The following is a 56891-nucleotide window of genomic DNA, read 5'->3' as shown; positions in this document are numbered from 1 at the left end:
TCATCACGATCGAGCAGCTGATCGCCCACCTCAACGAGATCGATCCCGAGGGCGCCACCCCGAATGCGCATCGCGGCCGTCGCGTGAGCCTGCGCGCCGACGCCACCGTGCCCACCACGCACGGCACCTTCCGCTTCCTCGCCTACAAGGACCGCATCACCGGCACCGACCACATCGCCGTCGTCTCGGGCGAACTCGGCGAGACCGCGCTCGTGCGGGTGCACTCGGAGTGCCTGACCGGCGAGGCGTTCGGCTCGCTCAAATGCGAGTGCGGCCCGCAGCTCGACTCCGCCCTCGACGCGATCGAGAAGGAGGGCGGGATCGTCATCTACATGCGCGGTCACGAGGGTCGAGGGATCGGCCTCATCAACAAGCTGCGCGCCTACAGCCTGCAGGAGGAGGGGCTCGACACGGTCGACGCCAACCTCGCGCTGGGGCTGCCGGCCGATGCCCGCGACTACGCAGCGGCGGCCGGCATCCTCTCCGACCTGGGCGTGTCGAAGGTGCGCCTGCTGACGAACAACACCGACAAGGTCGCGCAGCTGCGCGAGCTGGGTCTCGACGTCGTCGAGCAGGTGCCGCTGATCGTCGGTGTGGGACCCAACAACCACCAGTACCTGGAGACCAAGCGTGACCGGATGGGTCACATCATCGGCGAAGCGGAACTCGCAGAGGCGCTCGCCCACGGAGAGGACGACAAATGAGCGGCGCAGGAGCACCCGAGATCGGCACCATCGACGGACGCGGTCTGAACGTCGTCATCGTGGCCGGAACCTGGCACGAGACGATCTCGAACGGCTTGATCGCCGGTGCGGAGCGCGTGCTGGACGCGGCCCGGGCCACGCACCGACTGGTGCGCGTGCCCGGCTCGTTCGAACTCGCGATCGCCGCCCAGGCGGCCTTCGCCGGCGGGGCGGATGCCGTCGTCGCACTCGGCGTGATCATCCGCGGGGGCACACCGCACTTCGAGTACGTGTCGGCGGCGACCACCGATGGCCTCACCCGCGTCGCCCTCGACGCCGGCAAGCCCGTCGGCTTCGGCGTGCTCACCCTCGACGACGAGCAGCAGGGTCTCGACCGTGCGGGCCTGGAGGGCTCCAAGGAGGACAAGGGCGCCGAAGCAGCGGACGCCGCCCTGCGCACAGCCCTCGTGACACGGGAGCTGCGCGGCTGAGGTCAGCCTGCCCTTGCTAGCGCTGGACCTCGCCTCACTCGTACGGTGAGGGCATGGAGACTCTCCGTCATATCGTGCTGTTCGTCCACCTCATCGGATTCGCCGTGCTCTTCGGCTCCTGGGCCGCGCAGGCGTTCGGCGGAAAGCGTGAGTTTACGCGTCTGATGAACATCGGCATGGCGATCGCCGCGGTCGCGGGCCTCGCGCTCGCGGCGCCGTGGGGCATCTCCTACGAGCTCAACTACGTCAAGATCGGCGTCAAGCTCGTGATCCTGCTCATCATCGGCGCCCTGCTCGGCATCGGCCTGGGTCGTCAGCGCCGCGGTGCGGCCATCCCGCCGGCGGTGTTCTGGCTGGTCGGCATCCTCACCGCCGTAAACGCCGCGATCGCCGCGATCTGGCGCTGAGCCGTCAGCGCGTCCGCGGCGCCGCCGTGCTCGCCCGCACGATGAGTTCGGTACCGACGAGCGGGGTCTGCTGACGCTCGACACCGTCGAGCTCGGCGAGCAGCGCGTCCACCGCGAGCGCGCCCACGCGCTCCGGGTGCTGCTGCACGGTCGTCAGCGGCGGCCAGAGCTGTGCCGCATCGGGCAGTCCGTCGAACCCGACGATGCTCACGTCTCGCGGCACGTCGAGCCCGATCTCTCGGAACGCACGCAGCACGCCGATCGCCATCTGGTCGTTCGCCACGAACACCGCGGTGACACCGTCGATCGCACGCAGTTCGAGACCGGCTGCGTAGCCGGACGACGCGGTCCAGTCCCCCGCCAGCGGCTCGGGGACCGTACGCCCGTGCGTCTCGAGCGTCTCCCGCCACGCTTCACGGCGGCGCTCGGCGGAGTAGGAGCGCGCGGGGCCGGTGACGTGCCACACGGTGTCGTGACCGAGTTCGAGCAGGTGCTCGGTCGCGAGCCGAGCGCCCTGCGCCTGATCGGTATCGACGAACGGATGCGTCGCCGTGCGGTTCGAGTCGACGAATACGACGGGAAGCGCCTCGGGGATCTCGATGTCGGCCTCGTCGAGCTGATGCGCCTCGATCACGATGATGATGCCGTCGACCGCGTGCTCCTCCAGCCGACGGAACGCACCGGCCACGGTCTCGCCCGCGCTCGACTCGACGGGGATGAGAGTGAGCGCGTAGCCGAGCTGGGCGGCGCGCACGGCGATCGCATCGAGCGTGCGCTGGTTCCCGTAAGAGCTGAACGAGAACATCACGACGCCGATCGTGCGGAATCGCCCTGACCGGAGTGCGCGGGCGGCGCTGTTCGGCCGGTACCCCAGACTGTGCATGGCGGCCTCGACACGCTCGCGCGTGGCGGCACCGACGTAGCCCCTGGCATTGACGACGCGCGACACGGTCTGGCCGGAGACGCCGGCCTCGCGGGCCACGTCTTCCATCGAGGGCTCACGTCGACGCGTCGACGTCTCTGTCGGATGCTCCGGGGTCACGATCACCCATCCCCTCATATGTTGACGTTGACACACTACCAGTCGGTCCAATATGTTGACGTTGACACACGGCGCACGGTGCGCCCGAAACGTAAGAAGGACTCGTCGATGACGACTGAAATCCCCGCAGCCCCGGGTGCCCCCGGCATCCGGCGCCGCGACAAGCGCGACTGGAGGGGATGGGCCTTCGTCGGCCCGTTCATGGTCGTGTTCGCCCTGGTGTTCCTGACGCCGCTCGCCTATGCGCTGTACCTGAGCTTCTTCCAGGAGAAGCTCATCGGCGGCACCGCGTTCGTGGGGCTCGACAACTACGTCCGCGCCCTGAGCGACCCGCAGTTCTGGGAGGCGTTCGGCCGCGTACTGGTCTTCCTCGTCGTGCAGGTGCCGATCATGCTGATCCTGGCCCTCGGCGCCGCCCTCGCCCTCGACAGCGCCCGCCTGCGCGGAGCGTCGTTCTTCCGCATCCTGATCTTCCTGCCCTACGCGGTGCCGGCCGTGGTGGCGGTGCTGATGTGGGGCTACATCTACGGCGACCAGTTCGGCCTCACGAGCAACATCAACGACATCCTCGGCGTCGATGCGATCACGCCGTTCGCCAAGGAGTGGATGCTGGTCTCGATCGGCAACATCGTCACCTGGGAGTTCGTCGGCTACAACATGCTGATCTTCTACTCGTCGCTCAAGACCATCCCGACCGACATGTACGAGGCGGCCTCCCTCGACGGCGCCGGGGCGTGGCGCACGATCTTCTCGATCAAGATCCCGTCCGTGCGCGGAGCGCTCGTGATCGCCACGATCTTCTCGATCATCGGCAGCTTCCAGCTCTTCAACGAGCCCAACATCCTGCGCCCCCTGGCCCCGAACGTGATCACGACGTTCTTCACGCCGAACATGTACGCGTACAACCTGTCGTTCGCGGGGCAGCAGTTCAACTACGCCGCGACGATCGCCATCATCATGGGCGTCATCACCGCGGTCATCGCCTACGTCGTGCAGCTGCGCGGCTCGAAGTCGGAGGTGCGCTGACATGGCACTCCCCCTCGCCCGCCCCGCGCACCGGCGCCACGATCCGCTGAAGCCGCGCACGTCGAACACCCTGCTGATCGTCATGATCCTCTACGCGCTGTATACGCTCGTGCCCCTGGTGTGGCTGCTGTTCAGTTCGACCAAGACGCAGGCGGGACTCTTCAGCTCGTTCGGGCTCTGGTTCGCCGACGACTTCGCATTCTTCGACAACCTGGTCGCCACGTTCTCGTATCGCGACGGCATCTTCCTGCGCTGGCTCGGGAACACCCTCCTGTACGTCGTGGTCGGCGCCGGGGGCGCGACGCTGCTCGCCACCATGGCCGGCTACGGACTCGCGAAGTTCCGCTTCCCCGGACGCCGTGCGGTGTTCGCCGTGGTGCTGGGCGCCGTGGCGGTGCCCGGCACCGCCCTCGCGGTCCCGACCTTCCTGCTGTTCAGCGAACTCGGACTGACGAACACGCCGTGGGCGGTGATCATCCCGTCCCTCATCAGTCCCTTCGGTCTGTACCTGATCTGGGTGTTCGCGTCGGAGTCGGTGCCGACCGAGCTGCTCGAGGCGGCCCGCATCGACGGCGCAGGTGAGTTCCGCACGTTCTTCACGATCTCGATGCGGCTGCTCGCGCCCGGCATCGTGACGGTCGCGCTGTTCACGGTGGTCGCCACCTGGAACAACTACTTCCTGCCCCTGATCATGCTCTCGGACCCCGCCTGGTATCCGCTCACGGTCGGCTTGAACCAGTGGAGCGCCCAGGCCATCGGCGCGGGGTCCCAGCCCATCTACAACCTCGTGATCATGGGCTCGCTGCTCACGATCGTGCCGATCGTCATCGCCTTCCTGCTGCTGCAGCGCTTCTGGCAGTCAGGTCTCACCGCGGGAAGCGTCAAGCAGTAGCTCCCCGTACCCCCTGCATCACCTCTGCGATCCGACGCTGGACCGCACCTCCCGAAAGGACACAGCAATGAAGCACCTTCCCTCCCCGACGCGGCGCACCCTCGCGGTGCTCGCCGCAGGAACCGTGGCAGCGCTGGCGCTGGCCGGATGCAGCACCGGCGGCGACGCCGGCTCCGGCAACACGGGTTCCGGCTCGTTCGACTCCGTCGAGGCGGCGCTCGAGAAGGGCGGCGAGATCACGTACTGGTCGTGGACGCCGTCGGCCGAGGCCCAGGTCGAGGCCTTCCAGAAGGAGTACCCGAACGTCAAGGTCAAGCTGGTGAACGCCGGCACCAACAACGAGGAGTACACCAAGCTGCAGAACGCCATCAAGGCGGGCTCCGGCGCTCCGGACGTCGTGCAGATCGAGTACTACGCGTTCCCGCAGTTCGCGCTGACGGACGCCTTCACCGACTTGTCGCAGTACGGGTTCGCCGACTTCGAGGACGACTACACCGCCTCCACCTGGAACTCCGTCACCGACGGCGACGCGATCTACGGTCTGCCGCAGGATTCCGGCCCCATGGCCCTGTTCTACAACAAGACCGTGTTCGATGCGGCCGGTGTCGCCGTCCCCACCACCTGGGACGAGTACTACGAGGCCGCCAAGGCGATCCACGCGGCGAACCCCGACGCGTACATCACCAACGACACGGGAGATGCGGGCTTCGCGACCTCGATGATCTGGCAGGCCGGGGGAAAGCCGTTCGAGACCTCCGGCACCGACGTCACGATCGACCTGCAGGACACCGGCTCGAAGAAGTGGACCGAGAACTGGAACCGCCTCGTCGAGGAGGACCTGCTGGCCCCGTATGGCAGCTGGAGCGACGAATGGTTCCGCGCCCTCGGCGACGGCAGCCTGGCGAGCCTCGTGATCGGCGCGTGGATGCCCGCGAACCTCATCTCCGGTGCCCCCGACGGCGCCGGGGACTGGCGCGTCGCGCCGATGCCGACGTACGACGGTTCCCCGGCGAGCGCGGAGAACGGCGGGGGCGGGCAGGCCGTCACGAAGCAGAGCAAGAACCCGGAGCTGGCGGCGGGCTTCCTGTGGTGGCTGAACAACTCCGAGGAGAGCATCTCGATCGCCCTCGAGTCCGGCGGATTCCCGTCGACGACCGCGGAGCTGTCCAGCACGGAGTTCCTCGCCGAGGCGCCGGAGTACTTCGGCGGCCAGAAGATCAACGAGGTCCTCGCGGCCGCGGCCGATGACGTGGTCGAGGGCTGGAGCTACCTGCCCTACCAGGTGTACGGGAACAGCATCTTCGGCGACACCGTGGGCCAGTCGTACCAGAACGGCACCGACCTGAACGAGGGCCTCACCGCCTGGCAGGACGCGCTGGTCGAGTACGGCAACTCCCAGGGCTTCAGCGTCAACAAGTGACCCCGCGGCTGAGCCGGCCCGGTCCCCGCCGGGCCGGCTCCGCCCGCCTCATCGAAAGCACCACGACACGTGACCTCCTTCTCCCTCGGCGACACCGACTTCCTCCGCGACGGACAGCCGCACCGGGTGATCTCCGGCGCCATCCACTACTTCCGCGTGCACCCCGACCAGTGGCGCGACCGCATCCGCAAAGCCCGACTGATGGGACTGAACACGATCGAGACCTACGTCGCCTGGAACGCGCACGAACCTCGGCGCGGAGAGTGGGACGCGAGTGGATGGAACGATCTGGGGCGCTTCCTCGACCTGGTTCACGCCGAGGGCCTCGACGCGATCGTGCGGCCCGGCCCCTACATCTGCGCCGAGTGGCACAACGGCGGACTGCCGGTGTGGCTCACGGGCAGCGTCGAAGGACTGCGCTCCTCCGCTCCGGCCTTCCTCGCCGAGGTGACCGCCTACCTGCGCCGCGTGTACGACATCGTCGCACCGCGGCAGATCGACCACGGTGGGCCGGTGATCCTGGTGCAGATCGAGAACGAGTACGGCGCCTACGGCGCCGACCGCGCCTATCTCGAGTCGCTGGTGACCACGACTCGCGATGCCGGGATCACCGTTCCGCTGACGACCGTGGATCAGCCCGTCGATCGGATGCTGAGCGACGGAAGCCTCCCCGGGCTGCACAAGACCGGATCCTTCGGCTCCCGGAGCACCGAACGGCTCGCCACCCTGCGCCGCCACCAGCCCACGGGTCCGCTGATGTGCGCGGAGTTCTGGGACGGATGGTTCGACTGGTGGGGCGGCGTGCATCACACGACCGATGTCGCCGCGGCCGCCGCCGACCTCGACGAGCTGCTGGCGGCCGGCGCCTCGGTCAACATCTACATGTTCCACGGCGGCACCAACTTCGGGCTGACCAACGGCGCGAACGACAAGGGGCGCTACCTGCCCCTGGTGACCTCCTACGACTACGACGCCCCGCTCGATGAGACGGGGAACCCGACGGAGAAGTTCTTCGCCTTCCGCGAGGTGATCGCCCGCTACGCGCCGGTGCCCGACGAGGTGCCCGCGGCGGCCGAGGCCTCCCCCGCGTTCGAGGTTCCGCTTCGAGCGGCGGGACCGTGGACCGATGTCGCAGCGGCCGCGCCGACCACCGCCCTGCCGCAGACCTTCGACGAGCTCGGACATCTGAGCGCCCTCGTACGTTACGACACCGAGCTGCCGGCGGGAGCGGGAGGGCTCCTCGTCGTCGACGACGTGCGCGACCTGGCTTGGGTGAGCGTCGACGGTCACCCCGTCGGCACACTCGCCCGCACTCGGCACGACCGCGCGATCCGGATCCCGGATGGCCGCAGCCTCCGCATCCTCGTCGAGGATCAGGGGCGCGTGAACTACGACCGTCGCCTGGGCGAGGAGAAGGGGCTGATCGGCGAGATCACCCTCGACGGTGCGCCCGTGACGGGCTGGCGAGCGACGACCCTGGATGTCGCCGAGATCGCCGCGGAGATCGATGCGGACGGCGGCCGCGAGCGCGGCCGGGAGGTCGGTCCCACCGGGTGGACGGCCGAGTTCTCCCTGGATGCCCCTGCGGATCTCTTCGTCGACGCCGCATCGTGGAGCAAGGGCTACGCGTTCGTGAACGGATTCTTCCTCGGTCGATATTGGCGCAACGGCCCGCAGCGCACGCTCGCCGTGCCCGCACCCGTCACCCGAGCGGGCGCCAATCACCTCGTCGTGCTGGAGCTCGAAGACGTGCTGCAGCCGCGCGCCGTCTTCGTCGGAGCCCCCGCGCTCGGCGACACGGAGGAATAGTCCCCGCGCGGGTGGCGGGCGGACCGCTCACGTCAGCGGCACCAGTGTCGCGTCCACCATCGTCCCCTCGATCCCGACCCGCATCATCGTGCAGACGGGCTGCCGTCGCCGATCCGTGGGAGACCCGGGGTTGGGTCTCGCTGCGAGATGACACGCGAAACACGCGCACAGCAAACACTCAGGAAGGCGTAAACTCGCCCGGGTCCCCCGGTATACCGGGGACTCGATCGGAGGAGCTTCATGAGTACTGCCACTGCGCCCGCGAATCCTCGCTCGCGCGTCATCACCGCGAGCCTGGTCGGCACCACGATCGAGTTCTACGACTTCTACGCGTACGCGACGGCGGCCGTGCTCGTGTTCCCGGTGCTGTTCTTCCCCACCGGCGACGACACCACCTCGCTCCTCTCCTCGTTCGCGGTGTTCGGTGCGGCGATGGTCGCCCGTCCGATCGGCGCGGTGGTCTTCGGCCACTTCGGCGACAAGTTCGGGCGCAAGGCAACGCTCGTGGCATCACTGCTGACGATGGGCATCGCGACCTTCGTGATCGGCCTGTTGCCGACCTACCAGGACATCGGGTGGTGGGCCGCCCTGCTGCTGCTGATCCTGCGACTCGCTCAGGGCTTCGCGCTCGGCGGCGAGTGGTCGGGCGCAGCACTGGTCGCCACCGAGAATGCGCCGAAGGGCAAGCGCGCCTGGTACGGCACCTTCCCGCAGCTGGGCGCGCCGCTGGGCTTCATCATCGCCAACTTCCTCTTCCTCGCGATCAACTGGCTGCTGCCGCACGCCGAGAACCCGGTCCTGAAGTCCGAGGCGTTCCTCTCCTGGGGCTGGCGCATCCCGTTCCTGTTCTCCGCAGTGATGGTCATCATCGGCCTGTGGGTGCGGCTCAAGCTCGTCGAGTCCGACACCTTCAAGAAGGCGGAGACGAAGGGCGTGATCCGCAAGCTCCCGCTCGCGACCGTGTTCCGTCACCACTGGAAGCAGCTCATCCTCGGCACGTTCATCATGCTGGCGACGTACGTGCTGTTCTACCTGATGACGAACTTCACCCTCGCCTACGGAACCAAGGCCGCCTCGCTCGAGACCGCCACCGCCGCCGCGAAGGCCGCTGCCGAGGCGACCGGCGCCCCGTTCGACCCGATCAAGTTCGCGGCCCAGTTCTATCCCGGTCTCGGCTTCGGCTACACCGACTTCGTGCTGATGCAGATCATCGGCGTGGTGTTCTTCGGCATCTTCACGCTGCTCTCCGGTCCGATCGCCGATGCGGTCGGCCGACGGAAGCTGCTGCTGTGGGTCACCGGGACCATCATCGTGTTCGGTCTCACGTTCAACGCCTTCCTCCTGCCCGCGGTCGACCCGAAGTTCACGGGTGCGCTCACCCAGGCGTTCCTCGTGTTCGGGTTCATGCTGATGGGCGCGACGTTCGGCCCGATGGGCGCTCTGCTTCCCGAGCTGTTCCCGACCAACGTGCGCTACACGGGGTCGGCGATCGCCTACAACGTCTCGTCGATCCTCGGCGCCGCGGTGGCCCCGCTCATCGCGCTGAAGCTGTGGGAGGTGGCCGGCGGCGCTCCGTGGCTGGTGGGTCTGTACCTGTCCGCGATGGGTGTGCTCACGTTCATCGCGCTGATCATCTCCCCCGAGACCAAGGACCACGACTACGACGACGACCTCGGCGTCGCGGCGGCCGTCGAGCTGTGATGCTGCGGCCGTGACGATTCACGTCACGGCCGCAGGAACTCCTCGATCGCGGCGATGGTGGTCGCGTTGTCGAGGTGTCGCACGGCGCAGATCCCCACTGCCTCGGCACCGTCGACCGATATCTGATGGTCGTCGATGAACAGCACGTCGCCCGGGTCGGCGCCCATGCGCTGCAGTGCTCGTCGGTAGGCCTCGGGATCCGGCTTGTTCACGCCCTGCTCGTGGCTGTAGCAGATCGGGTCGAAGACCTCGGAGAAGCCGAAGCGGCGCTCCTCCTCCTCGCGCGCGCCATCGGCGGAGTTGGAGAGGATCGCTGTTCCCGCCCGCGCCGAGAGCGTGCGCGCGTACGCGATCAGGTCGTGGTTGCCGGTGCCGCAGTAGGCATCCCAGAAGTCCTCGCGCATCGCGCCGCGCTGGACCTCGTCGAGACCGAGTGCCGTGCCCACCGCCGCCCAGAAAGAGGGTTCTGTGCCGACGGTGACATCGATCGGCGGAAGATCGGCCTCTGCGATGCGCGCCTCGAAGACGGAGGGTTCGAGACCGACCACCGCACGCCAGCGCTCCCACCACTGCTGCTGCCAGGCATCGTCGTCGACGACCTCCAGCACTCCCCCGATGTCGAACAGGATCCACTTCTTCGTCGGCATCCCCCCACACTGCCACGTCAACATGTATTGACACTCGCCGGCACGTCAACGATGATTGACGCAGGAGGTCCATCATGACAATGCCGACCGCGATCGCACAGGACGACGGCAGCGAGCCCCTGGCCGCGCTGCACCGGCTCGCCGAGGTGCGCAAGGAGGTGGCCCGTGCCGAGGAGGTGAACGTGCGTCGCGCGCGGAACCTCGGGTACTCCTGGCAGGCGATAGCCAGCGCCCTCGGCGTGAGCAAGCAGGCGGCTCATCGGCGATTCGGCCGGTCCTGAGCCCGCGATGTGCCGCATACAGCCGCTCCATAGGATTCGACCGCGAACGAAGTACGGTCGAAGTACCATTTCCAGATAGAGGTCCCGCATGTCCGGTTCGGCGACAGCACGCCGCCGCGGACGTGGCGCACAGCCTGAAGGCCCCCGCGCCACCTTCCGCCAGCTCCTCCCCTTCCTCTTCGAGCACAAGCGCACCCTCATCGTGGTCGCGGTGCTCAGCGTCATCGGCGCCGCGACCTCGCTCGTGCAGCCGTTGCTCGTGGGCCAGGTCATCGAGGCCGTGCAGTCCGACACCGGTATCGGGATCCTGGTGTGGCTGCTCGTCGGCTTCGTGATCGTGTCGTCGGTCATCTCCGGCTTCCAGCACTACCTGCTCCAGCGCACCGGCACCGCGGTCGTGTACTCGAGCCGCCGCAAGCTGATCGCCCGCATCCTGCACCTGCCGACCTCCGAGTTCGATGCCCGCCGCACCGGCGACCTCGTCTCCCGCGTCGGCACCGACACGACGCTGCTCTACGCCGTGCTCACCCAGGGCCTCGCCGATGCCGTCGGCAGCGCCGTGCTCTTCCTCGGCGCGCTCATCGCGATGCTCGTGATCGACCCCATCCTGCTGCTGCTCATCGTCGTGGTGATCGGCATCTCGGTCGCCGTCGTCGTGCTGCTGAGCGGACGCATCCGCACCGCGTCGACCGCGCAGCAGGAGAAGGTCGGCGAGCTGGCTTCCGGCGTGGAGCGCGCGGTCGGCTCGATCCGCACCATCCGCGCCTCGGGAGCCACCGAACGGGAGACCACCGCCGTGTCGGGCCTCGCCTCCGACGCCTACGGCATCGGCGTGCGCATCGCCAAGATCTCCTCGATGGTGGTTCCCGTCTCCGGCATCGCCCTGCAGCTGTCGCTGCTCGTGGTGCTCGGGGTGGGCGGATTCCGGGTGGCCGCGGGAGCGATCACGATCGCCTCGCTGATCTCGTTCATCATGTTCCTGTTCCTGCTCGTGATGCCGCTGGCCACGACGTTCGGCGCGATCACCTCGGTCAACCAGGCTCTCGGTGCGCTCGGCCGCATCCAGGAGGTTCTCGACCTGCCCACCGAGTCGCAGGACGACGAGAAGATCGCGGCCTCGCTGCCGCGCGAGACCGCTGCGGCGGACGCACCGGCCATCGAGTTCCGCGACGTGCGCTTCCACTACCCTGCGAACGTCGTCGCCGCCCGTCAGGCCGCGGCCAAGGAGGCGCGCACGCTGCTCGCCGATGCGCACCTGGAATCCGCGGAGGACGCCGCCCCCGCCGTGCAGGACCACGAGGTGCTCCGCGGCGTGTCGTTCGCCGTGCCGCAGGGCTCCCGCGTCGCCCTGGTGGGCCCCAGCGGCGCGGGGAAGAGCACGATCCTCTCGCTGATCGAGCGCTTCTACGACCCGACCGGCGGCTCGATCCGCCTGCACGGCCACGACGCGCGCACCTACCCGCGCGACGAGCTGCGCGCCCACTTCGGTTACGTCGAGCAGGATGCGCCGACGCTGGCCGGCACGCTCGCCGAGAACCTGCGGCTCGCCTCTCCCGAAGCGACGGACACCGACTGCGAACGGGTGCTGCGCGCCGTGAACCTCGGCGACGTGCTCGAGCGCGATCCGCTCGGCATCGATGCCCCCGTCGGCGAAGACGGCGTGATGCTGTCGGGCGGTGAGCGTCAGCGTCTCGCGATCGCGCGCGCCCTGCTCACGGACGCCCCGATCCTGCTGCTCGACGAGTCGACGTCATCGCTCGACGGCGTGAACGAGCAGCGCATGCGGGAAGCCATCGATGCCGTGTCGACCGACCGCACGCTCATCGTGATCGCGCACCGCCTCTCGACGGTCGTCGACAGCGATCTCATCGTGGTGCTGCAGGACGGCGTCGTCGTCGGCCAGGGCACGCACGCCGAGCTCGTGGAGTCGACGCCGCTGTACCGCGACCTCGCGCGACACCAGCTGCTCACCTGACGCACGACAACACGAAGGCGGGACGTCGGAGACCACTCAGCCATGGGTTCGTCTCTGATGTCCCGCCTTCGCGGGTTTGCGGGGCACGAAGCCCCGAGGGTGCCGGCTCCCCCGAACCGGCACCGGTCTGGGGGAACTACGCCTTGTCGAGGCGGTAGCGCAGCGACGCCAGCTCGGCGCGCAGCGCTGCGGGGACCTTGTCGCCGAAGGTGTCGTAGAACTCCTCGGTCAGGTCGGCCTCGGTCTTCCATGCCTCGGCATCGACCGAGAACAGCTCCTCGAGGTCGGCAGCGGGGATGTCGAGCCCGTCGAGGTTCAGGTCCTCCACGCGCGGCAGGCGACCGATCGGGCTGTCGACCGCAGGAACGTCACCCGCGATGCGGCGGATGATCCAGTCGACCACACGCGAGTTGTCACCGAAGCCCGGCCACAGGAACCGGCCGTCGTCGCCACGTCGGAACCAGTTCACCTGGAAGATGCGCGGCGCCCTGTCGAAGCGCAGACCGCGCCCGACCTTGAGCCAGTGCCCGAAGTAGTCGGCCATGTTGTAGCCGCAGAACGGCAGCATCGCGAACGGGTCGCGGCGCAGTTCCCCGACCGTGCCCTCGGCGGCCGCCGTGCGCTCGGACGAGATGTTCGAGCCCAGGAAGACACCGTGCGTCCAGTCGGTGGCCTCGACCACGAGCGGGACATTGCTGGCGCGGCGTCCACCGAACAGGATGACGTCGAGCGGAACGGCCTCTTCCCAGTCCTCGGAGATCTGCGGGCACTGCGCCGCCGACACCGTGAAGCGGGAGTTGGGGTGCGCTGCCGGCCGTCCCGACTCGGGAGTCCAGTCGTTGCCCTCCCAGTCGATCAGGTTCGCGGGCGCCTCATCGGTCAGACCCTCCCACCACACGTCGCCGTCCGGACGGAGAGCGACGTTCGTGAAGATGGTGTTGCCCCACAGCGTCTCGACCGCCGTGACGTTGGTCGATTCGCCGGTTCCGGGTGCGACGCCGAAGAAGCCCGCCTCCGGGTTGATCGCCCACATGCGGCCGTCTTCGCCGGGACGGATCCAGGCGATGTCGTCGCCGAGGGTCTCCACCCGCCATCCGGGGATGGTCGGACGCAGCATCGCGAGGTTCGTCTTGCCGCAGGCAGAGGGGAACGCCGCGGCCACGTGGTACGCCTTGCCCTGCGGGTCGATCACGCGGATGAGCAGCATGTGCTCGGCGAGCCAGCCCTCATCGCGGGCGATCACCGAGGCGATGCGCAGCGCGAAGCACTTCTTGGCGAGGATCGCGTTGCCGCCGTAGCCCGAACCGTACGAGTAGACCTCGAGCGTCTCGGGGAAGTGCACGATGTACTTGTCGTCGTTGCAGGGCCACTCGACGTCCTGCTCCCCCGGGGCGAGCGGGGCACCGACCGTGTGCACGGTCTTGACCCACGGCGCGCCCTCGGCGATCTGCCGTGTGACGGCATCGCCGACACGGGTCATGATGCCGATCGAGGCGACCGCGTAGGCGCTGTCGGTGATCTGCACGCCGATGTGCGAGAGCGGACCGCCGACCCGGCCCATCGAGAACGGCACGACGTACATCGTGCGGCCGCGCATCGAGCCCTCGAAGATCTCGTCCATCTTGGCGTGCATGTCGGCAGGTGCCGCCCAGTTGTTCGTGGGGCCGGCGTCCTCCTCGCGCTCGGAGGCGATGAACGTGCGCCCCTCGGTGCGGGCGACGTCGCTGGGGTGCGAGCGTGCGAGGTACGAACCGGGACGCCATTCGGGGTTGAGCTTGATGAGCTTGCCCTCATCGACGAGTCCGCGCAGCAGCCAGTCGTTCTCGGCGCGCGAGCCGTCGACCCAGTGCACGGCGTCGGGCTGGGTGAGAGCGCGGATCTCCTCGACCCACGCGGCCAGCTCCGCCATGGCGGGGGTGTCATACGTCGGAGCCGCGCCGAACGTACGCGTCGGTGCGACGGGAGACGTGCGGGGGGTGAAGACTTCGGCGATAGCCATGACGTGTGCTCCTTTGAAGTGTGGGGCGTTGCACCTATCTTCTTCCGGTTCGAGCGCGACTTTCGGACGATTCGAGCGATAAGAACTTCAATTCTTTCGCTAGACTCAAGGAATGGCGTCCTCCGGCATCCACCTCACGACTCTCGGCCACCGCATCCGTCACCACCGATTGGAGAACGGGTTCACGCTCGACGAGCTCGGTGCCCTGGTCGGCGTCGCCGGCTCTCAGCTGAGCCTGATCGAGAACGGCAAGCGCGAGCCCAAGCTCTCGCTGCTGCAGGCGATCGCTCAGGCGACGAAGACCGAGGTGACCGACCTGATCTCCGGTGAACCGCCGAACCGTCGGGCCGCCCTCGAGATCGCCCTGGAGCGCGCGCAGGAGAGCCCGGTCTTCCGGCAGCTCGGCGTCGCGCCCGTGCGCGTGACCAAGGGCATGAGCGACGAGACGATCGAATCGGTCCTGGGGCTGCACCGCGAGCTGGAGCGGCGTGAACGCGAAGCCATCGCGACGCCGGAGGAGGCACGGCGCGCGAACACCGAGCTGCGGCTGCGGATGCGCGCGCAGAACAACTACCTCCCCGAGATCGAGAAGCTCGCCGAGAAGCACCTCAAGGCCGCGGGGCACGTACAGGGGGCGCTCACCCACCGCACGGTGAGCATCATGGCGGAGAAGCTCGGCTTCGAGCTGATCTACGTCAACGACCTTCCCCACTCGACCCGCTCGGTCACCGACCTCGAGAACGGACGCATCTACCTGCCGCCGGCGTCGATCCCGGGTGGCCACGGTCTGCGCTCGATGGCGCTGCAGGCGATGGCGCACCGACTGCTCGGGCACACACCGCCGACCGATTACGCCGACTTCCTGCAGCAGCGCCTGGAGATCAACTACTTCGCCGCGTGCTGCCTGATGCCGGAGACCGCATCGGTCGCGTTCCTGCAGCAGGCGAAGAAGGACCGCAACCTCGCGGTCGAGGACTTCCGCGACGGCTTCGGCGTGACGCACGAAGCCGCCGGCATGCGCATGACGAACCTGTTGACGCAGCACCTCGGCATGGCGCTGCACTTCCTGCGCGTGGATTCCACCGGCGCGATCACCCGCGTGTACGAGAACGACGACCTGCCGCTGCCGATGGACGTGACCGGCGCGGTCGAGGGACAGCGGGTGTGCCGCAAGTTCCAGGCACGCGCGGCGTTCACGCAGCAGAACCGCACGGTGGAGCACCACCAGTACACCGACACCCCCTCTGGCACGTTCTGGTGCTCGACCCAGACCGGATCGTCGAGCGACGGCGAGTTCTCGGTGACGGTCGGCGTGCCGTTCGACGATGCCCGCTGGTGGCGCGGACGCGAGACCAACGACAGAGCGGTGTCGACCTGCCCCGACGAGTCGTGCTGCCGTCGCCCCTCCGCCGAGCTGAGCGATCGCTGGAGCGGACGGGCGTGGCCGAGCGCCCGCGTGCACACGCACATGTTCTCGCCGCTCCCCCGCGGTGCATTCCCCGGGGTCGACGACAACGAGGTCTACAACTTCCTCGCGCGCCACGCGAGCGAGTAGTCGCGGCGGGGTCGGTGATCCCTGCGGCTCAATCGTCGGCGAACCGGGCGAACCGGGCGAGGGCCGCAGCCACGGCGGCGGGATCCTCCGGCTCCTCGAACAGCTCAGGCGGCGTACCCCTGGTCGCGGTCGCGTGGGACCAGGTCCCGATCACGCGCCCCTGCTCGACGAGGGTCGGACGCACCATGCCGTTCTTTCCGGGGCCGACGGCCGCGAGATGCTCCGGGGCGCAGACGGTCGTGCGATCGGCGTAGGAGATGTAGTACTCGTCGAACGCGCCGAGGGCGTGGACGGAGGCCGCACCCGATGCTCTTCGCGGACGTCGGCGCGCGGCGAAGAGACCCTCGTCGATCTCGTCGAGCCTGCCACCGTCCGTTCCCGCTCCCGCCCGCTCGGCCGCCTCGCGCGCCTGACCGAGGGTGAGGCCCGCCCACCAGGCGAAATCGGCGATACCGGCGGGGCCGTGTCCGTCGATGTAGCGGACGAACAGCTCGGCGAGCGGGTCATCGGGCGTGACGTGCTCGCGGATGTGATCTTCCACGAGCACGAAGCGCTGCTCGCGGGCGAAGCCGGCCCTGGCGACGACCGGCCCCTGGCAGATCAGACCGTCGATCGTGAGGGTGAACAGCAGATGGATGCCGCGCTGGCCCGAGGGGTCGATGTCGATGCCCTGGAGGATGTCGAACACCTCGGCGCGGGTGCACCCGCCGTCGCGGAGCGCCGGCGTCAGCGCCCGGACGCTCGCGGCGACCATGTCGTCATCGATGCCGAGATCGCGGTGGCGGGAGGCCGCCTGCTGTCGCTGCCGCCCCGCGGTGACCTGCAGCATCCAGCCGAGGTCGCGCGCCGGGACGGTGTGCAGGGTGCCGCGCATGGTCCACCCGCGCACGATGTCACCGCGGTCGAAGGCGCGGTCGACGTCGCGCACCGTGGTCTCCCCTCGGGTGCGGACGGCCAGAGCCCACCGACCCGCGGTGAAGTCCTGGCTCTGCACCGCGAGCATGTGGCGCGCCGCATCCGTCACCGTGGGAGCCGGCGAGATGAGGCGGTGCGATCGGAGGCGGTGCGATCGGAGGCGGTGCGATCGGAGGCGGTGCGATCGGAGGCGCTCGGCACGCAGAGTCGCGGTCTTCATGACCTCATCATGCCGGGTGCCGCCGACGCGGCGCACGAGGAACCTCAGCTCTGCAGCGTCACCTCTCGGCGCTCGGGGAGCACGATCGGGTGCGAGCCCGCCATGACCTCGAGCACGCGGATCACCTGGCACGAGTAGCCGAACTCGTTGTCGTACCAGACGTACAGGATGAGGGTGTCCTCATCGGCGATCGTGGCGAGACCGTCGACGATGCCGGCACGGTGCGACCCGACGAAGTCGGTGGAGACGACGTCCGGGCTCTCCACGTAGTCGATCTGCTGGCGCAGCTTCGAGTGCAGCGAGACCCGGCGCAGGTAGTCGTTGACCTGATCCTTCGTCGCGGGCCGCTCGATCGTCAGGTGCAGCACCGCGAGCGACACGTCGGGCGTCGGGACGCGGATCGAGCTGCCCGTGAGCTTGCCCTCCAACTGCGGCAGCGCCTTGGCGACGGCCTTGGCGGCACCGGTCTCGGTGATGACCATGTTGAGCACCGCCGAGCGTCCGCGCCGATCGCCCTTGTGGAAGTTGTCGATCAGGTTCTGGTCGTTCGTGAACGAGTGCACGGTCTCGACGTGTCCCTTGACGACGCCGTAGGCCTCGTCGATCGCCGCGAGCACGGGCGTGATGGCATTGGTCGTGCAGGAGGCGGCCGAGAGGATGCGGTCGGTCTCGACGATCGTGTCGTCGTTGATGCCGTGGACGATGTTCTTGAGCGGACTCTTCCCCGGCGCGGTCAGCAGCACCCGGGCGACGCCGGTCGAGCGCAGGTGCTGCGACAGACCCGCCTCGTCGCGCCAGCGCCCGGTGTTGTCGACGACGATCGCGTCGTGGATGCCGTAGGCGGTGTAGTCGATGGTCGCCGGGTCGTCGGAGTAGATCACCTGGATGCGGGTGCCGTTGGCGATGATCTGCTCGGCGTCTTCGTCGACGGTGACCGAGCCGGCGAAGCGGCCGTGCACGGAGTCGCGCAGGAGCAGGGATGCGCGCTTGACGAGGTCGTTCTCGGCGCCGCGGCGGACGACGATGGCGCGCAGGCGCAGTCCGCTTCCTCCCCCGGTGTGGGCGATGAGGATGCGGGCGAGCAGGCGGCCGATGCGCCCGAAGCCGTAGAGCACGACGTCGGTGGGCTCGGCGGCGACGGCTCCCATCGCAGGGGCCAGCACGTCTGCGAGGTAGGTCTCCAGCGGCTGACCGCTCTCGGCATGGCCGGCGACGAGGCGGGCGACATCGAGGGAGGATGCACCGGGGGCGAGCGCATGGATCGCCTCCAGCACGGCCAGGCTGTCCTCGATGGGGAGCCTCTCGTGCCCGAGCTGCGCGACGCGCTCGTGCACCTCGACGAGGCCGGTCGCCGACAGACCGAGCAGGCGGTGCCCGTGGAGCGAGGTGACGACGTCGTGTTCGCGTCGGAGCGCCCCGATGAGCGGGATCATCCGCTCCGCCAGCTCTTCGCTCTCAGTCCAGTCGTCGCGGTGTGCCGCGGAATCGTTCATCTGCGTCCTTGCATGTGTGAGCGCGCGCCGAGGTCGCCGGCGCGCGAGTTGCCGGGTGAATCGGGGGATGTCTCCAGCGTACAAGCCGCAGAACCGCGCGCCGAATCGGTGCGTCCCCGCCCCGCATTCGGCCGGGTTTTACGTCTACACTGGTGGAATAATGAGCCAGACATTTCCCGGCGACGACGCCGACCTGATCATCCGCGGCGGCCGTATCCACACCTTCGACGGGACGGGCGATATCGCTCACGCCCTCGCCGTGCGCGACGGCGTGATCGTCGCCACCGATGCCGCCGCCACCCGACTCCACGCACGGAACGTCCTCGAACTCGACGGACGCACCGCGGTCCCCGGCATCAACGATGCACACCTGCATGCCGCATGGCTCGGTGCGCGCTGGCCGCACCTGTTCTTCTCGGACACTCCCCCGGAGGAGCAGCCGCCCGGAAGACTCGTGTCGACCGCGAGCGAGCGGCGATCCGCCCTGCGCCGCGCGTGGCGCCTCCTCGCCGAACACGGCATCACGAGCTACACCGAACCGGGCATCGGTCCGGGAGAGGACGCCGGGGAGACCGGATGCTTCGGCGCCGACATGCTCGACACCTACGGCGAACTGCACCACGAAGGCGCCCAGACATCGCGGGTGACCCTGCTGCGGCTCTTCGGCACGATCGACGGCGAGAGCACGCTCGAGGACTTCGCGCACGGCATCCGCACCCCGCCACCCACCCACGACCCGCGATGGCTTGCGATCCCCGGAGTGAAGATCTTCGCCGACGGCATCCCCCCGATGGCGACCGCCTGGGTCGAGGAGCCGTATGCGGACGGCACCACCGGAGCACTGCTCACCCGAGGAGGGAGCGACCCGCTTTCCGCATTCCAGCAGATGGTCGAACTGGCCGCATCCCGCGGGATGCAGATCGCCGTGCATGCGACCGGCGACCGGTCGATCGCCGAGTTCCTCGCGGCCCTGGAGCGCCTCTCCGATGCGCCCGCACCGGCCGCTCCGCACTACGTCGTCCACGGAGATCTGGCCACGCCCGAGCAGATCGCGCGCATGCGACGGGTCGATGCCGGATTCGCCGTGCAGCCCCTGATCGCTGCGCACACCCGTTCCTGGGCGGCGGCGCAGCTCGGCGAGGCGCGCATCGCCACGGCCTGGCCGCTGGCCGCGATGCTCGCCTCCGGCGCCCTCACGACCGTGACCAGCGACGCGCCGATCGCGAGTCCGGATTGGCGGCTCGGGCTCGACGCCGCGCTCGCCCTGCTCACCGACGCGGGCTTCATCGACGACGCAGCGACCCGCCACCTGCTCCTGCGATCGATGACCGTGGATGCCGCGCGACAGGACGGCGCATCGGACTGGAAGGGGTCGCTCGAGGTCGGGCACGTCGCCGACCTGACGATCCTCGACGAGGACCCGCTGACGCCCGTCCGCCCGTTCTCCTCGCTCGAGGTGGTGCGCACGATCGTCGACGGCCGTACGGTCTTCGCCCGCGACTGAGCCCGCCCGCGCACGAAAACGGCGGGCGGCATGTTCACGCATGCCGCCCGCCTCTGATCCCCCTCGGACCAGTCCGCGCCCCCGGCGTCGGGCACCCGACGCCGGGGAATTCTCACACCGCCGTCGCGACCAGCACCCGCGGGCTTCCGGGCAGGGCGACCTTATCCCGCACCTCCCAGCCCGCATCGTTCAGCCAGCCGCGCACCTGAGATTCCGGATACACGACGGTCCCGTCGATGACGAGGTACTCCCCGGCGTGCCGGGCGTCGATCCCGCGCTGCTCCGCGTCGTCGTCGAGGAAGAAGTCGAGCACGGTCAGGGTCGCTCCCGGAGTCGCTGCCGCCCGCAGGTTTCGGAAGATCCGGGCGTTCTCCTCGGCGGTGAAGCGATGGATGACGTGATTGGCGAAGACGGCGTCGTATGTCCCCTCGGGTGCGGCAGTCGCGGTGTCGGCGATCTCGACGACGACACGGTCGGCGACGCCCGCCGCCGCCACGGCTTCGGCGATGCCGTCCTCGAAGCCGGGGGCGTACACGAACGTGGTGTGCAACGCCGGGTTCTGCGCCATGACCGACAGCGCGAAATCCGCCGAGAGCCCGCCGAAATCGAGGGCTTTCGTGGCACCGGCGAGGTCGATGTGTCGGCCGAACTCCTGGGCGTGCAGGCGGTTGTACGTCATGACGCCGGCCATGAAGGTCGCCCAGCGGGCGTCGTCCATCTGCAGGTCACCCGGTTCGGTGGTGTCGACCGTATGGGCGAACTGCAGCCAGTGCGGGTAGCTGATCTCGTCGAGGAACGTGAGGAACGGGCCGAGGTCGATCGCCGCATCGGCACCGGTGAGGTAGGCGGCCGCATCCGGGGCCACGACGTAGTTGCCGTCCGTGCGGACCAGCAGCCCCTGGGCCGCCATCGCGTCGGCGAGCAGGTGCGCGATGCGCTCACTCACCCCGCATCTCTCGGCGATCGCCGGCACCGTGTCGGCTCCGCCGTCGACGGCAGCGAAGAGGCCGATGCGACGGGCGTGGAAGAGCTGCTTCGATGCCATGTATCCGGTGGCGATGTCGAGGATCCGGGCCGCGTCCGCGGTGGGAGTGTCGGTCATGAGTGGCCTTTCGATGTTTATCTACGAATGTTGGAATTAAAGGGCATGAGGAGACCGATGGACGGCCAACCGGGTCAGTCCGCCAGGAAGTCCTGCACAGCGGTGCGGAACTCCGCCGTGTGCAGCGCGGAGAGGTGATCACCGGGGACGCGGTGGGCGCGCGCCGCCGGGAGCAGCTGTGCGAGCTCGTCGATCCCGGCAGCCATCGCATCGTCCGTGCCGCCGATCAGCAGTACGGGCAGCGTGAGCCCATCGGGCCGCGGGGCGAACGGCTCCGCGGCCAGGCCCTCGATGAGGTCGATCACATCGCCCGGTCTGTTGCCGGGCAGTGAGGCCATGTGCACGATCATTCCCGTGAGTGGATCCGCCGGGGCGGCGCCGCCGGAGACGGCCGCGCGCGCGGCCGGGAGGTCGACCAGGGTGAAGGGCTCCCCCGCGCTGAGTCCGCCGAGCACTGCCCGGCGCACCGCGACCGCGGGATGCCGCACCAGGTCCCAGGCGAGCCGGGCCCCCAGCGAGTACCCCACCAGGTCGATCTCATCCGCACCGACGGCGTCCGCGAGCGCGTCGAGCACCACCGAGGTCGGGGCCGTGCCGAGCGTCGGACTCGCTCCGTGTGCCGGGAGATCGACCACGACGCGGGGACGGTCGCCGAAGGATCCGCCCCACTCGGCTTCCGGCCAGTCCTGCGCGCCCTGCGAGGCGAGGCCGTGCAGGAACACCACCGGACGCCCGGCACCCGGGTGCCGCTCGACGAAAAGGGGTGAGGTCATGACGCGCCGTCCTCTCGGATCAGGCGCGTCGCGGTCAGCGGAGCCGCGCCAGGAACTGGTCGATATAGGTCTCGTAGTCGGCGATCCGCTCGCCATCGGGATACATGAGGTTGATCACCGTCGCGCCGACCGCCGCCGAGATGTACTCGTTCGCGAGGGGCCCGTAGTCCTGGTCGCGGATCGACCCCTCGTCGCGCGCCGCCTCCATCCGCTCGATGAGCGAGGTGCGCCAGGACGCCAGGTGCCCGCGATACAGCTCGGCGAGGGCCTCGTTGGCCATCGCGTACTCCCACAGCGCGAGCAGCACCCGCCCCGCCGCGATCTGCTCCTGGTCGCGAGGAATCGTCGCCCGCAGGAACCCCCGCAACGCGGCGTCCGCCGACGCCGGCTCCTCGCCCGCGGCCTGCACCCCTTCGGACATCTGCTGCAGGATCGTCTCGAACGTCGCCGCGACGATGCTCTCCTTGCCGGGGAAGTAGTGCTTCAGTGCGCCGTTCGCGAAGCCGGCCTCCGCCGCGATGCTGCGCATCGTCGCCGCCTCGAAGCCCCCCTTCAGGATGATGCTCTTGGCCACCTCGACGATGTCCCGTCGACGCTGGTCGTGATCGATGATCTTCGGCATGAGGTCCTTCCGGCCGATTCCGGTGCGTGGAGTGATCGGGCCTGGAGCTACCGTACCGCCGCATCGCGCACCTCCCGCAGAGCGAGCCACTGTGCACGCCGCTCCCGCTGCGCGACGGGGTCGGCGACGGGCGAGGCCAGGCGCAGCCGCTCGGAGTACGGATGCTCCGGGGCTCGGGTGACCTGCTCACCCTCGCCGACCTCGACGAGTTCGCCGCGGTACATGACGGCGACGCGGTGGCAGACGCGGCGGACGACGCCCAGGTCGTGCGAGACGAAGAGGTACGCCACCCCGGTGTCTCGCTGCAGCTCGATGAACAGATCGAGGATCGTCGCCTGCGTGGTCAGGTCGAGGGCGCTGACGGGCTCGTCGCACACGATGAGCCGCGGTCCGCGCACGAGGGCACGGGCGATCGCGATGCGCTGACGCTGCCCTCCGGAGAACTCGCTCGGGTAGCGGTCCATGGCCGATTCGGGAAGACGGACGCGGTCGAGCATCTCGCGCACCTTCGTCTCGGCAGACCTCGTCCCGATGCCGCTGGTGAGCAGCGGTTCGGCGAGGATGTCGCCGATCGTCATGGCCGGGTTCAGCGAGCCGTACGGGTCCTGGAAGACGACCTGGACGTCATCCGCGAGAGCGCGTCGGGCACGGCCGCCGAGTCTGCTGATCTCCTTCCCGTCGAAGCGGATGCTCCCGTCGGTCACGGGCGCGAGGCCGAGGATCGCCTTGCCGAGCGTCGACTTGCCCGAGCCGGATTCGCCGACCAGGCCGAGACATTCGCCCGGCGCGATGTCGAGGGAGACACCGTGCAGGGCACGGAAGGAGGTCCGCCCTCGGCCGTATTCCACGACCAGATCGCTCACGTCGAGCAACGCACTCATGCGTTCGCCTCGATCCTGGTGCGGTCGAGCGCGGCGCGACCTTCGGCGTCGTCGAGCGAGGCGGCGATCAGTTGGCGCGTGTACTCCTCGGTCGGCGCGGCGAACAGCGAATCGACCGGTCCCGATTCCACGATGTCGCCGCCGCGCATCACTATCACGCGGTCGCAGATGTCGGCGACGACGCCGAAGTTGTGGGTGACGATGAGCAGCGCCATGCCGTACTCGGCCTGGAGTTCGCGCAGGAGCTCGAGCACCTCGGCCTGCGCGGTCACGTCGAGCGCCGTGGTGGGCTCGTCGGCCACGAGCAGCGACGGCTTGCCCGCGATCGCGCCGGCGATGAGCACCCGCTGCGCCATGCCGCCCGACACCTGGTGCGGGTAGCTGCGCATCACCCGATCGGGGTCGGTGAGGCCGACACGCACGAGCATCGCCCGTGCCTGCGCCTCGGCCTCCGACCTGCGGAGACCGTGGGTGCGCCGCAGCGGCTCGACGAGCTGGCTGCCGATCGTGTACGAGGGGTCGAGATTGCTCATCGGCTCCTGCGGCACGTAGCCGATCTCGCGGCCGAGCAGCGCCTGTCGCTGCTTCGGCGTCGCCTTCGTCACGTCGGTTCCGCGCACCCAGATGGCATCGGCGACCGCCCGCCCGGTGGCGGGCAGCAGGTCGAGCACCGAGAACACGGTCTGCGATTTGCCGGAGCCCGACTCTCCTACGATGCCGACGACCTCGCCGGGGGCCACGTCGAGGGTGACGCCGTGCACGACCTCGGTCTCACCGGTCGGCGTGGCGTGCACGACCCGGAGGTTCTCGACCCGCAGCGCCGAATCCTCTGGTGCGTGCTGGGCGTGACCGGTGGCGGCGCGCCGCGGTGCCGTCGGGGTGGCCTCGGCGTCGGCACGCCGTCGGGAGACCCGCGGCGTGCGCACCTGCACGAGTTCGGCGAGCGTGGATCCCATGATCGCGAGCACCGCGATCGTGAGCCCGAGGGCCGCCGAAGGCCACAGCAGCATGAGCGGATAGGTGAGCATGAGACGGAAGCCCTCGAGCATCATCGCCCCCCAGCTGGGAACGTTGGAGTCGCCGATGCCGAGGAACTGGAGTCCGGCCTGCATGCCCATCGCGATGCCCGCAGTGAGCGCCGTCTGGATGATGACCGGCGGGTAGACGGCCCTGATGACGTGCCGGAAGATGATGCGCCCGTCCGACAGCCCGGAGACACGGGCCGCGTCGATGTAGGGCTCGTTGCGGACGGCGAGCGTCTGCGACCGCGCGATGCGGAAGTAGCCGGGCACCATGAACACGCCGACCGTCGCCATCAGCAGCTCGAAGTTGTTGCGGCTGCCCGCGGCCACCACGAGCAGGATGATCATGCCGGGGATCGACTGGAGTGCGTCGCTGATCCAGGTGGCGACCCGGTCGAACGTGCCCCCGAAGTAGCCGGCCGCGACGCCGGACGGCACGCCGATCACGAGCGCGGTGACGATCGTGATGAGCGCGCCCCACAGGGTCGTGCGGGTGCCGTAGATGAGACGACTCAGGATGTCACGGCCGGTCGAGTCGCCGCCGAGGAGGTGTTCGGGCCCCGGAGGCGCCTTGGCTGCGGCGAGGTCGACGAAGTTGGGGTCCATCGGCGCGAGCAGCGGCGCGAAAACCCCCACGAGCACGATGAGGACGAAGATCGCCAGCGGGATGTACCCGCCGGGGTGCCGGAGGAAGCGACGGAACAGGCTGGAACGTCGCTTCTGCGCCGCCCGGTCGAAGGCGACCCGGATGTCTGTGGTGGTCATGCGACGCGCACCTTCGGGTTGATCCAGCCGAGCACGAGATCGAGCAGGAGGTTGATGAGGACGACGAAGACGATGGAGACGACCGTGATGCCGAGGAGCATCGGGATGTCGCCGTTCTGCGAGGACTGGTTGGTGAGCTGTCCGAGGCCGGGGAGGCTGAAGATCTGCTCGACCACGATGGCTCCGGAGAGCAACCCGACGAACATCAGGGCGATGACGGTGAGGGCGGCCGGTGAGGCGTTGCGGAGGATGTGCAGGTTGACCCTGGTCGCCGAGAGACCGCGGCTGCGGAGAGTGCGCACCCAGTCCTGGCGGCTCTGGGTGATGACGGCATTGCGCAACTGCTCGGAGACGGCGACGATGCCGCCGAGGGCGAGCGAGATCGCCGGGAGGGTGATGGAACGCAGCCATCCGTCCACCGACTGCGTGGGCGGCACGTAGCCGACGGCGGGGAACCACTTCAGCTGCACCGCGAGCCACATGACGAGCACGAGGCTCACCCAGAAGCCGGGGAGCGCGAACAGGACGACGGAGATGCCCTTGATGATCCGGTCGAACCAGGTTCCCGGCCGCAACCCCGTGATCATCCCGAAGGCGATGCCGATGACAGCGGTGATCAGCGTCGCGAACGTCACGACCGACAGCGTCACGGGCACCTTGATCGCGAGCTGTGCGCTGACAGGCTGGAAGTTGCGCCAGGAGACGCCGAAGTCGAGCAGCGCGGCATGCGAGAGCCAGTCCCAGAACTGCACCAGGAGCGGACGGTCCAGACCGATCTTCTCGGCCAGGGCCGCTTGCTGGGCGGGACTCGCCGTGGTCCCCAGGAGCGAAGCGGTCGGGTCGCTGATGGCGAGGTGCGCCAGGAAGAAGGTGCCGATCGAGACCGCGACGAGCAGAAGGATGCCGGACAGCAACCGCTTCGCCGTGAACAGGAGCATGGGGACCTCTCGGAAGGTGGGGGTCGGAGGGGGAAGGGTGTCGGGGCGGCCGGCGTCGCGGCCGCCCCGACGGGCGTCAGCCCTGAGTGATGTAGCGCAGCGTCGGGAACATCATCCCCACCACCGGCTGCAGCTGGATGCCGGGCGCCGTGTAGTAGATGTTGTTCGCCTGGTACCAGACCGACCACCACGCCTGGTCGACGAGGGCCTTGTTGAGCTCCTTGACGGCGTCGGTCTGCGCGTCGCCGCGCTCTGTCTGCACCTTCTCGACGAGCGGAGCGATGACCTCGTTCTGCGCGTAGTCGGGCTCGGGGTTGAACCACTGCACGCTGGCCACCTGACGGGAGACGGTGGCCACGTCGTTGCCGTCCATCGCGAGGAACGAGATGAACATCGGGTAGTTCGGCGCGTTCAACTGGTAGTCCGGCATCTGCATGTTGTCCCACGTGACCTTCACACCGAGCTCGTTGAGCGCCTGCTCGGCCGACGGCTTCCACATCTCGAAGATGGGCGACATCGGCATCGAGATCGCGAACCCGTCCGGGTAGCCGGCGTCGGCCAGCAGCTCCTTGGCCTTGGTCATGTCGTAGGCGTACGTCTCGTTCAGCGACGGGTCGTTGATCGGCCCGCCGTCGGGGAACACCTGGTTCGTGGCGACCCCGGCTCCGCTGCCGACGGCAGCGAGGACGGCGGCTCCGTCGAAGGCGTAGTTGAGCGCCTGCCGCACCTCGAGCTTGCCGAGAGGCTCGCTCTTGGCGCCGGTGTGGTCGGTGATCACGAGCCCCGCCCAGCCGGAGACGCGCTCGGCGGTGTTCCAGCCCTGCTGCTTCGCCTGCTCGAGGTTGGCGACGTCGCCGTACTGCACGTTGATCTGACCGCTGAGCATGGCGTTGTGGCGTGCGGTGGCGTCGGTGATCGGGAAGATCGCCAGCTCGGAGAACGGATAGGTCTCGGCATCCCAATGACCGGCGGCCTTGGTGAAGTGATATTCGGCGCCGGCCACGCTCGTCGCGCTGTCGAGGACGTAGGGCCCGGAGCCGATCGGCTCACTGCCGAGCGTGCCCGCTTCGATCGACGCCGGGGAGGCGATGTAGCTGCGGCCGAGACCCATGAGGTACAGGATCGTGTCGTCGCGCTGGGTGAGGGCGATACGGACGGTGTCGTCGTCGACCTTCTCGAAGGAGGCGGCATTGACGTAGGCCTCCCCCGAACGAGCGCCGGCCTTGAGGTACTCGAGGCTCGTGATCACGGCGTCGGCATCGACCGGGGTGCCGTCGCTGAACACGGCGTCGGTGCGGATGTCGAGGTCGATGCTGAGGTCGTCGTCGGCGACCTTCCACTCGGTGGCGAGCGACGGGATCGGGTTGCCGTCGGCGTCGAGGGCGATCAGGGCGTCGTAGACCGCGGAGAGGTACGGGCCGTCGAAGCCGATGTCGGCGAGCGAGGGATCCCAGGACGTGATGTCGAGGAAGTTCCCGATGTTGAGCGCATCGGGACTCTCGACATCGCTGCCGCCGGACGGCGAGGGTGTCGAGCCGCTGCAGCTGGTGAGCGCGAGGGTCGCGGCGACGGCCGCGACGAGCGCGAGGGGCATTCGTTTCATGGTTCCTTCTCTCGGGTGCAGGGGTGGTGAAGAAGGGGTGAGGTGCCGCTGACCGGAGGCCGGATCCGACGTCACTTCGATGTGTCGTGCTGTTTAGTCTACATGCGTGGAAAAAGAGCGCAAGAGCGTTTCCTCCGCGGAGAGCGCCGACTCATGCCTCGGGGCGCACCGGCCTTGTCCGTGCGCGCAGGCATGGCCGGGCGTGGCGCATCCTGCCCTCGGATCGCAGCGCTCAGGCGGCGATGTCGAAGCGCGCTCTGCCACCCGGACGAGGTGTGCGGGCGGGGTCGACCGAGGCCGGCGGGAGGAACCACACCCTCGCGCACCCGCCGCCACCGTCGATGCGGACATCCCATCCGTTGTCATGGATGCGGTGGTGACAGGTCTCGCACAGCAGCACGCCGTTCGAGAGATCCGTCGGTCCGCGGTCGCGTCTCCACCACCGGATGTGATGCGCCTTCGTCATCTCGGGCGGCAGCCCGCACATGGCGCAGCCGCCATCCCGTTCCGCCAACGCCAACCGCTGTGCCCGTGTGAACAGGCGCTTCTCGCGCCCCCAGTCGAGCACTTCACTCGCGGCTCCGAGCACGCACGGGATCACTCCGCCGCCGGCGGCCATGCGCCTCGCAGCTCCGATGCTCACCGGCTGCTCGATCCCGTCGATCTCGGCGGAGCCGGTGCCGGCCTCGAGGTCGTCGAGGCCCACCCTCACGACGATCGTGGCACCCGCCAGCGGCACCCTGGTCGCACATCCGAGCACGTGCGCGGCGAACACGGCGAGCGCATCAGCCTGAATCATCGGCACCGTGCGGCGGTCGGCGTCCGGCGCATCGGCGTCCGTCGCATCCTTCCGAGCGGCGAATGCGGCGGTCACGTACCCGCGGATCGCCGTGACGACGGGGGCTGCGGTCTCGGCGTCGAGGATCGCGTTCAGATGCAGCATCCCGTCGCGCTCATGAATGGTGAGCGATCGGCGGGAACGCTGCTCCTCGAGCCGCGGCTCCACACCATCCGGATCGAGCCACGCTTCTGCGCGAACCACCAGCTTGCGCACGTCGTCGAGAGCGAGCCCCGCCGCCTTCTCCACGAGCACCCGCTCCGCCTCGGCGACACGCACCGCTCCCGCCGGCAGTCGGCACCGATCCAACAGCGCGATGATCACCGCCGCCGCCTGGGCACTCAACACCCCCGCACCGAGCGCCTCGCGCACCACCGGATACTTCGCAGGCAGGGGCGCACCCAAGAGGTCTGCGCGGGGCGCCACGGCTTCCCCGACCTTCACGAGCCGCGTCGCGTCACCCCGCGACACACCCACGGTCGCCGCGATCAACGTCGCCGGGTTCCGGAAGCCCTGCTGCTTCGCGAGGCTCTCCGCGCCCAACTCCGGACGGGACTCGCGGGAGATGCACGCGGCCACCTCGACGTGCACCGCATCCAACCGTCTCTGCAGCTCCCCGAGGGATGCACTCACCGCGATCAGCTGCTCGCGCGACAACTCGCCCGACTCGTCGGCGCCAGCCCACGCCGCGTCGAGGCGGGACATCGCCTCGTGCAGTACGGCCAACTTCGACATGACTCGATTCTACCGAAGCAGGTCGCGAGTTTCGAACATATCTTCGAATGGATGCCGGTATTCTGACGGTCGTTCCCGGTCGAGCGCTGCGCGCGGAAACCCCTTCCCTCCCGTGCGGTCCACGAAAGGCACTCGACGACAGACCGCCCGCGGCCGTCGGCCTGGCCACCTCTTCTGATCGCGATCGCCCTGGAGGTCAGCGCGACCCCTCTGCGGCCGAGGGCTTCACGCATCCGCTCTGGCTCATCGTCGTCGTGATCGGCTACACCGGCTCACTGGGGCTGCTGTCGGTCGCGCTCGATCGCGGGATGGCGATCGGCGTCGTGCTCATCGCGGCCGGTGTGGCGATGATCGAGTTCGGCGGCGCGCACTGACGCGAGCACGCAGACCGCAGCCACTCCGTGGTTCACTGGATCCGATCGCAACGGCCGAGAGGAAGAGGGCGCCGTGGGCACGTGGGGACCGGGGAACTTCGACGACGACACCGTCGCCGACGGACTGAGCGAGATCACGGACGATCTCATCGCGAAGATCGCCGAGGTGTTCGCCGACGAGGACGATGACACCGAGCTGCAGCCGGACGAGTGGGGCGGATCGATGGCGCCCGCCTGGCTGGAGATCCTCACCGACATCGGATCCGCCGGCCGCGTGGGGGCGACTTTCCCGCCGAGCAGCACGCTCGAAGCCTGGCGGGATCGCTACGTCCGCGTGTGGGACGAGTACATCGATGAGCTCGAACCCGATGAGGACTACCGCGTCGACCGGCGGCAGGTCATCGTCTCGACGTTCGAGCGCGCTCTGACCGTCGCCCGCGAGCGCGAGGCGTAGGCGCCCCCCCTCACCACGCGCCGTCGGCCCGCACCTCGCGGTCGACCCGGCATCCGGCGAGCGCGGCACGCACCTCGGCTCCGTGATCGCGGGCGAGCGCGAGCGCCGCGTGGTTCTCCTCCAGCTGCGCGAGACGAGAGGCGCCGAACAGCACATTCGCGGTGGCGGGGTTCGACAGGCAGAAGGCGATGCCGAGTGCGGCCGGTGTGACCCCGAACCCGGCGGCGACGCGCGCGACCTCGGGATACACGGCGACGATCTGCTCACGGACGCCTCCGACGTCGGCGCCGATCTTCCGCTCGGGCACACGCCCCGTGGCCAGGATGCCGCCCTCGAACACATCGGACGCCTGCAGGGCGAGCGTGCCGTCGGCGAACAGCGGGCCGTAGGCATCGCCCTCCGCCATCGCCCTCCGAGCGATGCCGTACTTCAACTGCGCGAACACCGGACCTGCCACGCTCTGCTCCGCGGCCTCGGCGAGCGCCTCCCGCGTGTGCTCGATCCGCCAGTTGTTGATGCCCCAGGAGTCGACGAGCCCTTCGGCGATGAGCTCGTTCACGTCGGCGACGAGGCGCGGCATATCGGGGGCGTCGAGGTAGTCGCCCACCACGAGGGTGTCGAAGCGGTCGAGTCCCGCTCGCTCCAGCGACTCCTCGAGCTGCGCGCGGAATCCCTGGTTCGGCCAGTCCCACAGCCAGAGCTTGCCGCACAGCACGATGTCGGCACGATCGACGCCACTGGCTCGCAGCGCCTGCCCGAACAGGACGTCGGTCTTCGAGTTCTCGGCGTGCGGGCCCATGTTGTAGTACGCGACGTCGAAGAACCCGGCATCCAGCTCCACCGCCCGGCGGATCATGGCGACCGCCGCGTCGGGCCCCATCCGGTCCCAGGTGTTCCACGATCCGAGCGCCAGCGGAGGCACGGGCACGCCTACGGGGTCCAGGCGTTTCCGGGGATATGTCGTTTCGGGCATGGAGGCTCCTTCGCCTTCTCGAGACACGGGGTTGTGTTTTTCTATGTTTGTAGAATATAACGGAGACATCCCGTCAGAACAGCCGTCAGTGAGGACGAACATGACCGCATCTCCCCGCCGGATCCTGGTCACCGGAGGCGCATCCGGGCTCGGCCGCGGCATCGCCGCCGCCTTCCGGGACGCCGGAGACGAGGTCTTCATCGGCGACGTGAACGCGGATGCCGCGGCCGCCGTCGCTGCTGAGATCGGCGAGACGGCCCTCACGCTCGATATCAGCGACGAGACCTCCGTGCGCGCCGCGGCCGAGCGGGTCGTCGCCGACGGCGGACTCGACGTCCTGGTCAACAACGCCGGCATCGTCGCCGGCGGCGGCACCCTCCAGGAGGTCCCGGTCGACGTCGTCGATGCGGCCCTGCGGGTCAACGTGCGCGGCACCTTCCTCATGCTCCGCGTCTTCGGCGGTCTGCTCGCCGAGGCGGGACGCGGGTCGATCGTCAACATCTCCTCGATCGGCGCCCGCCAGCCCACCCCCGGCCTCGGCCACTACGAGGCGACCAAGGCCGCGGTCGACGCCCTCACCCGCACGGCCGCGATCGAGCTCGCCGCGGCGGGCGTGCGCGTGAACGCGGTCGCCCCCGGGCCTGTGCTCACGCCCCTGACCGCCGACTTCGCGTCCAACCCGCAGGCGCGCGCGGCCTGGGAGTCGCGCATCCCCCTCGGCTCGATCGCCGAGGTCTCCCAGATCACGCCGCTCGTGCTGTTCCTCGCGAGCGATGCCGCCAGCCACATCACCGGAGTCTCCGTCGCCGTCGACGGCGGACAGCTCCTGGTCTGACCGACACCGCCGTCTGGAGAACCATGTCCCTCCCCACGCTCGACCTGCCGCCCGCCCCCGGGCTTCCGACTTCGACCCGCGCCGCCGTGCTCACCGCGCACGGCGAACCGCTCACCCTGCAGAACCTTCCCCTCCCCGCCGAGATCGAGCCCGGCGCCGCCCTCGTGCGCATCTCGTGCACCACGCTGTGCGGCACCGACATCGAGATCTGGGAAGGCCGGATGAGCTTCCCCGGCATGCTCCCGATGGTGCTCGGACACGAGATGGTCGGCGAGATCGTCGCTACGGGGCCCGACACGAAGGACGCCCTGGGACGCCCGCTCTCCCCCGGCGACCGCATCGGCTGGTCCGAGTCGACCTGCGGCGAGTGCCACGGATGCGTGGTGCTGCGCGAACCCGTCGCGTGCTCCCGCCGCGGCTACGGGTTCCTGCAGCGGGCCGACGTGCATCCCTTCGCCACCGCTGGACTCTCGGAGTATGCCTACGTGACCCCGGGGGCGGCGAAACTGCTGCTCCCGGCGTCGGTGAAGGACACCTGGGCGTCGATGGCCGGGTGCGCGGCCAAGACCGTGCTGCGGGCCTTCGAACGGGCCGGGCGCATCCGGCCCGGCTCACGCGTGGTCGTGCAGGGCGCCGGCGCGCTCGGCATCTTCGCCACGGCCGTCGCGAAGATCTCGGGAGCCGGCCAGGTCATCACGATCGGCGCCCCCGCGTCGCGCCTGGAACTCGCCGGACGCTTCGGCGCCGACGCGGTCGTCGACTTCCGCGACGGCCCGGTCGTCGAACAGGTCATGGCGCTCACCGGAGGCCGCGGAGCCGACCACGTGTTCGATTTCGCCGGCGCGCCGAGCGTCGGACCCGACGCGATCGCGATGGCGGCACAGCGCGGCACGGTCGCCATCGTCGGGTCCACCGGTCCCGCAGGCGACGGCTTCCCGCTCAGCACGATCATGGGCAAGGAGCTCACCGTGGTCGGCTCGCTCAACGGCGACATCTCGGACTACTCCCGCGCGATCGACTTCTTCACCGCGTTCGCCGACCGCTTCCCCTGGGACGACCTGTTCAGCGCCCCGGTCGGCCTGGCCGACGCCTCCGCGAAGATCGCCCACATGCACCAGCTCGATGAGGTCAAGGCCGTCATCGACCCGAGACGGTGAGGACCCCGTGACCACTCCCCTCCTGCCCCGCCGCGAGATCGGCCGCAGCGGCATCGACGCCTCGCTGTTCTCCCTCGGCTCCTGGCACACCTATGACCGGATGGACTTCGGCGACGCGGTCACGATGCTCCGGGAGGCCGTCGACCGCGGCGTGAACCTGTTCGACGTCGGCGTGTACTCCGCACCGGGAGCGCCGCCCGTCTTCACCGACGTGATCTTCTCGGCGATGGTGCGCGCCGCAGGGCTCCGGCGCGACGAGTGGCTGCTCTCGTCGAAGCTGTGGCTCGAGGCGTTCGGCGATGACGGGTTCCGCCCGCAGCTCGAGAACGCGCTGATACGGGTCGGCGTCGAGCACGCCGACCTGGTGATCCTCGGCGACCTGCGCCGCGACGACCTCGCCCTGCGCGACCTCGTCCTCGACCTCGCCCGCCTCGAGGGGGCCGGGCTCATCCGCGCCTGGGGTGTGAACAACTGGTCGGCGTCGAGCATCCAGACCCTGATCGACATCGCCGCCGCGGAGGGCGTCTCCGGGCCGCAGATCGCGCAGCTCAAATACAGCGTCTCCCGGCGCTCGATCCCCGACGGCGCGCCCTTCGCACGCCTGTGGGATCAGGGGCTGACGCTCCAGGCCTCCGACTGCCTGGAGGGCGGTGTGCTCGCAGGCAAGATCAACGGGAACAGGCAGATCGGCCGCGACCCCGGCGATATCCGGGAGCGGATCATCGCGGATGTACCCGCCTTCTCCGACCTGGCCTCGTCGCTCGATGTCTCACCCGCGCAGCTCGGGATCGCGTTCACGCTCACCCATCCGGCACTCACGACCACGTTGTTCGGCGCATCGAGCATCGACCAGCTGCGCGCGAATCTCGACGCCGCAGCCCTGGTCGACCGCATCGGCATCGAGGAGTTGCGCCGCCTCGTCGAGCCGTTCTGGGCCGACCGCGGGGTCGTCGACCCCGAAGGCCCCTGACCCGCCTCCCCCATCGCTTCCAGGAGAACCATGACCGCCACCGCCGCCGGACACCCGACCGTCGCCCCCGTGCCCTTCGACCCCGAGGTGCAGGCCGTGCTCGATGAGCTCGCGAAGAATCCGCAGCCGCCCCTCACCCGCGACACCCTTCCGCGCGACGGAGTCGACCGGATGTTCCCGGACAACGACGCGGTCATCGCCGGGCGCGACATCGAGTGGGAGGATCACGTCATCCCCGGTCCTCCCGGAGCGCCCGAGATCGAGATCACGGTGTTCCGTCCGGCCGACACCCGCGACGAGGTGCTTCCCGCCTTCGTGAACATCCACGGCGGGGGCATGATCGTCGGTCACCGCTCGTGGGAGACGGGGCGCGTGGTCGACATCGTCGACGAACACCGCGTGGTCGCGGTCAACGTCGAGTACCGCCTCGCCCCCGAGAACCCCTACCCCGCCGGAGTCGAGGACTGCTATGCCGCCTTCGTCTGGGTGCACGCGAACGCTGCCGGGCTCGGCGTCGATCCGGAGCGCATCGTCGTCGGCGGCGGCAGCGCGGGCGGAGGTCTCACGGCGGCAGTGGCTCTCCTGGCCCGCGACCGGCAGGGTCCGGTCATGGCCGGACAGCTGCTGCTGTGCCCGATGATCGACAACACCAACACCACGGTCGCCAGTCTTCAGTACGACGGCATCGGAACCTGGCAGCGCGAGATGAATCTGCTCGCGTGGTCGTGCGTGCTGGGCGACGACCTCGCCTTCCATCCGGATGCTCCCGCCTACGCCGCCCCCAGCCGCGCCGTCGATGTGGCGGGACTCCCACCCGCCTTCATCGAGGTCGGCGAGGCCGAGGCGTTCCGCGATGAGGACACCGAGTACGCGCTGCGCATCTGGGCGACCGGCGGGCAGGCCGAGCTGCATGTGTGGGGAGGTGGCGCGCACGGCTTCGACATGTACATGCCCGACGCCGAGATCTCGCGCGCCGCTCTCGCGGCCCGCGCGTCGTGGCTGCGTCGCATCTGGCGGGCCGCGCGATGACCGCGCCGCTGCCTGTCCCCTACGACCCGGAGCTCGTCGCCGGACTCGATGCGTTCGTCGAGATGGTCGAGATCATCCCGCTGCGTGCCGACACGATCCACGCGAATCGCGACCACTTCGCGACGATCATCCCGTCCATGGCCATGCAGTCCGATGGCCGTGCGATCACGTGGGAGGACCGGACCATCCCCGGGCCCATCGGGGCTCCCGCCATCGAGATCACGATCGTACGGCCCGCCCGGCCGGCGCCCGCCCCCGCCCCCGCCGTGCTGTCGATCCACGGTGGTGGCATGGTGCTGGGCACCCGGTTCTTCGGCACGGCGGAGCTCATCGACCTCGCCGAGCGGCACGGTGTCGTCGGGGTGGCCGTCGAGTATCGCCTGGCGCCCGAGCACCCCGGCCCCGCCCAGGCGGAGGACTGCTACGCCGCGCTCGAGTGGATGGCCGCGCACGCCGAGGAACTCGGCATCGACCCCGACCGCATCATCGCCTCGGGGATGTCCGCCGGTGGCGGCCTCTCGGCCGCGGTCGCTCTGATCACTCGGGATCGGGGCGGGCCACGCCTGGCCGGTCAGCTGCTCGGGTGTCCGATGCTCGACGATCGCAACGAGACCGCATCCAGCCGTCAGTACGACGGTTTCGGCGCGTGGGATCGGAACAACAACGACACCGCGTGGGACGCCATCGCCGGAGAGGACCGCTTCACCGACCGCGTCTCGCCGTACACCGCGCCCGCGCGCGCCGCTGACCTCTCAGGACTCGCCCCCGCGTTCATCGAGGTGGGCGCCGCGGAGACGTTCCGCGACGAGGCCGTCGACTACGCTCTCCGCATCTGGGCGACCGGGGGACGAGCCGAACTGCACGTATGGGCCGGCGGATATCACGGGTTCTCCGGGTTCTCCCCCGATGCCGAGGTCTCGAAGGCCGCCGTCGCCGCCCGCGAGAGCTGGCTGCGCCGCATCCTGCGCCTCGGCGGATGAGCCTCCCCGCCCCTGAGGAGCCCGCTCGCCCGCGCATGAGCACCCTGCGGGCGATGCTGGTGCTGGGGATGCTGGAGGCCTTCGGGCCCCTGTCGATGGACCTGTACCTTCCGCAGCTGCCGCAGCTCGCCGCGTCGCTCGGCACGACGGAGGCTCTCGCGCAGGTGACGATGTCGGCGTGCATGATCGGCCTCGGACTCGGCCAGCTCGTGGCAGGGCCGCTGAGCGATCGACTCGGCCGACGACTGCCGTTGATGGTCGGAGTAGCGGCTTTCGCGGTGCTCTCCCTCGTGTGCGCCGTCGCTCCGAACATCGAGCTCCTGCTGATCTCCCGTTTCCTGCAGGGGCTCGCGGGCTCGGCCGGCATCGTGATCTGCCTGGCCATCGCCCGCGACCAGTTCGAGGGTGTCGAGCTGTCGCGGATGCTGTCACTGCTGTTCCTCGTGTCCGGCACGGCGCCGATCATCGCGCCGGTCGTCGGCGGCCAGCTGGCCCTGATCATGGACTGGCGCGGTATCTTCGGCGTGCTCAGCGCAGTCGGGGTCGTCCTGCTCCTCGTCGTGGTGTTCGCCCTGCCCGAGACGCTGCCCCCGTCGAGGCGGCACGGCGCCGGCCCCGTGGCGCTCCGGTCGCACACCGCAGCCGTCGTGCGCGATCGCCTCTTCGTGGCGGTGCTGTGCGCCGCGGCGGGAGGCGGTGTCGCGTTCTTCACCTACCTGTCGATGTCGTCGTTCGTGCTGCAGGATCAGTTCGGCCTCAGCCCGCAGGCCTTCAGCCTCGCGTTCGCGGCGGGGGCGCTGGCCAGCATCGTCGGCAGCCAGACCAGCCGGCTCGTGGTGCGCCGCTGGGGACCCCTGCGCGTGTATCTCGGCGGTATCACGGCGACGCTGCTCGCCACCACCCTGCTGCTCGTGCTGACCTCGACTGGCACCGGGGTCTCCGGAGTCATCGGGGCGCTCATCGGATTCATGCTGTGCTCCGGGCTGGGTGGCCCCAACGGCCAGACGCTCGCACTCGCCCACCACGGCGCACGCGCCGGCACGGCCTCGGCCCTGCTCGGCATGGCGACGTTCCTGTTCGGTCCGGTGCTCGCGCCCCTCGCCGCGGGCCTCGGCGGCACGAACTCCCTCACCATGGCCGTCACCATGACGATCGCCGCCGCCGTGGCAGCCGTCGCGGCCTGGGTGTTCGTGCGCCCCGCCGCAGAGCCTCGGTAGCAGCCCGTCGGCCACCGGCCAGCGGAGACGGGCCTCGCCGATCAGAACCCGAGGCACATCGCAGCGACACCGACGGCCATGGCCCACGACTCGGTCGTGAGCAGTCGTGCGGTCCTGCCGTGATGCACCGGCGCCACGAACCACTCGGCGACGACGGTCCACACCACGACCCCCACCACCCCGACCAGCACCAGAACCGACAGGACGCCGTCCAGTGCATGACCGCCGTGCCCCGCGTCCGCCGCCTGCATCGACGCGCCCGTCGCTCCCGTGGCGTTCGTCGACGCGCTCTCGAAGGCGCACGCGGCCATCACGAGCGACACGAGGGCGCGGTGACAGCACGTGGCCGCCGACGGCGTGCCCCGCACCCCCATGGTGCCGAGCATCGCCGAAAGCAGGAGGACGGCGCCGAGGATCAGCCCCGCGAGGGTGTCGCCGTCCGTGACGGCGAGGAACAGCATCACCGCGGCCATCACGAGGGACGCCTGGCGTCCCTGCCACGGCACGACGCGCCACGCCGCGATGCAGGCGACAGCCGAGACGATCGCCGCTGCGGCCATCAGCCACGGTGCTGCGGGAAGGAGGTGTTCCACCCGGGAAGTATATTGAGCAACCGCTCAATATAGCTAGACCTCGTCATGATGCGAGAGGATGGGCACGTGCCCCGCATCGTCGACCACGATGAGCGCCGCCGGCAGATCGCCGAGGCGCTGCTCGCCGTGGCTGCCCGCGACGGGCACGAGAGCGTCTCCTCACGCGCCGTCGCCAAGGAGCTCGGCGTCGCCACCGGATCGCTCTGGCACTACTTCGAGGGCTTCGACGAGGTCGTGCGCGCCGCGGCCGCCGAGGTCACCCGCCGCACCGACGCCCGCATCGCCGCAGCCACCGAGGGGCTGCGGGGACTGGCGAGACTCCAGGCGCTGATGCGTGAAGTGCTGCCGATCGATGAGACCACCCGCACCGAGGCGCACGTGGTCGTCGGCTTCTGGGGGCGACTGGCGGCCCTCGCCCCCACGCCTGACGCCGGAGCCCCCACGCTCGCGACCTGGCAGAGCAGCATCCGACTCGCTCTCGCCGAGGCCGTCCACGACCGCGAGCTGCGCACCGACACCCCCACCGAGGCCGTACTGTCGCTGCTGCGCTCGATCACCTACGGGCAGCAGATCGTCGAGGTCACCGAGCCCCAGCCCGCGGCCGCGCACCTCGCGGTGCTCGACAGCATCCTCGCGCCCTGGCGCGCCTGAGCCGCGCCAGCCCCTCTCGACGCCCCGGGAATCGGTGGTTGTGGACCGCCGACGACCCGTCGTATCATCATCGCAACCCGTTTATTGAGCAGTTGCTCGAAAATAGTGAGGTCGATGATGTCCCACCACGCACCGCAGCCCGTCTCGATCGAGAAGATCGCCGCAGCGCACCCGCATGATCCGCTGACGGGCGACGAGATCGCCGCCGCTCGCGCGGTCCTCGACGCGGCAGGACTCCTGACGGAGAGCACCCGCGTGCCGATGCTGCTTCCCGACGAGATCACGAAGGAGGAGCTCGCCGCCTGGCAGCCCGGCGCCCCGATCGATCGCCGCGTCGATGTGACCCTGCTCGACACGGCGACCGGCGTCGCGACCGAGGCCATCGTGTCGATCACACGGGGCGAGGTCCTGCGCACCGCGCGCGTGCCGAACGACGCCCCGCCCTACGGCCAGCCGCAGTACCTGTTCGAGGAGTACGAGCGCGCCGAAGCGATCGCGAAGGCCTCCCCCGAATGGCAGGCGGCGATGACGCGCCGCGGCCTCGCCGCGCACATGGACCTCGCGTTCTGCGGGCCGCTCGCCCCTGGTTACACCGGACGCGCCGATGAGGTCGGGCGTCGGGTGATCCGCTCCCTCACGTTCCTCCGCTACGACGAACACGACTCGCCGTGGGCACACCCGGTCGAGGGACTCATCGTGCACATCGACCTCACGGCGAACAGCGTCATCCGCGTCGAAGACCATGGCGACGTGCCCGTCCCCGCCGGCCATGGAAACTACTACCCCGAGGCGCAGGGCGACGCTCGCACCTCGCTCAAGCCCATCGAGATCAGCCAGCCGGAGGGTCCGAGCTTCACGGTCTCCGGCTCGCTCGTCGAGTGGGAAGGCTGGTCGATGCGCGTCGACTTCAACGCCCGCGAAGGACTCGTGCTGCACGACGTCTGCTTCCAGGGTCGCTCGGTGCTCCGTCGGGCCAGCGTTCCGGAGATGGTCGTGCCCTACGGCGACACCGCCCCCGGCCGCTTCTGGATCAGCTACTTCGATGCCGGTGAGTACCTGCTCGGAAAGAACGCCAACCACCTCGAACTCGGCTGCGACTGCCTCGGCGTCATCCGCTACCTCGACGGCTACGTCGCCGACGACCACGGTCACCCTGTGCGCATCCCGAATGTGATCTGCATGCATGAGGAGGACTACGGCATCCTCTGGAAGCACACCGATCTCGCCGGCCGCGCCGACGTGCGTCGCTCGCGCCGCTTCGTGGTGTCGTACTTCTCCACGATCGGCAACTACGACTACGGCTTCTACTGGAACTTCTCCCTGGACGGATCGATCGAGGTGGTCGCGAAGGCGACCGGCATCGTGTTCGCCGCGGCCGGCGAGCCGGGCGTCCGCCAGAAGCACGCGACCGAACTCGCCCCCGGCGTCTTCGCCCCGGTGCACCAGCACCTCTTCTGCGCACGCCTCGACGTGGCGATCGACGGCGAGGACAACCGCCTGGTCGAGGTCGACGCTCAACGGGTGCCGATGGGCCAGGAGAACCCCTTCGGCAACGCGTTCAGCTGGACCGAGACGACCCTCGCGACCGAAGCGGAGGCGCAGCGCGAGGCGGACAGCTCGGTCGCCCGCGTCTGGGAGGTGCAGAGCGCCTCCCGCACGAACCGCGTCGGGCGCCCGACCGCCTACCACCTGGTGCCGGAGCCGACCGCTCTGCTCATGGCCGATCCCGCATCCTCCGTCGCCGCGCGCGCCGCGTTCGCCACGAAGCACCTCTGGGCCACCCGGCACGAACAGGGGCAGATCTGGCCGGCCGGTCGCTATCCCAACGCCCACCAGGGCGGCGCCGGCCTGCCGGAGTACACCGCGGGCGATCGATCGATCGACGGAGAGGACATCGTGCTGTGGCACACGTTCGGGCTGACGCATTTCCCGCGCCCGGAGGACTGGCCCATCATGCCCGTCGACTACGCCGGCTTCTGGTTCAAGCCCTACGGCTTCCTCGACCAGAACCCCGCGATGGATGTGCCCGAGTCGACACAGGCGCACGCGGTCGCGTCCACCGGCTGCTGCGGCGCAGGCGCATGCACCTGCGAGCACTGATCTGCGAGACGTCGTCCCGCACGGCCGATCCCGGTGATAGCATCACGGAACGGATCGTATACAACGTCGTCGTTCCACCACCCGAGGTGATCAGTCATGAACGGTGCACCCGCCGCCCCCGCCGAATTGGTTTCCACGCTCGTCGCGCGCAACATCAGCGACTTCCGTGCCGCCGTCTCGGAGTCCTTCGTGCCCCTGCAGGTCACGACCGCCGGACCCGACCACTTCCGAGGGATCATCCGCGGAGCCTCCGTCGACGAGGTGCATGTGAACGACGTGCGCGCCACGTCGCATGTCGTCGAGCGCACCCCCGAGCTCATCGCCCGCGGCGACCGTTCGTATTTCAAGGTCAGCCTGATGATCGCCGGCACCGGCCTGCTGATCCAGGACGATCGCGAGGCCGTGCTCCAGGCGGGCGACCTCGCGGTCTACGACACCGACCGCCCGTACTCCCTCGTGTTCGACGACGACTTCCGCACGATGGTCGTGATGTTCCCGAAGCACCTCATCAGCCTCCCGGCCGAGATGGTCGGGCAGCTCACCGCCGTGCGCATCTCCGGTCACGAAGGCCTCGGCAGCATGGTCGTGCCGTATCTGACGCAGCTCGCCGGTAATCTCGATCAGCTGGCCGGCACGACGGGGGCCCGGCTCGCGCACAGCGCGCTCGACCTCGTGACGACGGTCTTCACACGCGAGCTCGGACTCGATCAGGTGTCCGCCGACCCGCACCGTGCGCTGGTGCAGCGCATCCGCTCGCACATCGACCGCAACCTCGCGTCGACCGATCTCGGACCCGCGTCGATCGCCGCCGCGCACTTCATCTCGACCAGGCACCTGCACGGGCTCTTCCAGGAGCAGGGCGTGACCGTGTCGACCTGGATCCGCACACGGCGCCTCGAGAAGTGCCGTCGCGACCTGCTCGACCCGATGCTCGCCGACCGCCCGGTCGCGGCCATCGCGGCACGCTGGGGCTTCGTCGACGCCGCGCATTTCAGCCGCGCGTTCAAGTCGACCTTCGGCGTCTCACCCAGTGAGTATCGCGCCGCGCACTGACGTTCCGTCTGTCAGGAAAACTGACGCTCCGTCTGCCGCGCACTGACGCTCTGTCTGCCGCGCACCGGCACGTTGCTTGCCCGGGAGGGCACGCCGGTTGACTCTCGGCGCGCGATGACCGCCGCCCCCTTGAGGGGATGAGGAACACCCCACCAGCATGAGGCAAGCGCACCGCGACGACGCGGTGCCCGGGGCGATGCGGCCCCGCCGCGTGCGACGTCAGGACCCTCATGACCGACACCTCCACCGACCCGGCGCTGGACGAATGGCGCACGTACGACGAGTTCGCCGCGGGCATCGACACCTTCCGCCTGCCGAACACCCCCCTCGCCGGCACCGCCCTCGCCCTCACCCTCGACGACGACTCGACCCTGACCCTGGAGTTCTCCGAGGACGCCGTCGTCTGGAGCGGACTCGGAGCCTCCGGCACCGACCCGTATGACGCGGTGCGGGTGCGGGACGACGTCGTGTTCGTCAACATCCCGATGCGGAGCCGTCCGCGCGAGGCCGTCACCGTGGTGTTCTCCACGACGACGAACCGGGCGACCGTCATCCGTTCGCGCATCGCCCCCGAAGCCGTCGACGGCACCCCTCAGGTCGGCCAGGACTTCTGGGCGGCGACGACCGATGCGGGGCCCGTCAGCGACGACGCCCCCGGCCCGAGCCGCGACCTCATCGGCAAACGCAACCTCTACCGGTACAGCCCGCACCACCTCTACGAGCACGTGTACATCTCCAGCCGGCGCTACGCCTGGCAGTGCCTCGAGGGCGTGCAGCGCGGCCACGGCGACATGGACCTGTCGACCGTGTGGAAGTTCGCCGACGGCCTGTACCTGTTCTGCTTCCGCGAGTTCCGTATCGCGGTGGCCAGCGTCTGGCTGCACGACCTCGGCTACCAGCTGATGACCACGGGGATCTTCCTCGGACTCACCGGAGAGGGCGATGCCGAGCACTCGCGGGCCGGCGGCCACATCTACCCGCTGGGCGCCGTCTCCTACCCCGACGCCCAGCCCGTCTGACCGTTCGCCGCACCCCCACTCCGAGGAGAGCCCATGAGCAACGCCGACCTGATCCGCCAGCACTACGCCGCCAACGACCGCGGCGACCTCGACGGGATGCTCGCGCCGTTCGCCACCGACATCCGCTGGACCGAGGCTGCCGGCTTCCCGTACGCCGGAACGTACATCGGCCCGGATGCCGTCGCCCGGAACGTGTTCCGCCGCATCCAGGAGGAATGGGACGACTACACCGTCGCGATCGACGAGATCGTCGACGGCGGCGACATCGTGGTGGCCATCGGCACCTACTCGGGCACCTACACGCAGACCGGGCGCTTCTTCGCCGCCCGCGTCGCCCATGTGTGGCGGGTCGTCGGCGGCGAGGTCGTCGCCTTCGAGCAGATCACCGACACGGAGCTCGTCAACCGCGCCATGCGCGCCTGAACACCGCACACCCCGCACAGCACCACCCGAACACAGCACCAGACGAACACAGCACCACCCGAACACAGCACCACCCGAACACAGCACCACCCGAACACGAGAGGCAGGAAGCACATGAACACACGAGCATCCGGCACCGCGGCGCTCCTCGCCGTGGCAGCCCTCACCCTCGCCGGCTGCGCCGGTGGAGACGGCGGAACCGGCGGTGGGAGCGGCGACCCGATCGTCGTCGGCTCCGTCAACACCATCAGCGGTCCCGCGACCTTCCCCGAAGCCTCGCAGGCCGCCGCCGCCGTGTTCGAGGCCTTCAACGAGGCGGGCGGACTCGACGGCCGCACGATCGACTACAAGATGCTGGACGACAAGGGCGACCCGGCCACGGCCACCGCCTCCGCACGCGAGCTTGTCGGCAGCGACGGCGCGGTCGCGCTCGTCGGCTCCGCCAGCCTCATCGAGTGCGAGATCAACGCCAAGTACTACGAGCAGGAGGGCATCCTCTCGATGCCGGGCATCGGAGTCGACACCGGCTGCTTCGACAGCGAGAACATCTCCCCCGCGAACGTCGGACCGTTCAACGACATGACGCTCACGCTGCAGTACGGATCCGAGGTGCTCGGCCTCGACGACATCTGCATCCTGCTCGAGATCGCCGGTTCCACGCGTCCCACCTACCAGGCCGCGATCGACAAGTGGACCGAGATCACCGGCAAGAAGCCGAAGTACGTCGACGACACCGTCCCGTACGGCGCCTCCGACTACACGCCCTACATCGTCAAGGCACGCGACCAGGGCTGCAAGGCCCTGGCGATCAATCCCGTGGAGCCCGACGCGATCGGACAGGTCAAGGCCGCGAACGCACAGGGCTGGGACGACGTGACCTGGCTCTACCTGACGAGCGTCTACAGCGAGAACTTCGCCGAGGCGATCGACGACGCGGGTGCGGGCATCTACGTGCCGGCGGAGTTCTACCCGTTCACCGACGACAGCGAGATCAACGCCGACTGGCGAGAGCTGATGGAGGCCAACGACATCCCGCTCACCTCGTTCAGCCAGGGCGGGTACCTCGCCGCGACGTACTTCATCGAGGTGCTCGAAGGGATGGACGGCGACATCACCCGCGAGACCGTCTCGGAAGCGCTGAAGGGCATGGAGCCGATCGAGAACCCGATGGTCGGAACGCCCTACGCGTTCGGCACCCAGAACACCGCGGGCTGGCCGATCATCCTCGAGTCCGGAACGAACGCCTGGGAGAAGGTCGCCGACGACTGGCTCCGCATCGGCGAGTAGTCACCCCTCGCCTGCCGCCGGGCGCATTACCGGCGGCAGGTCCCCCCTCGGAACAGAAAGGACGCCTCATGCTGCAAGGCGCCATCGCCGGTCTCGCCGCCGGCGGCCTCTATGCCGTCCTCGGCGTGTGCCTGACGCTGATGTCCCGACTCGTGCGCGTGGTGAACTTCGCCCAGGCCGCGACCGGGATGTTCGGGGCCTTCACCGCGGTGTGGCTCGTGCGCGAGATCGACCTGCCGATCTGGCTCGGCTCGGTGCTCGGCGTCCTGGTGGCCGGGCTGCTCTCGGCAGCGATCGGGTTCATCGCCGCGACCTGGCTGTCCGAGGCCTCCACCACCACCCGTTCGGCGATGACCGTCGGCCCCCTCCTGCTGCTCATCTCCCTGTCGTTCATCCTCTTCGGCAACAAGCCGCAGCCGTTCACGCCTATCATCGCCGGACCGGCGTTCTCGTTCGGCGGCGTGGTGATCAGCCAGGTCACGGTCGCGACCGTCGCGATGGCGATCATCACCGCCGTCGTGGTCCGCCTCGTGCTGCGCCGCACCAGGGTCGGCACGCAGCTGCGCGCGCTCTCGGAGCGCCCGACCACGGCGGAACTCCTCGGCATCCGCTCGCGCCCGCTGTCGATCGCCGTCTGGTTCGTCACGGGTGTGATCAGCGCGATGGCCATCATCATCGTGGCCCCCTCGCAGTCGAACGACGCGACCAGCCTCGCGATGCTCATCGTCCCGGCCGCGGCGGCAGCCCTGCTCGGCGGCTTCCGACGACTCGACCTCGCCGTCGTCGGCGGGATCGTCCTGGGTGTGCTCGGTGGTCTCGTCGCCCAGATCGACGAAGTGGCGCTGGTGCGCAACTTCCTCCCGTTCCTGTTCATCGTCGTCCTGTTGCTCTGGACGCAGCGCAAGGAGGTGTGGGATGCCGCTCGCTGACCGTCCCTGGTTCCGGATCACCTGGCCGTTCGCCGTCGCTCTCGCCGGTATCGGAGCGGGTGCGATCCTCAGCGCCTCCCTGCCGGGGTACTTCGTCTTCCTCGCGATCAGCGCGGTCACGGCCGCGATCGCCATCCTCGGTCTCGGCATCGTCACCGGCTCCGCAGGGATGATCGCGCTCTGCCAACTCACCTTCGCCGCCGTGGGGGCCTGGATCGTCTCCCTGCTGAACGTGATGCAGGCGCCGGGCGGATTCATCGTCTGGCTGGTCCTCGGCGGGGTGGCGGCGGGCCTCGTCGGCATTCTCGTCGGCCTCCCCGCTCTGCGGCTGCGCGGTGTGAACCTCGCCGTCGTGACCCTGGGCTTCGCGGCAGCCGCCGACGTGACGCTCGTGCAGATCCAGTTCCCCGGTTCGGCTCAGGGCACGGCGATCGAGCGTCCCGAGATGTTCTCGAACGACCGGCAGTTCTTCTTCCTCTCCATCGTCGTGCTCGCCGTCTGCGCACTCGGCGCGTTCTTCCTGCAGCGCGGCCGGTGGGGATCGAGCTGGAAGGCCGTCGCGTTCTCCGAGCGCGGCACGGCCGCCGCCGGACAGAGCGTGCAGACCGCGAAGCTCACCGCATTCGCGGTCTCGGCCGCCCTCGGCGGCATCTCCGGCGGGCTGCTCGCCGGTCAGGTGCAACTCCCGTTCGCCTCGAGCTTCACACCCCTGCAGTCGCTGGCCCTCTACGTGCTCGCGATCATGTCGGGCGCGCACCTGATCGACATGGCGATCTTCGGGGGCCTGCTGTGGGTGCTGGTCCCCGAGCTCCTCAAACGCTGGGGCATCCCGCAGGACTGGGGCTTCGTCGTCTTCGGCGTGCTCGGTGTGCAGGCGCTCACCAGCGGCACGAACCTCGGCCAGGGCATCCGCAACCTGATCTGGCGCCGCGCGGATCGCCAGGCCGCCACCGTCGCGCTGACGGCGCTTCCCCCTGACGCCGGAGCGGATGCCGCGGTGATCACCACCACGACCACGGCCACGGTCAACGAGGCGGCGCTCGCCGGGACGCCGGTGCTCACCGTCGACGGCCTGACGGTGCAGTTCGGCACCCTGAAGGCCCTCGACGACGTCTCGTTCCAGGTTCCCGCCGCGTCGATCATGGGACTCATCGGTCCGAACGGAGCCGGGAAGTCGACGTTCGTCGATGCGATCAGCGGGTTCCTCCCGAAGCACACGGGGCGCGTGCTCCTGGGAGACCGCGACCTCGTCGGCCTCTCCCCCACGCGGCGCGCGCGTCTCGGTCTGCGCCGGACCTTCCAGCAGGACCGGGTGCCGCCGTCGCTCACCGTCGGCGCATACGTGCGGTTCGTGGCCCGGCGCCGGCTCGCCGCATCCGACATCGACGAGGTGCTCGAGTTCTTCGGCTGCCCGCCCGCGCGTGCACGCCTGTCGAGCGTCGACGTCGGCACACGCCGGCTCGTGGAGGTCGCCGCGAACGTCGTCTCCCGTCCCCGTCTGCTGATCCTCGACGAACCCGCCGCCGGGCTCTCGCATGACGAGCATCTCGCCCTCGCCGCGAGGCTGCGGGAGCTGCCTGCGCGCTACGGCGTCGCCCTCATCATCATCGAGCACGACCTCGATCTCGTCCGCTCCGTGTGCCCGACCCTCACGGTGCTGGACTTCGGCCGCGTGCTGGCCAGCGGACCACAGGCCGAGGTCCTCGCGAACCCCGACGTCGTCAAGGCGTACATGGGAGAGACGGAGCTGTTGAAGTGAGCGAACTCGTCCTGGACGGTATCACCGTCAGTCGTGGCGCCGGTCCCGTGATCTCCGACGTCTCGCTGCGGGTCACCGGAGGCGAGGTGCTGGCGCTGGTGGGCCCGAACGGCGCGGGCAAGACGAGCCTGATCGAATCGGTCTCCGGCGTCACCCCGCATTCCGCCGGCGGCATGACCCTCGACGGCGAGCCGATCGACCGGCTGTCCCGCGTCGCGAGAGCCCGCCGCGGGATCGTGCACATCGAGCAGGGACGCGCCGTCTTCCCCTCGCTGACCGTGCGCGAGAACATCTCCCTCACCGCACGCACCCCCGGAGAGCTGGACGCCGCCCTCGCGCAGTTCCCCGAGCTCGAGAAGCGCATCGATGCGCCGACAGCCCTGCTGTCGGGCGGCGAGCAGCAGATGGTGGTGCTCGCGCGCGCGTTCGCCGCGAAGCCGCGCATCCTGCTCATCGACGAGATGTCGCTGGGCCTCGCCCCCGTCGTTTTCCTGCGCCTGATGCCGATCGTGAAGTCGATCGCCGATTCCGGGGTGGGCGTGCTGCTCGTCGAGCAGTTCACGCAGCTCGCCCTCGATCTCGCCCAGGAAGCCGTGGTCGTGGCGGGAGGCCGGGTGTCGTTCCAAGGGGCATCCGATGCCCTGCGAACCGACCCCGGCCTCCTGCACCGCGCCTATCTCGGCGGATGAGCGCGGACCGCGCGCCGGATCACATCCCGGCGTGATCGAAGGCGATGGTCGGCACGTCGACCACGTGCGAACCGCCGTCGGCGACGATCACCGCCCCCGTGATGTACGACGACTCCCCGGAGCCGAGGAACCGCACGACCGAGGCGATCTCGGCCGGTCGGGCGGGACGGCGCAGCGGCACGTCAGCGGTGACCTTCTCGTAGGCCTCCTCGCGGGAGCCGAGACCGGCGTGCGTGGCGAACTCGTCCATCTCCTCGTCGGCCATCGGCGTCTGCACCCACCCGGGGCAGATGGCGTTCACGCGCACACCGTGCCGGCCGTAGTCCCGCGCGAGAGTGCGCGTGAGCCCGACCAGGGCGTGCTTGCCGACCGTGTACCCGGCGACGGAGGGTCCGGCGAAGAGCCCCGCGAGCGACGACACGATCACGATCTGCCCCTTCGCCTCGATCAGCGCGGGCAGGGCCTCCCTCGCCATCGTGAAAGCCGTGGTGAGATTCGCGCGGATCGCCGCATCCCAGCTCTCGTCGTCGGTCTCCCCCACCGGCGAGAATCCGTGGCCGCCCGCGTTCGCGACCAGCACGTCGATGCGCCCGAACCGCGCGAGCACGTCGGCGACGGCAGCCTTCGCGGAGGCGGTATCGGCCGCATCCGCGATGATCGGCAGGGCCCCGACCGCGCGTTCGACCTCATGCAGGGGCTCCGGGCGACGCCCGACGACCACGACATGCGCACCTTCGGCCGCGTATCGTTCGGCGATGGCGGCTCCGATGCCCGTTCCTCCTCCGGTGATGACGACGACGCGTCCCGAGACGGTCGATCCGACCACAGCTCCCATGTGTGCTCCTGTGTGTTCTGGCGCGCGTGCGCTGTTGCTGCCCGACGCGGTCGCGTCAGGCGGGGAATCCCGAACGGGCGGTGTACCCGAAGTCGCTGAGGATGCTGGTGCCGTTGACGGCCCTGGTGCGAGGCGACACGAGGTACGCGACGTGGGCAGCGACCTCCGCTGCGCTCTGCACCGGGAACGGCGGATCGTCGAAGGCCGCAGCGCCGAGGTCGCTCCGACTCATCGGAGTGTCGACGATCGACGGGGCCACCGTGTTCACCCGGATACGGGTGTCGGCGAGGTCGACGGACAGCGCGCGAGCGAACTGGACCAGAGCCGCCTTCGACGTGCAGTACGGCACCATACCGGGCGACGCGACGAGGGCCGAGTCACTGGCGAGCAGCACCACGGAGGCGGCCTCCGCTTCGCGCAGCGCCGCCAGGGCGTGCTTCAGGACCAGGAACGACCCCGTCACGTTGACGGCGAGCACCCGATTCCAGACGTCGAGAGTGGTCTCCTCGATCGGCGTCCCCACCGGGCCGGACACACCGGCGCAGCAGACGACCGCGTCGAGCCTCCCCAGCGCCGCCACCCCGGCGTGCACGGCGGCCTGCACCTGGCCCTCGTCCGTGACATCGGCCGCCAGGACCACCGCATCCGGGCAGTCGCGGGCCACGGCGTCCAGCGCCGCACCGTCCCTGTCGAGCAGAGCGACACGGACGCCCTCCGCAGCGAGCCCGTGGGCGGTGGCGCGGCCGATGCCGCCGGCTGCCCCCGTGATGAGGGCCGTCGTCCCCTGCAGCTGCAGATCCATCTCGTCCTCCGCACGCCGTCTGGCACCGGGCGGTGCGATCTGAGGACGGCGGTGTCGTCCCGGTCATCCTCCACCCCCTCATCGGCACCGCGAACGCTCGCCGAGCGGCTGTGCACGGTGACACCACCGTCCTTCGCTCAGGGTCAAGCGCCGCTGCGGCGGCACGAGCAGACTCGCTCTATCGACGATTCCCCTCGTCGTCGATGCCGTGTCCGCACGGCCGTCACCAGCAAAGGAGCCGACGTGGCAGACCCGACATCTGCGTCCACGACGCAGAACCACACCTCCCTCCGTCCTGGCGCCCTCGGCGTCGCCGGAATCGTCTTCCTCGTCCTCGCCGCGGTCGCACCGTTGACCGGCATCGTGGTCGTGGCCTCGCTGGCCATCGCCCTCGGCAACGGCGGCGGCACACCCATGTCGTTCTTCCTGGTGGCAGGGATCCTGCTGCTCTTCGCGATCGGCTACGCGCAGATGTCGAAGCAGCTGGTCAATGCCGGCGGCTTCTACGCCTTCGTGGTGAAGGGCCTCGGGCGCACCGGTGGCCTGATCGCGGGTCTGATCGCCACGCTGGGCTACAACTTCTTCGTGGTCGGCACGATCGGCACGAGCGGTTTCTTCATGCAGACGATCATCCGCGACCTCACCGGTCTCGATGTGAACTGGCTGGTGTGGGGACTGCTGTCGATCGTGGTGTGCTTCGTCCTCGCTCGGATCGGCGTCGACTTCAGCTCGAAGGTTCTGGGCGTCTGCCTGGTGCTCGAGGTGCTCATGCTGGTCGTCTTCGACATCTCCGTGCTCGTGCAGACCGGCTACGACCTGGCGGCCTTCAGCCCCGAGGCAGTGTTCTCCGGGTCGCTGCCCATCGGCCTGCTGCTGGCGGCGACCGGCTTCCTCGGCTTCGAGGCGACCGCGCTGTTCAGCGAGGAGGCGAAGCAGCCGCTGCGCACGATCCCGCGCGCCACCTACACCTCGATCATCGCGATCGGCGTGATCCTCGGTGTCACCACGTGGGCGGTCGTCAGCGCGACGGGTGTCGCCCAGGCGCAGGCCACCGCCCTCGAACATCTGCCGACCGGTGACCTGATCTTCTCGATCTCGCAGCAGTACCTGGGTGGTCCGCTGACGACCCTGATGATGATCCTGCTCCTGGTGAGCCTGTTCGCGGCGATGCTGGCGTTCCACAACTCGGCGACCCGCTACCTCTACTCGCTGGGGCGCGCGAAGATCCTCCCGCAGGCACTCGCTCGCACCCGCGCGAACGGTGCCCCGCAGCTCGCCGGCATCGTGCAGGCCGGGTTCGCGGGCATCGTCGCGATCATCTTCGCGATCGCCGGCGCCGATCCGATCCTCACCCTCGTGCCGGCGATGCTCGGCTTCGGCACCCTGAGCGTGCTGATCCTGCAGGGGCTCGCGGCCATCTCGATCGTCGTGTACTTCCGCCGCCGCCAGGATCCGCGGTGGTGGAGCACCTTCATCGCCCCCGGCATCGGGTTCCTCGGTATCGCCGCGATCTCGGTCCTCGCGATCGTGAACTTCAACATCGTGGCGGGGTCCGAAGAGCTCGCGATCCGGCTGATGCCGCTGCTGCTGGTGCTCGCCCTCATCGGCGGCATCGTCTACGGCGCCTATCTCCGCCGCTCCAGGCCCGCCGTGTACGAGGGCCTCGCCACGGACCTCGAGAAGTTCAGCGACCGCTGACCTCCCCGCCCCCACCGACAGAAGGAACCACGAAGACCATGACGACGCTGAACCCCGCCGACACCTCCACCTGGCTGCCGCTGGAGGGCCTCGCCCCCGGTTTCGACGCCAACAAGGCTCCGCACAGCACCGCCCTCAGCGGCCGCGAGATCACGGTCGTCGACGCCCGCGGCACCCGTATCGTCCACCGGTTCGCCGACGCCGCCGTGACCTGGGAGTACCAGCCGGGTGCAGAGGACGCGACCGAGGCGGCATCCGACACCGACGACTACGAGGCCTTCGAAGTCGATGCGGACCTGTATTTCGTGCAGTTCCACCACCGGTACCTGCCGAACGAGGCCGTCTCGCTGATCCTCGACCTCCGTCACGGTCGTGCCCTCGCGGTGATCTCCGAGATCCTCGCCGCGCCCGAGAAGGGGCGCACCCGGGTGCAGCACCACTTCGCCCCCGGCGTGATCGAGGGCGCCGAGGTCTCGGGTGCCGAGGCTGCACCGACGACGACGCTCATCGGGCGCCGCGTCGAATGGGTCTACAGCACCGAGCACGCCTACGAGCACGTGTACCTCTCGCCGCGCTGGTACTCGTGGCAGTGCCTCGCCGGCCCCGAGCGCGGCCTCGCCGACACCGACGAGAACAGCGTCTGGGAGGTGCGGCCGGGTATCTACGTGTTCGCCTGGCGCGAGAAGGTGATCCCGTGCGCCTCGGTGACGATCGCCGATCATCGCGACGTCAACGCGATCCGCTCGCACGGCGTGCTGTTCGGCCTCGACGAGAGCGGTGAGGTGCCCACGCACTTCACCTTCGGTGCACACGGTCGACTGCTCTCCACCACGCTGCACACGCCGGAGCTCGAACCCGCGACCTTCGGAGACCGCTGACATGAGCGACGTCGCCGACCTCATCGTCACCGGATCGGTGATCCGCACCGCCGACCGGGCGAACCCGATCGTCGAGGCCTTCGCGGTCCGCGACGGCAGGATCCTCGCGGTCGGGTCGCGCGCTGACCTCGAGTCGTTCCGCGGACGCCGGACGCAGCTGCTCGACGTCGGCGACGCCGCGGTGTACCCCGGTTTCGTCGATGTGCACAATCACCATGCCCTCGCCGGGCGCACCGAACTGTTCGAGCTGTCGCTGGCACCCTCGCTCACGCTCGACGAGATCCTCGACCGGGTGCGCGAGAAAGCGGCCACCCTGCCGACGGATGCGTGGATCGTGGGCGGAGCGGTCGCCACGACGTTGCTGCCGTCGCTCGCGAACACCGCGAGCCGACGGCTGCTCGATGACGCGGCCGGGGGCCGTCCGGTGGTCCTCATGGAGGACTCACGACACAACCGGTGGGCGAACAGCCGGGCGCTGGAGCTCGCGGGAATCACTGCGGACAGCATCCCCGAGGCGGGCGTCACGCTGCTCGATCCCGACGACGGCACCCCCACAGGAGTGCTGCTGGAGGCTGCGGGTATCCCGGTGCAGGAGGCATACGACCGCAGCGGCGGCCTCACCGCCGCACAGCACGCGGCCGCGTCGCGCCGCGGCGTCGAGATCCTCAACTCGTTCGGGATCACGACGTTCCAGGATGCGGGCGTGTCCGTCGAGATCCTCGAAGCCCTGGCTGCGCTCGACCGTGCCGACGAGCTCAATGCCTGGGTCGTGTCGTCGTTACTGATCAACGACGAGATCTTCGGTTTCGACCCGATCGGCGAGCCGCTGCTCGACCGCGGCGAGGAGTTCCGCACCGCGCACCACCGCCCGGACTTCGTGAAAATCTTCCTCGACGGTGTCCCGCCCGCCCGCACGGCGTCGTTCCTCGAGCCGTATCTCGCGGACGCCGCGCACGGCGCGCACTTCCACGGCGAGACCACCATGACCCTGGACGAGCTCATCGGGTGGCTCCGCTCCGTGGCGCGGCGCGGTCTCGGCGCGAAGGTGCACTGCACGGGCGACGGCTCGGCACGTCTCGTGCTCGACGCGGCCGCGCAGCTGCGCGACGAGGGCTTCACCACCCCCATCCAGATCGCGCACGGGCAGTTCCTGGCCGAGTCGGACATCCCGCGACTGCAGGCTCTGGATGTCTCGGCCGACATCTCGCCGTTCATCTGGTATCCGGGTGTGATCCCGCAGGCGCTGGCCGAGGTTCTCGGCGAGCGCGCGGAGCATTCCCAGCCGAACCGGGCACTGATCGACGCGGGAGCCCGCGTCGCCGGCGGCTCGGACTGGCCCGTGAGCGAGTCTCCGAACACCCTCGAAGGTCTGCAGGGTCTCGTGACGAGAGCCGATCCGCTCGGCCGCGCACCCGGCACCCTGTGGCCCGAGCAGGCCATCACCGCCGAGGAGGCGTTGGAGGTCTTCACGATCAACGCCGCGACCGCGATGGGACTCGGCGACGAGACCGGCTCGCTGACCCCCGGCAAGTCGGCGGACTTCGTCGTGCTGGCCCGTGACGCGATCGCCGGCCCCGCCGAGGACATCGTGCGCACCGAGGTCATCTCGACCTGGTTCGCCGGACGTCGGGTGCACGGCGACTGAGAGGACGAGGCGTCGACACCGGATCTGTCCGGGGGTCAGCCCTCGTCCCTCAGCCCTCTTACCTCAGCCCTTTTACCTCAGCCCTCGAGCACGAAACGCGCGCCGCGCTCGCCGATCATCGCCGCAGGGGCGTTGGTGTTGCCGGTGGGCACGGTCGGCATGACCGAAGCATCGATCACTCGCAACCCTGCGATGCCGCGCACGCGCAGTTGCGGATCGACCACGGCCTGCGCATCCGTGCCCATGCGGCAGGTGCCGACCTGGTGGTGGTAGGTGATCGCGGTGCGGCGCACCCAGTCCTCCACTCCGGAGTCGGAGACCTCAGGGCCCGGGTACACCTCGACGGCGCCCCACTCCTCACCGAGGGCGGGGCGTGCTCCGATCCGACGGCACTGCCGCACGGATGCGGCCAGTGAGGCCACGTCACGGTCGTCCTCCAGCGCCGCCAGGTCGATGGCCGGCAGGTCCGCGAGCGTCGCGCCGGTGAGTCGGAGAGTGCCGCGGCTGTGCGGCGTCACGAGGCCGGCCATGAGGGTGAATCCGTCGTCGCCACGGGGCTCGAGCTCGCCCCACATGGGCACCGAGAAGTTGATCGGCTGCGTGTCGGGCTCGGCGAGGTCGTCGCGGCTGCGCCAGAAGAGGTGCGTCTGCGTCACGGAGACTCCCGGTTGCGGAGGCCCGACCGGGCGCCGCGTGGTGAAGATCACCGGCGACAGGAGGTGGTCGTGGAGGTTCTGCCCGACACCGGGCGAGTCCTGCACGACCGGGATGCCGAGCGCGGTGAGGTCGGCTGCCGGACCGATGCCGGAGCGCAGCAGGATCACGGGCGACCCGATGGCACCGGCCGAGAGGATGACCTCGTCCGCGAGGACCTCTTCGGACTCCTCCCCCTCCCCCAGTCGCACACCGACGGCGCGGCCGTCGCGCACGATGACCGAATGGACTTCGCGTCCGGTGACGATCGTCAGCTTCTCCGCGACGGGCTGCGCGTACGCCGTCCAGGTGTTGACCCGGCGGCCGTCGCGCATGGTGACCTGTTCCTGCGAGACTCCGTCGAGTGTGCCCGCGTTGTAGTCCGGGTTGTGCGTCAGTCCTTCCTGCACCGCGGCGTCGATGATCGATGCCTGGATCGGCGAGAGCGGGTAGTCGTCGGTGACCGGCAGCAGGTCGTTCTCGATGGCCTCGTAGACGGGCTCGACCTCGGCCCAGCCCCAGCCCTGGGCGCCGGCGCGCTCCCACGCGTCGTAGTCGGAAGCGGCTCCGCGCACCCAGATCATGGCGTTGAGGGCGTGGGATCCCCCGGTGACCTTGCCGCGCGGCAGATGCAGCCGACGGCCGCCCGCGTGCGTCTGGGGGACGGTGAAGTAATCCCAGTCCTCTGCGGAGTGCCAGAGTTCGCCCGCGCGGGAGGGGTCGTGGATGGCCGGGTTGGTGTCGTACCCGCCGGCTTCGATGAGGGTCACTGCGACGCCCGCGTCCGCGAGACGACGCGCCACGATGGCTCCCGAGGTCCCGGCTCCGACGACGATGGCAGAGCGCACGGGTCAGGCCTTCCGGCCGGGGCCCGAGACGACCTGGGTGACGGCGACGGACTTGAGCCCCTCGACGCCGAACTCCAGCCCGTAGCCCGAACTCTTCACGCCGCCGAACGGCACCATCGGATGCAGTCCGCCGTGCGAGTTGATCCACACGGTGCCGGACTGCATCCGGGAGGCCGCAACACGCGCCGCCTCCGGGTCGCTCGACCAGACCGAGGCGCCCAGCCCCACGTCGAGGGAGTTCGCCAGCGCGAAGGCCTCGTCGATGTCGCTGTATCGGATCACCGGCAGTGCGGGACCGAACTGCTCTTCCTGCACGAGCGCCGCGTCGTTGTCGATGTCGGCGACGATGGTAGGGCGATAGAAGAGTTCGCCGAGCTCGGGGGCGGGCTCACCACCGCTGACGATGCGTGCGCCGCGGGTCCTGGCATCGTCGACGAGCCGGCTGACGATGTCGAGCTGTGCGCGGTTCTGCAGCGGCCCCAGCACGTTGTTCTCGTCGAGTCCGTTGCCCATCGGCATGGAGCCGGCGATCGATGCCAGTGCGTCGACGACCTCGTCGTACACGGAGTCGTGCACGTACAGGCGCTTCATCGCGGCGCAGGTCTGCCCGGTGTTGATGAAGGCACCCCAGAAGAGGTCTTCGGCGATGGCCGCGACGTCGGTGCCGGGCAGCACGATGCCGGCGTCGTTGCCGCCGAGCTCGAGCGTCAGGCGAGCGAGGTTGCCGGCCGAGCTCTCGATGATGCGGCGTCCGGTGGCGGTCGAACCGGTGAACATGATCTTCGCGATGTCCGGGTGAGAGGCGAGCCGCGCGCCGACCTCGCGGTCGCCGGAGACTCCGATCAAGACGTCGGCCGGGAGTACCTCGTTCATCACGGCGATCATCGCGAGCACGCTCAGGGGTGTGTACTCGCTCGGCTTCGCGACGACGGTGTTGCCCATCCGCAGGGAGGGGCCGATCTGCCAGATGCTGATCATGAGCGGCCAGTTCCACGGGCCGATGGCACCGACGACTCCGGCCGCCTTGTAGACGAGCTCGGCGTGCAGGGTCTCGTCGTCTACGAGGACCTGCGGCTCGATCGCCGTGGTGGCGTTGGTGCGCAGCCAGGCGGAACACGCGCCGAGCTCGAAGCGGGCGTTGGGACCGTTGAGCGGCTTCCCCTGCTCCCGGGAGAGCAGGTGGGCGAGGCCTTCGGCGTTGGCGTCGATGGCATCGGCAGCTGCGAGGAGAAGTGCGCTCCGCTTCTCGTGGCCGAGCGCCTCCCAGGCCGGTTGGGCGGCCTTCGCGCGAGCGATCGCATCGTCGAGGTCGTCGACCGACGCCACGGGGGCGCGCCCGATGACCTCACGGGTCGCGGCATCCGGGATGTCCCGGCCTGCGCCTTCCGGCGCCTGGATGCGGTCGAGCAGCGCAGCGGCTGCGGAAGCGGCGGAATCGGACATCGGGGACTCTCCTTCGAGCGTGGCGCGGGCCAGCGACAGTCGAGAAGCTGGTCGTCTTCTCATTGTCGACGGGCGTTCCTCACGGCGCTTGTCGCGGAGCGCGCCGCAGATGTCCGAGTGCGAAGGATGACACGATCGGGCTGACGCCGAGCCGCCGGGCTGATGCTGAGCCACCGTGATCGTGCAGCGACACCGTCAGGCGGCGATGTCGAAGCGTG

General features: G+C 69.4%; 51 protein-coding genes (1 of these 51 running past the window's edge). 32 read left to right on the top strand and 19 right to left on the bottom strand.

The window, feature by feature from the left end; all coding sequences use genetic code 11:
• The 3 genes in view from DW307_RS14925 to DW307_RS14915 are tightly spaced (at most 53 nt apart) and all read left to right on the top strand, a layout consistent with a single transcriptional unit that may run on beyond the window.
• On the top strand, positions 1 to 704 hold the 3' portion of the coding sequence (locus DW307_RS14925; protein WP_021201044.1) for a bifunctional 3,4-dihydroxy-2-butanone-4-phosphate synthase/GTP cyclohydrolase II. The gene continues 565 nt to the left of window position 1, outside the view; the window shows 704 of its 1269 coding nt (coding positions 566–1269); its start codon lies beyond the left edge, outside the window; the stop codon is at positions 702 to 704.
• Positions 701 to 1174, top strand: coding sequence for a 6,7-dimethyl-8-ribityllumazine synthase (gene ribH, locus DW307_RS14920; RefSeq protein ID WP_021201043.1), 474 nt, complete (start codon positions 701 to 703; stop codon positions 1172 to 1174). Before DW307_RS14925 ends, ribH begins: the two co-directional genes overlap by 4 nt.
• Before the next feature lie 53 nt (positions 1175 to 1227).
• Positions 1228 to 1581, top strand: coding sequence for a hypothetical protein (locus tag DW307_RS14915; protein WP_029260425.1), 354 nt, complete (start codon positions 1228 to 1230; stop codon positions 1579 to 1581).
• A 4-nt stretch (positions 1582 to 1585) separates the two neighbouring features.
• On the opposite strand, the gene DW307_RS14910 is transcribed toward DW307_RS14915, so the two are convergent.
• A complete protein-coding gene (locus DW307_RS14910) occupies positions 1586 to 2572 on the bottom strand; it encodes a LacI family DNA-binding transcriptional regulator (protein ID WP_029260426.1) in 987 nt (328 codons plus the stop codon).
• A gap of 159 nt (positions 2573 to 2731) precedes the next feature.
• Here DW307_RS14910 and DW307_RS14905 point away from each other — a divergent pair, with 159 nt between their 5' ends.
• The 5 genes from DW307_RS14905 (at position 2732) to DW307_RS14880 (ending at position 9471) form a co-directional block, all read left to right on the top strand.
• Entirely contained in the window at positions 2732 to 3649 is a 918-nt protein-coding gene (locus tag DW307_RS14905) for a carbohydrate ABC transporter permease (protein ID WP_021201040.1), read from the top strand.
• Position 3650: 1 nt separating this feature from the next.
• Positions 3651 to 4541 carry a carbohydrate ABC transporter permease gene (locus DW307_RS14900; RefSeq protein WP_021201039.1) on the top strand — a complete coding sequence of 297 codons (891 nt, stop codon included), beginning with the start codon at positions 3651 to 3653 and terminating at the stop codon, positions 4539 to 4541.
• A 67-nt stretch (positions 4542 to 4608) separates the two neighbouring features.
• Positions 4609 to 5961 (top strand): ABC transporter substrate-binding protein, encoded by a 1353-nt coding sequence (locus tag DW307_RS14895; protein ID WP_029266589.1) that lies wholly within the window; start codon positions 4609 to 4611, stop codon positions 5959 to 5961.
• Positions 5962 to 6030: 69 nt separating this feature from the next.
• Positions 6031 to 7770 (top strand): glycoside hydrolase family 35 protein, encoded by a 1740-nt coding sequence (locus tag DW307_RS14890; RefSeq protein WP_136025096.1) that lies wholly within the window; start codon positions 6031 to 6033, stop codon positions 7768 to 7770.
• A gap of 240 nt (positions 7771 to 8010) precedes the next feature.
• On the top strand, positions 8011 to 9471 hold the full coding sequence (locus DW307_RS14880) for an MFS transporter (protein WP_136025095.1): 1461 nt from the start codon (positions 8011 to 8013) through the stop codon (positions 9469 to 9471).
• Between the two features lie 23 nt (positions 9472 to 9494).
• On the opposite strand, the gene DW307_RS14875 is transcribed toward DW307_RS14880, so the two are convergent.
• Complete coding sequence (locus DW307_RS14875; protein WP_240750688.1) at positions 9495 to 10118, bottom strand: HAD family hydrolase; 624 nt, start codon at positions 10116 to 10118, stop codon at positions 9495 to 9497.
• A gap of 74 nt (positions 10119 to 10192) precedes the next feature.
• On the opposite strand from DW307_RS14875, the gene DW307_RS14870 reads away from it, so the two are divergent.
• Positions 10193 to 10399, top strand: coding sequence for an AsnC family protein (locus tag DW307_RS14870; RefSeq protein WP_136025094.1), 207 nt, complete (start codon positions 10193 to 10195; stop codon positions 10397 to 10399).
• An 88-nt stretch (positions 10400 to 10487) separates the two neighbouring features.
• Positions 10488 to 12374 (top strand): ABC transporter ATP-binding protein, encoded by a 1887-nt coding sequence (locus DW307_RS14865; RefSeq protein WP_029260431.1) that lies wholly within the window; start codon positions 10488 to 10490, stop codon positions 12372 to 12374.
• A 136-nt stretch (positions 12375 to 12510) separates the two neighbouring features.
• Here the strand turns inward: DW307_RS14865 and DW307_RS14860 are convergent, their stop codons facing one another.
• Positions 12511 to 14373, bottom strand: coding sequence for a phosphoenolpyruvate carboxykinase (GTP) (locus tag DW307_RS14860; protein WP_136025093.1), 1863 nt, complete (start codon positions 14371 to 14373; stop codon positions 12511 to 12513).
• Positions 14374 to 14485: 112 nt separating this feature from the next.
• On the opposite strand from DW307_RS14860, the gene DW307_RS14855 reads away from it, so the two are divergent.
• Positions 14486 to 15928, top strand: coding sequence for a helix-turn-helix transcriptional regulator (locus tag DW307_RS14855; RefSeq protein WP_021201031.1), 1443 nt, complete (start codon positions 14486 to 14488; stop codon positions 15926 to 15928).
• Between the two features lie 28 nt (positions 15929 to 15956).
• On the opposite strand, the gene DW307_RS14850 is transcribed toward DW307_RS14855, so the two are convergent.
• Together DW307_RS14850 and DW307_RS14845 are read right to left on the bottom strand one after the other, a co-directional pair.
• Positions 15957 to 17063: a winged helix DNA-binding domain-containing protein gene (locus DW307_RS14850; protein ID WP_136025092.1), complete on the bottom strand. Its 1107-nt coding sequence runs from the start codon at positions 17061 to 17063 to the stop codon at positions 15957 to 15959.
• A gap of 44 nt (positions 17064 to 17107) precedes the next feature.
• Positions 17108 to 18556: a glyceraldehyde-3-phosphate dehydrogenase gene (locus tag DW307_RS14845; protein ID WP_021201029.1), complete on the bottom strand. Its 1449-nt coding sequence runs from the start codon at positions 18554 to 18556 to the stop codon at positions 17108 to 17110.
• 160 nt (positions 18557 to 18716) lie between these two features.
• On the opposite strand from DW307_RS14845, the gene DW307_RS14840 reads away from it, so the two are divergent.
• Positions 18717 to 20060 (top strand): amidohydrolase, encoded by a 1344-nt coding sequence (locus tag DW307_RS14840; RefSeq protein WP_136025091.1) that lies wholly within the window; start codon positions 18717 to 18719, stop codon positions 20058 to 20060.
• Positions 20061 to 20172: 112 nt separating this feature from the next.
• Here the strand turns inward: DW307_RS14840 and DW307_RS14835 are convergent, their stop codons facing one another.
• The 8 genes from DW307_RS14835 to DW307_RS14800 all read right to left on the bottom strand — a co-directional run bounded on the left by DW307_RS14835 (position 20173) and on the right by DW307_RS14800 (position 29339).
• Positions 20173 to 21162 (bottom strand): methyltransferase family protein, encoded by a 990-nt coding sequence (locus DW307_RS14835; protein ID WP_029260436.1) that lies wholly within the window; start codon positions 21160 to 21162, stop codon positions 20173 to 20175.
• 74 nt (positions 21163 to 21236) lie between these two features.
• Complete coding sequence (locus DW307_RS14830) at positions 21237 to 21935, bottom strand: alpha/beta fold hydrolase (RefSeq protein WP_136025090.1); 699 nt, start codon at positions 21933 to 21935, stop codon at positions 21237 to 21239.
• Between the two features lie 34 nt (positions 21936 to 21969).
• Entirely contained in the window at positions 21970 to 22557 is a 588-nt protein-coding gene (locus DW307_RS14825) for a TetR/AcrR family transcriptional regulator (protein ID WP_021201017.1), read from the bottom strand.
• Between the two features lie 47 nt (positions 22558 to 22604).
• Complete coding sequence (locus tag DW307_RS14820) at positions 22605 to 23438, bottom strand: ATP-binding cassette domain-containing protein (protein ID WP_136025089.1); 834 nt, start codon at positions 23436 to 23438, stop codon at positions 22605 to 22607.
• Positions 23435 to 25225, bottom strand: a complete 1791-nt coding sequence (locus DW307_RS14815) for a dipeptide/oligopeptide/nickel ABC transporter permease/ATP-binding protein (protein ID WP_136025088.1) — start codon at positions 25223 to 25225, stop codon at positions 23435 to 23437. The genes DW307_RS14820 and DW307_RS14815 overlap by 4 nt, the downstream gene beginning before the upstream one ends.
• On the bottom strand, positions 25222 to 26163 hold the full coding sequence (locus DW307_RS14810; RefSeq protein WP_021201014.1) for an ABC transporter permease: 942 nt from the start codon (positions 26161 to 26163) through the stop codon (positions 25222 to 25224). Before DW307_RS14810 ends, DW307_RS14815 begins: the two co-directional genes overlap by 4 nt.
• A 76-nt stretch (positions 26164 to 26239) precedes the next feature.
• Positions 26240 to 27766, bottom strand: coding sequence for an ABC transporter substrate-binding protein (locus tag DW307_RS14805; RefSeq protein WP_240750686.1), 1527 nt, complete (start codon positions 27764 to 27766; stop codon positions 26240 to 26242).
• A gap of 232 nt (positions 27767 to 27998) precedes the next feature.
• Positions 27999 to 29339, bottom strand: coding sequence for an HNH endonuclease signature motif containing protein (locus DW307_RS14800; RefSeq protein ID WP_136025087.1), 1341 nt, complete (start codon positions 29337 to 29339; stop codon positions 27999 to 28001).
• 47 nt (positions 29340 to 29386) lie between these two features.
• Between DW307_RS14800 and DW307_RS18305 the strand changes: the two genes are divergently transcribed.
• Both DW307_RS18305 and DW307_RS14790 read left to right on the top strand, forming a co-directional pair.
• Positions 29387 to 29713: a hypothetical protein gene (locus tag DW307_RS18305; protein WP_231479874.1), complete on the top strand. Its 327-nt coding sequence runs from the start codon at positions 29387 to 29389 to the stop codon at positions 29711 to 29713.
• Between the two features lie 73 nt (positions 29714 to 29786).
• Entirely contained in the window at positions 29787 to 30167 is a 381-nt protein-coding gene (locus tag DW307_RS14790; protein WP_029260442.1) for a hypothetical protein, read from the top strand.
• A 10-nt stretch (positions 30168 to 30177) separates the two neighbouring features.
• Here DW307_RS14790 and DW307_RS14785 read toward each other — a convergent pair whose 3' ends face one another.
• Positions 30178 to 31140 (bottom strand): aldo/keto reductase, encoded by a 963-nt coding sequence (locus DW307_RS14785; RefSeq protein WP_136025086.1) that lies wholly within the window; start codon positions 31138 to 31140, stop codon positions 30178 to 30180.
• A gap of 100 nt (positions 31141 to 31240) precedes the next feature.
• Between DW307_RS14785 and DW307_RS14780 the strand changes: the two genes are divergently transcribed.
• The 6 genes from DW307_RS14780 to DW307_RS14755 are packed head-to-tail and all read left to right on the top strand — an operon-like array spanning position 31241 to position 37328.
• Positions 31241 to 31975 (top strand): SDR family NAD(P)-dependent oxidoreductase, encoded by a 735-nt coding sequence (locus DW307_RS14780; RefSeq protein ID WP_136025085.1) that lies wholly within the window; start codon positions 31241 to 31243, stop codon positions 31973 to 31975.
• A 23-nt stretch (positions 31976 to 31998) separates the two neighbouring features.
• The gene (locus DW307_RS14775; RefSeq protein WP_136025084.1) at positions 31999 to 33132 is read left to right on the top strand and encodes a zinc-binding dehydrogenase; all 1134 of its coding nucleotides are present in this window, start codon (positions 31999 to 32001) and stop codon (positions 33130 to 33132) included.
• A gap of 7 nt (positions 33133 to 33139) precedes the next feature.
• Positions 33140 to 34102: an aldo/keto reductase gene (locus DW307_RS14770; protein ID WP_205810514.1), complete on the top strand. Its 963-nt coding sequence runs from the start codon at positions 33140 to 33142 to the stop codon at positions 34100 to 34102.
• Between the two features lie 30 nt (positions 34103 to 34132).
• Complete coding sequence (locus tag DW307_RS14765; protein ID WP_136025082.1) at positions 34133 to 35131, top strand: alpha/beta hydrolase; 999 nt, start codon at positions 34133 to 34135, stop codon at positions 35129 to 35131.
• On the top strand, positions 35128 to 36111 hold the full coding sequence (locus DW307_RS14760) for an alpha/beta hydrolase (RefSeq protein ID WP_136025081.1): 984 nt from the start codon (positions 35128 to 35130) through the stop codon (positions 36109 to 36111). Before DW307_RS14765 ends, DW307_RS14760 begins: the two co-directional genes overlap by 4 nt.
• 35 nt (positions 36112 to 36146) lie before the next feature.
• On the top strand, positions 36147 to 37328 hold the full coding sequence (locus DW307_RS14755) for a multidrug effflux MFS transporter (protein ID WP_136025139.1): 1182 nt from the start codon (positions 36147 to 36149) through the stop codon (positions 37326 to 37328).
• A gap of 41 nt (positions 37329 to 37369) precedes the next feature.
• On the opposite strand, the gene DW307_RS14750 is transcribed toward DW307_RS14755, so the two are convergent.
• A complete protein-coding gene (locus tag DW307_RS14750; RefSeq protein ID WP_136025080.1) occupies positions 37370 to 37921 on the bottom strand; it encodes a hypothetical protein in 552 nt (183 codons plus the stop codon).
• A gap of 66 nt (positions 37922 to 37987) precedes the next feature.
• Here DW307_RS14750 and DW307_RS14745 point away from each other — a divergent pair, with 66 nt between their 5' ends.
• The 9 genes from DW307_RS14745 (at position 37988) to DW307_RS14705 (ending at position 47831) form a co-directional block, all read left to right on the top strand.
• Positions 37988 to 38572, top strand: coding sequence for a TetR/AcrR family transcriptional regulator (locus DW307_RS14745; protein ID WP_136025079.1), 585 nt, complete (start codon positions 37988 to 37990; stop codon positions 38570 to 38572).
• Between the two features lie 114 nt (positions 38573 to 38686).
• Positions 38687 to 40672 (top strand): primary-amine oxidase, encoded by a 1986-nt coding sequence (locus DW307_RS14740; RefSeq protein WP_029266547.1) that lies wholly within the window; start codon positions 38687 to 38689, stop codon positions 40670 to 40672.
• A 96-nt stretch (positions 40673 to 40768) separates the two neighbouring features.
• Complete coding sequence (locus tag DW307_RS14735) at positions 40769 to 41725, top strand: AraC-like ligand-binding domain-containing protein (protein ID WP_021200998.1); 957 nt, start codon at positions 40769 to 40771, stop codon at positions 41723 to 41725.
• A 230-nt stretch (positions 41726 to 41955) separates the two neighbouring features.
• Entirely contained in the window at positions 41956 to 42744 is a 789-nt protein-coding gene (locus tag DW307_RS14730) for a MoaF C-terminal domain-containing protein (protein WP_136025078.1), read from the top strand.
• 33 nt (positions 42745 to 42777) lie between these two features.
• Entirely contained in the window at positions 42778 to 43167 is a 390-nt protein-coding gene (locus DW307_RS14725; protein WP_021200996.1) for a nuclear transport factor 2 family protein, read from the top strand.
• Between the two features lie 114 nt (positions 43168 to 43281).
• On the top strand, positions 43282 to 44454 hold the full coding sequence (locus DW307_RS14720) for an ABC transporter substrate-binding protein (RefSeq protein ID WP_021198449.1): 1173 nt from the start codon (positions 43282 to 43284) through the stop codon (positions 44452 to 44454).
• Between the two features lie 68 nt (positions 44455 to 44522).
• Positions 44523 to 45383 carry a branched-chain amino acid ABC transporter permease gene (locus tag DW307_RS14715; protein ID WP_136025077.1) on the top strand — a complete coding sequence of 287 codons (861 nt, stop codon included), beginning with the start codon at positions 44523 to 44525 and terminating at the stop codon, positions 45381 to 45383.
• Positions 45370 to 47142, top strand: coding sequence for a branched-chain amino acid ABC transporter ATP-binding protein/permease (locus DW307_RS14710; protein ID WP_136025076.1), 1773 nt, complete (start codon positions 45370 to 45372; stop codon positions 47140 to 47142). The genes DW307_RS14715 and DW307_RS14710 overlap by 14 nt, the downstream gene beginning before the upstream one ends.
• Positions 47139 to 47831 (top strand): ABC transporter ATP-binding protein, encoded by a 693-nt coding sequence (locus tag DW307_RS14705; protein ID WP_136025075.1) that lies wholly within the window; start codon positions 47139 to 47141, stop codon positions 47829 to 47831. Before DW307_RS14710 ends, DW307_RS14705 begins: the two co-directional genes overlap by 4 nt.
• 19 nt (positions 47832 to 47850) lie before the next feature.
• On the opposite strand, the gene DW307_RS14700 is transcribed toward DW307_RS14705, so the two are convergent.
• Both DW307_RS14700 and DW307_RS14695 read right to left on the bottom strand, forming a co-directional pair.
• On the bottom strand, positions 47851 to 48666 hold the full coding sequence (locus DW307_RS14700; RefSeq protein WP_029260460.1) for an SDR family NAD(P)-dependent oxidoreductase: 816 nt from the start codon (positions 48664 to 48666) through the stop codon (positions 47851 to 47853).
• A gap of 55 nt (positions 48667 to 48721) precedes the next feature.
• Positions 48722 to 49468 carry an SDR family NAD(P)-dependent oxidoreductase gene (locus DW307_RS14695; RefSeq protein WP_136025074.1) on the bottom strand — a complete coding sequence of 249 codons (747 nt, stop codon included), beginning with the start codon at positions 49466 to 49468 and terminating at the stop codon, positions 48722 to 48724.
• Positions 49469 to 49711: 243 nt separating this feature from the next.
• On the opposite strand from DW307_RS14695, the gene DW307_RS14690 reads away from it, so the two are divergent.
• Genes DW307_RS14690 through DW307_RS14680 form a run of 3 tightly spaced genes read left to right on the top strand, consistent with a single transcriptional unit; the run spans position 49712 to position 53689 of the window.
• Entirely contained in the window at positions 49712 to 51166 is a 1455-nt protein-coding gene (locus tag DW307_RS14690; protein ID WP_021200035.1) for an APC family permease, read from the top strand.
• Between the two features lie 38 nt (positions 51167 to 51204).
• On the top strand, positions 51205 to 52044 hold the full coding sequence (locus DW307_RS14685; protein ID WP_136025073.1) for a molybdenum cofactor biosynthesis F family protein: 840 nt from the start codon (positions 51205 to 51207) through the stop codon (positions 52042 to 52044).
• Between the two features lies 1 nt (position 52045).
• A complete protein-coding gene (locus tag DW307_RS14680; RefSeq protein WP_136025072.1) occupies positions 52046 to 53689 on the top strand; it encodes an amidohydrolase in 1644 nt (547 codons plus the stop codon).
• Between the two features lie 77 nt (positions 53690 to 53766).
• Here the strand turns inward: DW307_RS14680 and DW307_RS14675 are convergent, their stop codons facing one another.
• The gene (locus tag DW307_RS14675; protein WP_136025071.1) at positions 53767 to 55230 is read right to left on the bottom strand and encodes a GMC family oxidoreductase; all 1464 of its coding nucleotides are present in this window, start codon (positions 55228 to 55230) and stop codon (positions 53767 to 53769) included.
• Between the two features lie 3 nt (positions 55231 to 55233).
• The gene (locus DW307_RS14670; protein ID WP_240750684.1) at positions 55234 to 56673 is read right to left on the bottom strand and encodes an aldehyde dehydrogenase family protein; all 1440 of its coding nucleotides are present in this window, start codon (positions 56671 to 56673) and stop codon (positions 55234 to 55236) included.
• Positions 56674 to 56891: the final 218 nt, after the last annotated feature.

It is taken from the genome of Microbacterium sp. K27 (genome assembly GCF_004794435.1).
GTDB classification, from domain to species: domain Bacteria; phylum Actinomycetota; class Actinomycetes; order Actinomycetales; family Microbacteriaceae; genus Microbacterium; species Microbacterium maritypicum_A.
Note: the sequence above shows the minus strand (reverse complement) of the source record. Positions and strands in the feature narration are given on the sequence as shown.

What these genes read in the sequence shown, in the direction of transcription:
- ribH (WP_021201043.1), top strand. Translation starts at nt 701, where the DNA reads ATGAGCGGCGCAGGAGCACCCGAGATCGGCACCATCGACGGACGCGGT.
- DW307_RS14915 (WP_029260425.1), top strand. Translation starts at nt 1,228, where the DNA reads ATGGAGACTCTCCGTCATATCGTGCTGTTCGTCCACCTCATCGGATTC.
- DW307_RS14910 (WP_029260426.1), bottom strand. Translation starts at nt 2,572, where the DNA reads ATGGAAGACGTGGCCCGCGAGGCCGGCGTCTCCGGCCAGACCGTGTCG.
- DW307_RS14905 (WP_021201040.1), top strand. Translation starts at nt 2,732, where the DNA reads ATGACGACTGAAATCCCCGCAGCCCCGGGTGCCCCCGGCATCCGGCGC.
- DW307_RS14900 (WP_021201039.1), top strand. Translation starts at nt 3,651, where the DNA reads ATGGCACTCCCCCTCGCCCGCCCCGCGCACCGGCGCCACGATCCGCTG.
- DW307_RS14895 (WP_029266589.1), top strand. Translation starts at nt 4,609, where the DNA reads ATGAAGCACCTTCCCTCCCCGACGCGGCGCACCCTCGCGGTGCTCGCC.
- DW307_RS14880 (WP_136025095.1), top strand. Translation starts at nt 8,011, where the DNA reads ATGAGTACTGCCACTGCGCCCGCGAATCCTCGCTCGCGCGTCATCACC.
- DW307_RS14875 (WP_240750688.1), bottom strand. Translation starts at nt 10,118, where the DNA reads ATGCCGACGAAGAAGTGGATCCTGTTCGACATCGGGGGAGTGCTGGAG.
- DW307_RS14870 (WP_136025094.1), top strand. Translation starts at nt 10,193, where the DNA reads ATGACAATGCCGACCGCGATCGCACAGGACGACGGCAGCGAGCCCCTG.
- DW307_RS14865 (WP_029260431.1), top strand. Translation starts at nt 10,488, where the DNA reads ATGTCCGGTTCGGCGACAGCACGCCGCCGCGGACGTGGCGCACAGCCT.
- DW307_RS14860 (WP_136025093.1), bottom strand. Translation starts at nt 14,373, where the DNA reads ATGGCTATCGCCGAAGTCTTCACCCCCCGCACGTCTCCCGTCGCACCG.
- DW307_RS14855 (WP_021201031.1), top strand. Translation starts at nt 14,486, where the DNA reads ATGGCGTCCTCCGGCATCCACCTCACGACTCTCGGCCACCGCATCCGT.
- DW307_RS14850 (WP_136025092.1), bottom strand. Translation starts at nt 17,063, where the DNA reads ATGAAGACCGCGACTCTGCGTGCCGAGCGCCTCCGATCGCACCGCCTC.
- DW307_RS14845 (WP_021201029.1), bottom strand. Translation starts at nt 18,556, where the DNA reads ATGAACGATTCCGCGGCACACCGCGACGACTGGACTGAGAGCGAAGAG.
- DW307_RS14840 (WP_136025091.1), top strand. Translation starts at nt 18,717, where the DNA reads ATGAGCCAGACATTTCCCGGCGACGACGCCGACCTGATCATCCGCGGC.
- DW307_RS14835 (WP_029260436.1), bottom strand. Translation starts at nt 21,162, where the DNA reads ATGACCGACACTCCCACCGCGGACGCGGCCCGGATCCTCGACATCGCC.
- DW307_RS14830 (WP_136025090.1), bottom strand. Translation starts at nt 21,935, where the DNA reads ATGACCTCACCCCTTTTCGTCGAGCGGCACCCGGGTGCCGGGCGTCCG.
- DW307_RS14825 (WP_021201017.1), bottom strand. Translation starts at nt 22,557, where the DNA reads ATGCCGAAGATCATCGATCACGACCAGCGTCGACGGGACATCGTCGAG.
- DW307_RS14820 (WP_136025089.1), bottom strand. Translation starts at nt 23,438, where the DNA reads ATGAGTGCGTTGCTCGACGTGAGCGATCTGGTCGTGGAATACGGCCGA.
- DW307_RS14815 (WP_136025088.1), bottom strand. Translation starts at nt 25,225, where the DNA reads ATGACCACCACAGACATCCGGGTCGCCTTCGACCGGGCGGCGCAGAAG.
- DW307_RS14810 (WP_021201014.1), bottom strand. Translation starts at nt 26,163, where the DNA reads ATGCTCCTGTTCACGGCGAAGCGGTTGCTGTCCGGCATCCTTCTGCTC.
- DW307_RS14805 (WP_240750686.1), bottom strand. Translation starts at nt 27,766, where the DNA reads ATGAAACGAATGCCCCTCGCGCTCGTCGCGGCCGTCGCCGCGACCCTC.
- DW307_RS14800 (WP_136025087.1), bottom strand. Translation starts at nt 29,339, where the DNA reads ATGTCGAAGTTGGCCGTACTGCACGAGGCGATGTCCCGCCTCGACGCG.
- DW307_RS18305 (WP_231479874.1), top strand. Translation starts at nt 29,387, where the DNA reads ATGGATGCCGGTATTCTGACGGTCGTTCCCGGTCGAGCGCTGCGCGCG.
- DW307_RS14785 (WP_136025086.1), bottom strand. Translation starts at nt 31,140, where the DNA reads ATGCCCGAAACGACATATCCCCGGAAACGCCTGGACCCCGTAGGCGTG.
- DW307_RS14780 (WP_136025085.1), top strand. Translation starts at nt 31,241, where the DNA reads ATGACCGCATCTCCCCGCCGGATCCTGGTCACCGGAGGCGCATCCGGG.
- DW307_RS14775 (WP_136025084.1), top strand. Translation starts at nt 31,999, where the DNA reads ATGTCCCTCCCCACGCTCGACCTGCCGCCCGCCCCCGGGCTTCCGACT.
- DW307_RS14765 (WP_136025082.1), top strand. Translation starts at nt 34,133, where the DNA reads ATGACCGCCACCGCCGCCGGACACCCGACCGTCGCCCCCGTGCCCTTC.
- DW307_RS14760 (WP_136025081.1), top strand. Translation starts at nt 35,128, where the DNA reads ATGACCGCGCCGCTGCCTGTCCCCTACGACCCGGAGCTCGTCGCCGGA.
- DW307_RS14755 (WP_136025139.1), top strand. Translation starts at nt 36,147, where the DNA reads ATGAGCACCCTGCGGGCGATGCTGGTGCTGGGGATGCTGGAGGCCTTC.
- DW307_RS14740 (WP_029266547.1), top strand. Translation starts at nt 38,687, where the DNA reads ATGATGTCCCACCACGCACCGCAGCCCGTCTCGATCGAGAAGATCGCC.
- DW307_RS14735 (WP_021200998.1), top strand. Translation starts at nt 40,769, where the DNA reads ATGAACGGTGCACCCGCCGCCCCCGCCGAATTGGTTTCCACGCTCGTC.
- DW307_RS14730 (WP_136025078.1), top strand. Translation starts at nt 41,956, where the DNA reads ATGACCGACACCTCCACCGACCCGGCGCTGGACGAATGGCGCACGTAC.
- DW307_RS14725 (WP_021200996.1), top strand. Translation starts at nt 42,778, where the DNA reads ATGAGCAACGCCGACCTGATCCGCCAGCACTACGCCGCCAACGACCGC.
- DW307_RS14720 (WP_021198449.1), top strand. Translation starts at nt 43,282, where the DNA reads ATGAACACACGAGCATCCGGCACCGCGGCGCTCCTCGCCGTGGCAGCC.
- DW307_RS14715 (WP_136025077.1), top strand. Translation starts at nt 44,523, where the DNA reads ATGCTGCAAGGCGCCATCGCCGGTCTCGCCGCCGGCGGCCTCTATGCC.
- DW307_RS14710 (WP_136025076.1), top strand. Translation starts at nt 45,370, where the DNA reads ATGCCGCTCGCTGACCGTCCCTGGTTCCGGATCACCTGGCCGTTCGCC.
- DW307_RS14700 (WP_029260460.1), bottom strand. Translation starts at nt 48,666, where the DNA reads ATGGGAGCTGTGGTCGGATCGACCGTCTCGGGACGCGTCGTCGTCATC.
- DW307_RS14695 (WP_136025074.1), bottom strand. Translation starts at nt 49,468, where the DNA reads ATGGATCTGCAGCTGCAGGGGACGACGGCCCTCATCACGGGGGCAGCC.
- DW307_RS14685 (WP_136025073.1), top strand. Translation starts at nt 51,205, where the DNA reads ATGACGACGCTGAACCCCGCCGACACCTCCACCTGGCTGCCGCTGGAG.
- DW307_RS14680 (WP_136025072.1), top strand. Translation starts at nt 52,046, where the DNA reads ATGAGCGACGTCGCCGACCTCATCGTCACCGGATCGGTGATCCGCACC.
- DW307_RS14670 (WP_240750684.1), bottom strand. Translation starts at nt 56,673, where the DNA reads ATGTCCGATTCCGCCGCTTCCGCAGCCGCTGCGCTGCTCGACCGCATC.